The organism is Clostridium ljungdahlii, from assembly GCF_001636845.1.
GTDB classification, from domain to species: domain Bacteria; phylum Bacillota; class Clostridia; order Clostridiales; family Clostridiaceae; genus Clostridium_B; species Clostridium_B ljungdahlii_A.
Genome location: NZ_LITT01000007.1, coordinates 1 through 57,671, shown reverse-complemented (window position 1 = coordinate 57,671; position 57,671 = coordinate 1). Strand labels below are relative to the sequence as shown.

General features: G+C 31.1%; 64 protein-coding genes, 1 tRNA gene and 2 riboswitches (1 of these 67 running past the window's edge). Of the genes, 12 read left to right on the top strand and 53 right to left on the bottom strand.

All coding sequences use genetic code 11. From position 1 onward, the window contains the following. Nucleotides 1-138 carry the start of a hypothetical protein gene (locus tag WY13_RS03910; RefSeq protein ID WP_063554401.1) on the bottom strand. It extends 615 nt beyond the left edge of the window, so only the first 138 of its 753 coding nucleotides appear in the window; the start codon lies at nt 136-138; its stop codon lies beyond the left edge, outside the window. A 130-nt stretch (nt 139-268) separates the two neighbouring features. Between WY13_RS03910 and WY13_RS21310 the strand changes: the two genes are divergently transcribed. After that, complete coding sequence (locus WY13_RS21310) at nt 269-439, top strand: hypothetical protein (protein WP_192844985.1); 171 nt, start codon at nt 269-271, stop codon at nt 437-439. A gap of 22 nt (nt 440-461) precedes the next feature. Here the strand turns inward: WY13_RS21310 and WY13_RS03905 are convergent, their stop codons facing one another. The 19 genes from WY13_RS03905 to WY13_RS03820 all read right to left on the bottom strand — a co-directional run bounded on the left by WY13_RS03905 (nt 462) and on the right by WY13_RS03820 (nt 12,723). Beyond that, a complete protein-coding gene (locus tag WY13_RS03905) occupies nt 462-749 on the bottom strand; it encodes a hypothetical protein (protein WP_063554400.1) in 288 nt (95 codons plus the stop codon). A gap of 7 nt (nt 750-756) precedes the next feature. Next, a complete protein-coding gene (locus tag WY13_RS03900) occupies nt 757-960 on the bottom strand; it encodes a Com family DNA-binding transcriptional regulator (RefSeq protein WP_063554399.1) in 204 nt (67 codons plus the stop codon). A 479-nt stretch (nt 961-1,439) separates the two neighbouring features. Then, nucleotides 1,440-3,071, bottom strand: a complete 1,632-nt coding sequence (locus WY13_RS03895; RefSeq protein ID WP_063554398.1) for a DUF4435 domain-containing protein — start codon at nt 3,069-3,071, stop codon at nt 1,440-1,442. Between the two features lie 123 nt (nt 3,072-3,194). Next, entirely contained in the window at nt 3,195-3,731 is a 537-nt protein-coding gene (locus WY13_RS03890; protein ID WP_063554397.1) for a hypothetical protein, read from the bottom strand. 243 nt (nt 3,732-3,974) lie between these two features. After that, nucleotides 3,975-4,118 (bottom strand): hypothetical protein, encoded by a 144-nt coding sequence (locus WY13_RS21305; protein ID WP_192844984.1) that lies wholly within the window; start codon nt 4,116-4,118, stop codon nt 3,975-3,977. Between the two features lie 50 nt (nt 4,119-4,168). Then, on the bottom strand, nt 4,169-4,810 hold the full coding sequence (locus WY13_RS03885) for a putative metallopeptidase (RefSeq protein ID WP_063554396.1): 642 nt from the start codon (nt 4,808-4,810) through the stop codon (nt 4,169-4,171). After that, entirely contained in the window at nt 4,803-5,219 is a 417-nt protein-coding gene (locus tag WY13_RS03880; protein ID WP_063554395.1) for a DUF1064 domain-containing protein, read from the bottom strand. Before WY13_RS03880 ends, WY13_RS03885 begins: the two co-directional genes overlap by 8 nt. A gap of 145 nt (nt 5,220-5,364) precedes the next feature. Further along, complete coding sequence (locus WY13_RS03875) at nt 5,365-5,781, bottom strand: hypothetical protein (protein ID WP_063554394.1); 417 nt, start codon at nt 5,779-5,781, stop codon at nt 5,365-5,367. 37 nt (nt 5,782-5,818) lie between these two features. Next, entirely contained in the window at nt 5,819-6,772 is a 954-nt protein-coding gene (locus WY13_RS20325; protein WP_082848363.1) for a phage replisome organizer N-terminal domain-containing protein, read from the bottom strand. Nucleotides 6,773-6,785: 13 nt separating this feature from the next. Next, complete coding sequence (locus WY13_RS03865) at nt 6,786-7,514, bottom strand: MBL fold metallo-hydrolase (RefSeq protein ID WP_082848371.1); 729 nt, start codon at nt 7,512-7,514, stop codon at nt 6,786-6,788. Next, nucleotides 7,514-8,455, bottom strand: a complete 942-nt coding sequence (locus tag WY13_RS03860) for a recombinase RecT (protein WP_063554392.1) — start codon at nt 8,453-8,455, stop codon at nt 7,514-7,516. Before WY13_RS03860 ends, WY13_RS03865 begins: the two co-directional genes overlap by 1 nt. Nucleotides 8,456-8,481: 26 nt before the next feature. Continuing rightward, complete coding sequence (locus tag WY13_RS03855; RefSeq protein WP_063554391.1) at nt 8,482-10,467, bottom strand: AAA family ATPase; 1,986 nt, start codon at nt 10,465-10,467, stop codon at nt 8,482-8,484. 73 nt (nt 10,468-10,540) lie between these two features. Then, the gene (locus WY13_RS03850) at nt 10,541-10,771 is read right to left on the bottom strand and encodes a hypothetical protein (RefSeq protein ID WP_063554390.1); all 231 of its coding nucleotides are present in this window, start codon (nt 10,769-10,771) and stop codon (nt 10,541-10,543) included. Between the two features lie 15 nt (nt 10,772-10,786). Next, nucleotides 10,787-10,966 (bottom strand): hypothetical protein, encoded by a 180-nt coding sequence (locus WY13_RS03845; RefSeq protein WP_242866318.1) that lies wholly within the window; start codon nt 10,964-10,966, stop codon nt 10,787-10,789. Nucleotides 10,967-10,984: 18 nt separating this feature from the next. Beyond that, nucleotides 10,985-11,197, bottom strand: coding sequence for a hypothetical protein (locus tag WY13_RS03840; RefSeq protein WP_063554388.1), 213 nt, complete (start codon nt 11,195-11,197; stop codon nt 10,985-10,987). Beyond that, nucleotides 11,190-11,588 (bottom strand): hypothetical protein, encoded by a 399-nt coding sequence (locus tag WY13_RS03835; RefSeq protein ID WP_063554387.1) that lies wholly within the window; start codon nt 11,586-11,588, stop codon nt 11,190-11,192. Before WY13_RS03835 ends, WY13_RS03840 begins: the two co-directional genes overlap by 8 nt. 49 nt (nt 11,589-11,637) lie before the next feature. Beyond that, nucleotides 11,638-11,919 carry an excisionase gene (locus tag WY13_RS03830; RefSeq protein ID WP_063554386.1) on the bottom strand — a complete coding sequence of 94 codons (282 nt, stop codon included), beginning with the start codon at nt 11,917-11,919 and terminating at the stop codon, nt 11,638-11,640. Further along, nucleotides 11,897-12,415: a hypothetical protein gene (locus tag WY13_RS03825; protein WP_063554385.1), complete on the bottom strand. Its 519-nt coding sequence runs from the start codon at nt 12,413-12,415 to the stop codon at nt 11,897-11,899. Before WY13_RS03825 ends, WY13_RS03830 begins: the two co-directional genes overlap by 23 nt. Nucleotides 12,416-12,468: 53 nt before the next feature. Continuing rightward, nucleotides 12,469-12,723: a helix-turn-helix transcriptional regulator gene (locus WY13_RS03820; RefSeq protein WP_063554384.1), complete on the bottom strand. Its 255-nt coding sequence runs from the start codon at nt 12,721-12,723 to the stop codon at nt 12,469-12,471. A gap of 153 nt (nt 12,724-12,876) precedes the next feature. Here WY13_RS03820 and WY13_RS03815 point away from each other — a divergent pair, with 153 nt between their 5' ends. The 5 genes from WY13_RS03815 to WY13_RS03795 all read left to right on the top strand — a co-directional run bounded on the left by WY13_RS03815 (nt 12,877) and on the right by WY13_RS03795 (nt 16,441). After that, nucleotides 12,877-13,293, top strand: coding sequence for a helix-turn-helix domain-containing protein (locus WY13_RS03815; RefSeq protein WP_063554383.1), 417 nt, complete (start codon nt 12,877-12,879; stop codon nt 13,291-13,293). Nucleotides 13,294-13,343: 50 nt separating this feature from the next. Beyond that, entirely contained in the window at nt 13,344-14,468 is a 1,125-nt protein-coding gene (locus WY13_RS03810) for a hypothetical protein (protein WP_063554382.1), read from the top strand. A gap of 27 nt (nt 14,469-14,495) precedes the next feature. Next, nucleotides 14,496-14,828: a hypothetical protein gene (locus WY13_RS03805; RefSeq protein ID WP_063554381.1), complete on the top strand. Its 333-nt coding sequence runs from the start codon at nt 14,496-14,498 to the stop codon at nt 14,826-14,828. 54 nt (nt 14,829-14,882) lie between these two features. Next, a complete protein-coding gene (locus tag WY13_RS03800) occupies nt 14,883-15,134 on the top strand; it encodes a hypothetical protein (RefSeq protein ID WP_063554380.1) in 252 nt (83 codons plus the stop codon). A 125-nt stretch (nt 15,135-15,259) separates the two neighbouring features. Next, nucleotides 15,260-16,441: a tyrosine-type recombinase/integrase gene (locus tag WY13_RS03795; RefSeq protein WP_063554379.1), complete on the top strand. Its 1,182-nt coding sequence runs from the start codon at nt 15,260-15,262 to the stop codon at nt 16,439-16,441. An 86-nt stretch (nt 16,442-16,527) separates the two neighbouring features. On the opposite strand, the gene WY13_RS03790 is transcribed toward WY13_RS03795, so the two are convergent. Further along, nucleotides 16,528-16,602 (bottom strand) — tRNA-Glu (locus tag WY13_RS03790). Between the two features lie 353 nt (nt 16,603-16,955). Between WY13_RS03790 and WY13_RS03785 the strand changes: the two genes are divergently transcribed. Next, nucleotides 16,956-17,618 carry a metal ABC transporter ATP-binding protein gene (locus WY13_RS03785; protein WP_063554378.1) on the top strand — a complete coding sequence of 221 codons (663 nt, stop codon included), beginning with the start codon at nt 16,956-16,958 and terminating at the stop codon, nt 17,616-17,618. 19 nt (nt 17,619-17,637) lie between these two features. Beyond that, nucleotides 17,638-18,432: a metal ABC transporter permease gene (locus WY13_RS03780; RefSeq protein WP_023162132.1), complete on the top strand. Its 795-nt coding sequence runs from the start codon at nt 17,638-17,640 to the stop codon at nt 18,430-18,432. A gap of 63 nt (nt 18,433-18,495) precedes the next feature. On the opposite strand, the gene WY13_RS03775 is transcribed toward WY13_RS03780, so the two are convergent. The 26 genes from WY13_RS03775 to WY13_RS03650 form a co-directional block, all read right to left on the bottom strand. Then, on the bottom strand, nt 18,496-18,792 hold the full coding sequence (locus WY13_RS03775) for a DUF2325 domain-containing protein (RefSeq protein WP_063554377.1): 297 nt from the start codon (nt 18,790-18,792) through the stop codon (nt 18,496-18,498). 678 nt (nt 18,793-19,470) lie between these two features. Continuing rightward, nucleotides 19,471-19,986 carry a cob(I)yrinic acid a,c-diamide adenosyltransferase gene (gene cobO / locus WY13_RS03770; protein WP_063554376.1) on the bottom strand — a complete coding sequence of 172 codons (516 nt, stop codon included), beginning with the start codon at nt 19,984-19,986 and terminating at the stop codon, nt 19,471-19,473. Nucleotides 19,987-20,122: 136 nt separating this feature from the next. Beyond that, nucleotides 20,123-20,980 (bottom strand): kinase, encoded by an 858-nt coding sequence (locus tag WY13_RS03765; RefSeq protein WP_063554375.1) that lies wholly within the window; start codon nt 20,978-20,980, stop codon nt 20,123-20,125. 12 nt (nt 20,981-20,992) lie between these two features. Then, nucleotides 20,993-21,769 carry a cobalt-precorrin-6A reductase gene (locus WY13_RS03760; protein WP_063554374.1) on the bottom strand — a complete coding sequence of 259 codons (777 nt, stop codon included), beginning with the start codon at nt 21,767-21,769 and terminating at the stop codon, nt 20,993-20,995. Between the two features lie 12 nt (nt 21,770-21,781). Next, on the bottom strand, nt 21,782-22,606 hold the full coding sequence (locus WY13_RS03755) for a sirohydrochlorin cobaltochelatase (protein WP_063554373.1): 825 nt from the start codon (nt 22,604-22,606) through the stop codon (nt 21,782-21,784). Between the two features lie 34 nt (nt 22,607-22,640). Then, on the bottom strand, nt 22,641-23,363 hold the full coding sequence (gene cobJ, locus WY13_RS03750) for a precorrin-3B C(17)-methyltransferase (protein WP_063554372.1): 723 nt from the start codon (nt 23,361-23,363) through the stop codon (nt 22,641-22,643). Nucleotides 23,364-23,407: 44 nt separating this feature from the next. Then, nucleotides 23,408-24,409, bottom strand: coding sequence for a cobalt-precorrin 5A hydrolase (cbiG, locus tag WY13_RS03745; protein ID WP_063554371.1), 1,002 nt, complete (start codon nt 24,407-24,409; stop codon nt 23,408-23,410). After that, on the bottom strand, nt 24,390-25,166 hold the full coding sequence (cobM, locus tag WY13_RS03740) for a precorrin-4 C(11)-methyltransferase (RefSeq protein WP_023162139.1): 777 nt from the start codon (nt 25,164-25,166) through the stop codon (nt 24,390-24,392). The genes cbiG and cobM overlap by 20 nt, the downstream gene beginning before the upstream one ends. 12 nt (nt 25,167-25,178) lie before the next feature. After that, entirely contained in the window at nt 25,179-25,844 is a 666-nt protein-coding gene (locus WY13_RS03735; protein WP_063554454.1) for a cobalt-factor II C(20)-methyltransferase, read from the bottom strand. Between the two features lie 51 nt (nt 25,845-25,895). Next, complete coding sequence (cbiT, locus tag WY13_RS03730) at nt 25,896-26,462, bottom strand: precorrin-6Y C5,15-methyltransferase (decarboxylating) subunit CbiT (protein ID WP_063554370.1); 567 nt, start codon at nt 26,460-26,462, stop codon at nt 25,896-25,898. Nucleotides 26,463-26,479: 17 nt separating this feature from the next. Further along, nucleotides 26,480-27,097 (bottom strand): precorrin-6y C5,15-methyltransferase (decarboxylating) subunit CbiE, encoded by a 618-nt coding sequence (gene cbiE, locus WY13_RS03725; RefSeq protein ID WP_063554369.1) that lies wholly within the window; start codon nt 27,095-27,097, stop codon nt 26,480-26,482. 22 nt (nt 27,098-27,119) lie between these two features. Beyond that, entirely contained in the window at nt 27,120-28,202 is a 1,083-nt protein-coding gene (gene cbiD, locus WY13_RS03720; RefSeq protein WP_063554368.1) for a cobalt-precorrin-5B (C(1))-methyltransferase CbiD, read from the bottom strand. 25 nt (nt 28,203-28,227) lie between these two features. Beyond that, nucleotides 28,228-28,848, bottom strand: coding sequence for a precorrin-8X methylmutase (locus WY13_RS03715; RefSeq protein ID WP_063554367.1), 621 nt, complete (start codon nt 28,846-28,848; stop codon nt 28,228-28,230). A gap of 38 nt (nt 28,849-28,886) precedes the next feature. Continuing rightward, nucleotides 28,887-29,963: a nicotinate-nucleotide--dimethylbenzimidazole phosphoribosyltransferase gene (gene cobT / locus WY13_RS03710; RefSeq protein WP_063554366.1), complete on the bottom strand. Its 1,077-nt coding sequence runs from the start codon at nt 29,961-29,963 to the stop codon at nt 28,887-28,889. 104 nt (nt 29,964-30,067) lie between these two features. Next, nucleotides 30,068-31,402, bottom strand: coding sequence for a cobyrinate a,c-diamide synthase (locus WY13_RS03705; RefSeq protein WP_063554365.1), 1,335 nt, complete (start codon nt 31,400-31,402; stop codon nt 30,068-30,070). A 170-nt stretch (nt 31,403-31,572) separates the two neighbouring features. Continuing rightward, entirely contained in the window at nt 31,573-32,562 is a 990-nt protein-coding gene (gene hemB, locus WY13_RS03700) for a porphobilinogen synthase (protein ID WP_063554364.1), read from the bottom strand. Between the two features lie 6 nt (nt 32,563-32,568). Then, nucleotides 32,569-34,029 carry a uroporphyrinogen-III C-methyltransferase gene (gene cobA, locus WY13_RS03695; protein ID WP_063554363.1) on the bottom strand — a complete coding sequence of 487 codons (1,461 nt, stop codon included), beginning with the start codon at nt 34,027-34,029 and terminating at the stop codon, nt 32,569-32,571. A gap of 10 nt (nt 34,030-34,039) precedes the next feature. Further along, a complete protein-coding gene (gene hemC / locus WY13_RS03690) occupies nt 34,040-34,912 on the bottom strand; it encodes a hydroxymethylbilane synthase (protein WP_063554362.1) in 873 nt (290 codons plus the stop codon). Then, the gene (locus WY13_RS03685; protein ID WP_063554361.1) at nt 34,909-35,571 is read right to left on the bottom strand and encodes an NAD(P)-dependent oxidoreductase; all 663 of its coding nucleotides are present in this window, start codon (nt 35,569-35,571) and stop codon (nt 34,909-34,911) included. The genes hemC and WY13_RS03685 overlap by 4 nt, the downstream gene beginning before the upstream one ends. 21 nt (nt 35,572-35,592) lie before the next feature. Continuing rightward, nucleotides 35,593-36,702: a pyridoxal phosphate-dependent aminotransferase gene (locus tag WY13_RS03680; RefSeq protein WP_063554360.1), complete on the bottom strand. Its 1,110-nt coding sequence runs from the start codon at nt 36,700-36,702 to the stop codon at nt 35,593-35,595. Nucleotides 36,703-36,735: 33 nt separating this feature from the next. Then, nucleotides 36,736-37,689 carry an adenosylcobinamide-phosphate synthase CbiB gene (gene cbiB / locus WY13_RS03675; RefSeq protein WP_063554453.1) on the bottom strand — a complete coding sequence of 318 codons (954 nt, stop codon included), beginning with the start codon at nt 37,687-37,689 and terminating at the stop codon, nt 36,736-36,738. 50 nt (nt 37,690-37,739) lie between these two features. Next, a complete protein-coding gene (locus WY13_RS03670) occupies nt 37,740-39,257 on the bottom strand; it encodes a cobyric acid synthase (protein ID WP_063554359.1) in 1,518 nt (505 codons plus the stop codon). Nucleotides 39,258-39,433: 176 nt separating this feature from the next. Further along, a riboswitch (cobalamin riboswitch) is annotated at nt 39,434-39,606 on the bottom strand. Between the two features lie 111 nt (nt 39,607-39,717). Continuing rightward, nucleotides 39,718-40,443, bottom strand: a complete 726-nt coding sequence (locus tag WY13_RS03665; protein WP_063554358.1) for an energy-coupling factor ABC transporter ATP-binding protein — start codon at nt 40,441-40,443, stop codon at nt 39,718-39,720. Then, a complete protein-coding gene (locus WY13_RS03660; RefSeq protein ID WP_063554357.1) occupies nt 40,440-41,246 on the bottom strand; it encodes an energy-coupling factor transporter transmembrane component T in 807 nt (268 codons plus the stop codon). The genes WY13_RS03665 and WY13_RS03660 overlap by 4 nt, the downstream gene beginning before the upstream one ends. 144 nt (nt 41,247-41,390) lie before the next feature. After that, nucleotides 41,391-41,939 carry an NUDIX domain-containing protein gene (locus WY13_RS03655; RefSeq protein WP_063554356.1) on the bottom strand — a complete coding sequence of 183 codons (549 nt, stop codon included), beginning with the start codon at nt 41,937-41,939 and terminating at the stop codon, nt 41,391-41,393. Then, nucleotides 41,939-43,387: a PLP-dependent aminotransferase family protein gene (locus WY13_RS03650; RefSeq protein ID WP_063554355.1), complete on the bottom strand. Its 1,449-nt coding sequence runs from the start codon at nt 43,385-43,387 to the stop codon at nt 41,939-41,941. The genes WY13_RS03655 and WY13_RS03650 overlap by 1 nt, the downstream gene beginning before the upstream one ends. A 204-nt stretch (nt 43,388-43,591) precedes the next feature. Between WY13_RS03650 and WY13_RS03645 the strand changes: the two genes are divergently transcribed. Further along, nucleotides 43,592-45,754 carry a YhgE/Pip domain-containing protein gene (locus WY13_RS03645; protein ID WP_063554354.1) on the top strand — a complete coding sequence of 721 codons (2,163 nt, stop codon included), beginning with the start codon at nt 43,592-43,594 and terminating at the stop codon, nt 45,752-45,754. Nucleotides 45,755-45,841: 87 nt separating this feature from the next. Next, a complete protein-coding gene (locus WY13_RS03640; RefSeq protein WP_063554353.1) occupies nt 45,842-48,001 on the top strand; it encodes a YhgE/Pip domain-containing protein in 2,160 nt (719 codons plus the stop codon). A 198-nt stretch (nt 48,002-48,199) separates the two neighbouring features. Here the strand turns inward: WY13_RS03640 and WY13_RS03635 are convergent, their stop codons facing one another. Both WY13_RS03635 and WY13_RS03630 read right to left on the bottom strand, forming a co-directional pair. Continuing rightward, nucleotides 48,200-48,994, bottom strand: a complete 795-nt coding sequence (locus WY13_RS03635) for a polysaccharide deacetylase family protein (RefSeq protein WP_063554352.1) — start codon at nt 48,992-48,994, stop codon at nt 48,200-48,202. Between the two features lie 476 nt (nt 48,995-49,470). Next, a complete protein-coding gene (locus WY13_RS03630; protein ID WP_063554351.1) occupies nt 49,471-50,292 on the bottom strand; it encodes a MetQ/NlpA family ABC transporter substrate-binding protein in 822 nt (273 codons plus the stop codon). A gap of 135 nt (nt 50,293-50,427) precedes the next feature. Beyond that, nucleotides 50,428-50,535: riboswitch (SAM riboswitch) on the bottom strand. Nucleotides 50,536-50,783: 248 nt separating this feature from the next. Between WY13_RS03630 and WY13_RS03625 the strand changes: the two genes are divergently transcribed. Next, complete coding sequence (locus tag WY13_RS03625; RefSeq protein WP_063554350.1) at nt 50,784-51,674, top strand: D-alanine--D-alanine ligase; 891 nt, start codon at nt 50,784-50,786, stop codon at nt 51,672-51,674. A gap of 164 nt (nt 51,675-51,838) precedes the next feature. Beyond that, nucleotides 51,839-53,005 carry an alanine racemase gene (gene alr, locus WY13_RS03620; RefSeq protein WP_063554349.1) on the top strand — a complete coding sequence of 389 codons (1,167 nt, stop codon included), beginning with the start codon at nt 51,839-51,841 and terminating at the stop codon, nt 53,003-53,005. 264 nt (nt 53,006-53,269) lie between these two features. On the opposite strand, the gene WY13_RS03615 is transcribed toward alr, so the two are convergent. From WY13_RS03615 to WY13_RS03600, 4 genes are all read right to left on the bottom strand, one after another. Beyond that, nucleotides 53,270-54,331 (bottom strand): DMT family transporter, encoded by a 1,062-nt coding sequence (locus WY13_RS03615; RefSeq protein WP_063554348.1) that lies wholly within the window; start codon nt 54,329-54,331, stop codon nt 53,270-53,272. Between the two features lie 23 nt (nt 54,332-54,354). Beyond that, the gene (locus tag WY13_RS03610; protein ID WP_063554347.1) at nt 54,355-54,627 is read right to left on the bottom strand and encodes a metal-sensing transcriptional repressor; all 273 of its coding nucleotides are present in this window, start codon (nt 54,625-54,627) and stop codon (nt 54,355-54,357) included. Between the two features lie 104 nt (nt 54,628-54,731). Then, on the bottom strand, nt 54,732-57,209 hold the full coding sequence (locus WY13_RS03605) for an MBL fold metallo-hydrolase (RefSeq protein WP_063554346.1): 2,478 nt from the start codon (nt 57,207-57,209) through the stop codon (nt 54,732-54,734). Between the two features lie 127 nt (nt 57,210-57,336). Beyond that, a partial coding sequence (locus tag WY13_RS03600; protein ID WP_278321765.1) for a group II intron maturase-specific domain-containing protein occupies nt 57,337-57,671 on the bottom strand: 335 nt, incomplete at its 5' end.

The following is a 57,671-nucleotide window of genomic DNA, read 5'->3' as shown; positions in this document are numbered from 1 at the left end:
TATATCAGCAAATAAAATAGTACCTAATCCATAAAATAAAACTATTAACAAAATTTTATTATTCTTAAACTTTTTAAAACTAATAATTCCAACTAAACTAACAGCCACAATTATACCAATGCATATCATTTCATGCATAACATCACTCTCCTATAACATTAATATATTCTCCATGATTTTCAAAATTCCTCCTAATTTTTAGAGGAATTTAACATTTTATGTTGAATATTGGATTAAAGGTAGTTGGCCACTATAGGAGATGAGCGCTATGGCTAAAAATACAGGTAATGGTTCACGTAAAGGTGCTGTTAAAGGACGTTCTCAAACTCACAATCCTAAAACAAATTCTTGGGTTGAAAGAGATACAAGTACTGGTAAATTTATAAATGGTAAAACTTCAAGCAATAAACCATTTAAAGGAGTAACAAAAGAAGACTAACATAATCTAAGCAAATCGCCAACTACCTTTCTTTGAATACATTATTATCTTTTAATACTTGATATAATGCATTTGATAACCTTGTTACATTCTCTTCATCCTGATCCCATCCACAGAATTCAAATATGCCATGTATTATTTCATGTAATAAAATATTTTCTCCATATTGCTTTTCTAGTCCTTTCTTAACTCTTATTTCTTGATTAGGAAATAGTATCTTGCCATCAATATTTAAATTATCTTCATCACATGCATCAACTAACTTAACCCTATATTCTATTCCACCTATTTTTATAACTTCAGGTAACATTATAAATTCACCTCGTTTCCCTTAAAGCACCTCTAACCCTCTTGTAACTCCTATGTCCCATCATTCTTTCAAACTCATTATGGCTTATATCTCTTTCTTTTATGGAATATTTATTTATGTTCTTACATCTAGGGCATTTTATTTCTATGCTTGCATTACCTTCTGCTTCCATAAGTAACTTACCACAACTTTTACATCTTATTTTACTCATTCAACTCAACTCCTTATAAATAAAAAAAGAGAGCCGCATATAGGATCTCTATTCCTACATACGGCTCTCTGGGGGCTCAATCATTATAATTACCTAATATTTTTTACAACACAAAATAAGCACCCTAAATAACGGATGCTTATCTCGCAGTATAGTAATTTATATTTGGGATCTAAATTTGATATACTGTCTTAAACTTAAAATGGTTGCATTTAAGTTTAATGTGCCTTGCAACCGCAGACACAGATAGCTTTTTACTTTTTTTATGATATTATAATTATACAAAATATTTGTTACAATTTAATGTCATATAAGTAAAATACTTATTTACTTTTTTAATAACCTGTAAACAATATAATAATAAACATGGGTTAAAGCCAGTGCCTATTATTATATTTAATTAATTCTTTATTTATCGACTATATATAGTATATAACACTTTTACATGAATTTTGTCCCATTTTTGTTTCAAATTTGTCTTATTTTTGTCTCACGATTTTTTGTTCACAGTTAATATATTTTAAAAACTCATTTCTAATAACATCATTTTCCTGTTTATTTAAATCAACCAGCCTCAAAACATAATCTATATAATAATTTTTTTTCCATCCTAATACACTTAATATTCCAGAAGAAGGCAATAATCCCTTATTATTAGTTATTCTCAATGCTCCATAAAAATCATTTTTTCTAATAATCTCTTCAATTTTATTAATCCACAAATCATAAGTATCTTTAACCTTTAGAGTACTTTCAATGCTTGTTATATTTTTTTCGTATTCTTCAATAGTTAGTGCCTTATTATTTATAACATTATTAATTTTATTTTTTACATGTTCTTCAGTGAATAGTAATGCTTGCTCTTCTTTATGATTTTCAAGATATTTAATTACATTTGACTTCATAGTCGAAATTATATTATCGCAATTATCTATCGCTAATTTATTTAAGACATATGTGACAATTTCCGGTAACAAAAATAGATTTTCAATTTCTGCTACTTGCAATACAAATATATTTTCTTTTTTGTATTTATCAATTTCCTCCTGATTTCTTCTATCCTTATCAATTATGCCTTTAACCGTTAAATAATGCATCTTATCTAAACTATTATATGCCCTTGTGTATTGTATAACGCTTTGGCATCCACCTTGCAAAGGAATAACATTATATTCTTTAAATAATGAAGAATATAATTTAATATCTATACTTTTATCTTTAGTTCCTTCAACAAATAATATATTTTGTCTATTTCCCATTATTTCTAACATTAAACTCTCTGGCATTTCTTCATCTGAAAGTAATTCATAATTCCAGCTATCATTACCGTTATATTCCTTTATCCATAATACCTGTGAATTAATCCTCGATGTAGCAAATTCTAAGCTATGAGTTATATAGACAAATGCACAGTCTGTTCTATAGTTTTCAATACTATTCCACAACTTAACTAAAATAGATTTATGTAAATGGTTTTCCGGTTCATCAATAATAATTATGCTATTATCTGGAATAGAAAGCACCTCTCCGATAAAATAAAAAATAGCCCTTTCTCCATCGCTCATTTCACTGCCGTTATAAACATCTTTATCATCATTATTTTTAGTTACTTCAATCTTTCCTGCATCAATAATTAACTTTCTATGTGGGAGTATTTCTTCCCATAATCGTTTTATCATTTCAAGTTTAGTTTCATTATTAAAACTAGTTTCCCCTTTTTTGTGTTTATCTCTATACTCTATACTTTTTTGATATTCCTCTGTCATCAGATATTCCATTAAATTTGAATAATCATTTAAAAGATTTGTTTCTGGATGATTATTCCATCTATTGCCATATTTTGCATATTGTTCTAACCAGTTCTTATCTTTATTACTAACACCATATAATAGTTTTTCTTGCGAAATATCCAAATCGCTTGGTTGAATTTTTTCAGGCATATTTAATGATTTTTGTGCTGAAATACGATGTACAAAATTTTGTTTATTATTTTTTTCTATCCATACACTCATTCTGGTTTTACCTGAACCGTTAGCCCCAATAAGAACCACAGATTGTTTATCTTTAATGCATTGATTTTCTCCATTTAATAACGGTATTTTTATTTCCATTTTTCCATTTCTCTCCTTTTACTTTTTTATATTTAAAATATAATTATTATTTCTCCATAAACTTTAAAATTCCTACCTGAATTTACAAAAAAATAAAAGGATTCTCATATTATGAACTCTTTCTCAATCAATATCATGCAATCTTTCCCACTTCACTATATCCTCAAGTATCTCTCCACGCCTCCTATAAGCAGTACTTCTAACCCCTCCATACATTTCATTGGCTATCCAATCAACACTTTTATCTAACTTGTACTTATAAGTAATAAAGTTCATCATTTCTTTTGACATTGGAGGGATTGTCAGCACTTTTTTGAGTCGAGCTGTATTTCTTTTTAATTGCCTTATTCTTTTCCTGTTCCCGCGGATCTTTCTTTCAACATATTCAAGTTCATCCTCAAGCTTTTCAATTTCTCTTATTATTCCTTTCTCTGCTACACTTTCTCCTGTAGGACTTGTCTGAACTCTTTCATCAAAACTAGGGCTCATATGCATATCCGGAACAACACTTACATTACAGTGTTTTATATCCAATTTAATACTTTCCTCTTGATCCTCAAGATCTTTACACTCGATTTCAAGAATACCTATTTCATTCAAATCTCTAAAATATCCATACAACTTTCCTTCTGCATTTTTAAATGTTTCTTTGTCCAACACTGCGTTCCCTCCTCAAAACATTTATTACTTACATTTAGTTTTAAATACACGTACACCCACAGCTATTATTCCTACAAATGCCGCCATGGATGCAATGTATAAACCTGCAAATTCCATTAATATTTTCACAGCATCACTCCTTAACATAATGTATAAATAACCCATTTATGTCTATAATATTAGATACTTCAATATTAGTTCCTCTCTAATTATTTTTTTGCCAGGGAATTATCTCCCTGGCTTTTATTCTTCTTTAATTCTTTTTTCAATATCAACTTTTTCGGTCTGCAGCTTGGCTACTTTCTTAAAATCTCTTTCTAATTCAGCATCCTGAATATCTCTATTTAGTTGTGCTAATTTTTGCTTGTAAAACTCAGTCATTATCATATTTTCACCTACTTAGCAAAATCTCACTTTCTATCATTGACTTTCTTAATTTATTCTCCTTCTGCCCTTCTATGGTCAAACATACTAATCTGCTTATCTGCTTTTTTAAGCATCTTAAAATCATCCTCGTTAAACCCATCAAGTATATTAGGTATTGGACTCATTGTGGTCTCCCATCCATATCCTAATGTTCCGATTATTTCTTTCCACCCTACTACATCCGGAGTATTAAGCTTATTTCCGTCTATCTGTCTTAAGCAACTGTAAATCAAAGCAATTACCTGCTCTTGAGAAATTCTTTCCATCCAAAACTCTCTGCTCTCGATTATAAATTCATAGCCTGTAATCAGGGTTAATTGTTTTGGCGCTTTCCGGATCCACATTACTTCATCACTTCGTTTTACTTCATCTCCAATATAGTCCGTATCCTCAACAAATAAGATTTTATTCACATTAACATTTGTAAACTCAGGAACCTTCTCTTTAAACTTGTCTTTTATCTTCTGAGCTAAAGGAGTATAAAATTCATTCTTTATCCAACACTTAAGATCATACTTGCCATTATTCAATTTTCTTATCTTTTGTATCTGGCCGTTTCCAGTGGCTTGAACATACTGCAGATTATATCCGATACAATCTATTTCTTTTACTGTTGCATTGGTCTTATCATCAATAATTTTTATTCTAGGCATTTTTCTTACTCCCCCTTCTCTTTTTCTTGAGTTCTTTAAAATCAATCCATCCACTTTCACTATATTTCAAACTTCTTGAAATCCACCTAAAATCCATATCAGGATGAAGATGTTTAAGCATCTTGAATTTAAGCTCCCCCTGTGGTGTACTGTCTCCTTTAACATCAACATATATCTCCGTACCATCTATGTTATATATTAAAAAATCTAACGTATATGTTGCCGGTCTTTCTTTTTCACCCTTGTATACAAAAGCTGGTATCAGAGTAAACTTAGGCTGCAACTCAAAATTCTCTATTGCCCCTTTCGCCTTAAGTTTTTTCAAATACTCGTAATATCTGGCTTCATCTTTTGAATCAAACCTTATCCCATCTACAGTTATTTTTCTGGCATTATATTTACTTTTCATGACTTCACCTACTTTGCTAGTATTCTAAAACTCACATACACTATGTTTTAACCGATTCTAATTTCAAAGAATATATTTATACTGTTTGTACACTTATCTTTAAAATTTACCCTATTTTCGATTAAATTCTGCTGTTATTTATGGATCATATTATCTGTACATCTCCCACACAGAAATCAATATATTTAAAACTCTCTCTATGATTTTCACTTTGTACTACCACAAGCCACTCTGTTTTATATGCAACAGTGCCCCTCACAGTTCTATATTTATTGCACCCTATGTTTATATACGCTCCATGAGTAAATCTTATTTTTAGCTTTATCTTTTGGCCTATTTTAAATAACTTGGCCACCTTTTTAACATTTTCAATAGAGCAATATCGACTTCTTACCTCTGCTGATGACTTACAGGATTTCACCAAATCCATTTCAGATCCAATCATGTTTACAAGTGTTGGACTGCAGCCTAATTTAGCCGCAATGTCTTTTTGTCTCATGGTACCCCAGTTAGCTTTTACAAAATCGTTTCTTGCTTTTGTCCTTTCAAACAGCACTGGCATTACTATCACCCCTTATGAAATTCTTAAACCTCACGTTCTAACCATCCTCCCAACCTAGAAGTTTTTTCTCAATGTCTTTTATTTGCTCACTGCTATAACCGCGGCCTTTAAAATTAAATGTGCTTTTTTTACTTGAATTGTCATACCTTTTTTCAAGTTTCTGTTTCCTGCTATATTTAAAATTTTTCTTATCAGCAATAACTGCTTTAACAGTTTTTAGCTGATTATTCAGCCACCTATTCAATACCTTTTTAACGTATCTAATATCCCTTACATTGGCTTCTACTGCTTCCTGTAATGCTAATTTAATTGCTGCAGGCTCCATACCATCTTTCACATAGCTCTCTAAAACCTCAGTTTCAAAAGGCGTTATAAGATGGCCAAAATTATTATTAAAAAATTCCATGTAATTAGAGTTATCCACATTATGCACATTATCCACAGGCACATTTTCTATAGTAGTAGGAGTAGTAGTATTATCTATATCTACTTCTCCTTCTATATCTATACCGTTAGGTAACGTTACATTTACGTTATCCTTTTTTTCTGTAACATTATCTTCGTTTTTATCTTCTTCATTTTCATTTTTGCCTTCTTCTAATTCTTTCTTTTTAGCTCTATGTTTTGCTACTCTTTTTCTAGTCTGTTCTCTAACCTTATCCATCCCCTCAACATTTTGATGCTTCTCCCAGTTAGTTATTTTCAAATCATCATTTTCAGACCTTTGAATCATTCCAAATTTTTTCAAAGTATCTAAGGCAAGCCTTACAGAATTAAGAGGTCTGTTAAATATTGTTGAAAGCATTTCTTCAGTATATGGAACATCCTCTGAAAGAAATATATATCCTCCTGCATTTGTTTTTCCTGCCTGTACTAAAAGGCGCATCCAGATATAAAATATAGTGTCTCTCTCAGGCATTGCATCTATTAATTTAATTTTTTCATCATCAAACATATTTGTTGTTATCTTAATCCACTTAATTTCTGCCATACTCCATGCCTCCTTAGCTAAATAAATCGATCTTTAACCCTTTATCTGCAATATATACTGGCTTTCCAGTTAACTTTTCAATTTCTTCTATAAATTGATCCTCATTGCTGTTGTCATTGCTTAAATGCAATAAAACTATTTCTTTAGTTTTACTTAAATCTGTAACCTTTAAAAATTCTTTGACATTATCAAAACTGAAATGTGATTTTAATAACCTATTGGCCAACACAGGATGTACCAATCCAGCTTCAATATTCCTATTTAAAATATCCATGCTGTAGTTACATTCGATCATAATGTGACTAAGCCCCGAAAATTTATATCTGCAGTAATAGCTGTCAGTAATAAATAACAATTTTCCAAAATCACTATGATATATTAAAAATCCTAAAGGATCTGCCGCATCATGCTGAGTCTTTATAGGTAATATTGTAAATTGACCTATATTAAATTGTTCCTCGGCTTTAATTATTTTTGCCCTATAGCTTTTAATATTTATTGCTTTCAATGTTCCCTCACTTGTATAAACATCTATTGCATTGTTTAATACATCATTTATTGCTTTACTGTGGTCTTTATGTTCGTGGCTAATCAAACACCCATCAACATTTTTTAAATCAAAATTTAAGCCTTTTAAAATAGTTTTGTAGGATAATCCACATTCAATAATCAAAGTTTCATTTTTATTTTGGAGTACATAGCAGTTACCACTGCTACCACTCCCTAATACTTTAAGTTTCATCAAAACCCTGGTCCTTCCGTTCCTGGTTGTTTAGATATATTCCCATCAACATTGCTTTTAACTTCTTCATGATTTACATCAACTACATTCTGAACACTTTCTTTATGATCCTTATTTTCTGGAGGATTAATATCTATTTCCTTTTTATTTGCATTGTCTTTTACTTCTTCTTTAACCTCGTATTCAACATTACCTACCATATCTTTTTCATCATAGGTTTTATCCGTGTTATTAAAAGCTTCAATTAAAAGGTCACTATCATCTGAAGTATTTGCATACATCTTACAAGCCCTGTTTATTACTGTTTTCTTCGCCATTTCATCGGTAAAATTATTATGGGCTTTTGATTTTCCTGTCTTATAAGCAATACCTTGTCCCCATGCCTTTTGTATCTGATTAATGTTCATTACCTCAGTATGAATAGGACCATTCTCTCCAATTACTACTGCAAACGCACCTTTGATTTTATTAATATCTATGTTTTCAAACTTAGGATTAAATTTACTAATGTTTAGCGTTGCTGTATCCAAATCATATGTTTCTTCAAATTCATCACCTTCATATATACAGTAGGCTTTTATATCCTTGACTCCTTCTAATCTTTTAGTTACTGCTACAGTCCCCATATAGCTTCTCATAAGCTGTAGCTGTTTTCCGTATACTACAAAATAACATTGCTTCTTAGCAGGTGTTAACCCTTGTAAACACATATCATATAACGAACCTATAATTGAGTTCTTAGTACATACTTCAAGCGCAGGTTTATCATTCTTATCTTTGACCTCTTGGAGCTGCAGCCATGCACTATTAAGTGCATTAGCTACAGAATAATTTTTGGGGAAAACTATCTCATTATTTTTTCTTAATTCATTAATCTTCGTTGTTACTTGATTTAAAGCTTCTTCCTTAGCCAAAGTTAAAGCTGTATTTTCACTTGACATTTCGTATCACCCTTTCTTTGAATTTATCAACCTGCTAATTCTGTCTGTTCTACTTCCGAACTATTCTCAACTCTTAATTTCTTATCCATACTACTTACAACTAAATTAATTATTTGGCTTTCTGTATCTATAAGCCTTGTGGTACTTTCCCTGTTATCTATAAATATAGGAGCTTTAATTTCATAATGACTTGATAGTGTATTTATAATATCTATTCCAGCATTAATTCTGGCACCTGAGTTCAAGTTTGTTGAGAACGGAACCCCATCTATAAGAGGCTCGCAATCCTCTTCAATCCCTCCGTTAACTTGGGCTTTAAAGAACCTAAACTTAACATATTTAAACTTAGAATTTATACTGGATTCCATAAGTTTAACTTTAGTTTTTATAAATTCATCACACATAAAATCTTGCTTTTCAAGGTCTGCAATTTGTTGTGCTAGAGTCTTTTCCTTATCCTGAAGTTCTTTAATCCTTGATTTAGTATTAACATTAATTTCTTTGTAACCTAAGTCATAATTAACATTTTCTAGTTCAATGCCTAAAAGTGCTTTTCTTTTCTTAAGCTCTTCAATTTTTGAATTTCCTTCTATTGGCTTAGATAACTCATTTTCAAGTATTTCTATCTGATTTAATGTATTCTGATATTCTTTATTACTATTAAGATCAACAGCTGCCTTAAAATTATCAAATTTGCTTTGCAATTCATCCTTTTTATTATTAAAATCATCTAATTTTTTAAGTAATCCCTCTAATTCAAGTTCATTCTCAGATATCTTTTTCTCATACTTTTCAATTTCATCTGCCTTACTGCTGCCCTTTCTAGTTATCTCTTTAAGAATCTTTGATTTGTTTTGCTTAAAGTTTTCTTCTAATTCCTGTTTGTGTTCTTCAACATCTTCTTCATCAAAAGGCCTTTTACACAAAGGACATATGCGAACATCTTCTGGAAGTTCAAATGATTTATTGTTTTCCTCATACCACTCTTTCCTTAAATTTTTAACATCAGTTTCAAGGGTTTTTATTAAATTAAGGTTATTATTTTTTTCAGATTCAATTGATTTGACATGAAATTTAATATCAGCTATTTCACCAGTAATACTGTATAATTCCTCTGCTATTTTGTCTTTACCACTTCTAACTTTCCGAAGTTCATCTCTTTCAATATCCTTGAGTTTAGATTTAAGTCCATATAACTTATCTTTTTTCTTAAACACTTCATCATTTATTTTAGATTTATCTATAAGCTGCTCTTCTATATTGTTTATTTTTGAAACTATTTCTTGTTTCTTAACCTCTAATTGTTGAAAATTAATATCATCCTTTACAGCCATGTTTAATTCATCAATTCTAGGCTGGATCGATTCTCTATCTTTAATCAATTTCTTTCTTGACGAATTTATACTTTTTTTAAGTTCTTCTATACTCTTGTTTCCTAATAGATCTTTCAGAGGTTTCAAATCCTTTTTCGAATCAATAACATTTTCATCCGTAAGTTCACCTATAATATCCATAAGTATTTTCTTTCTGTCCTGCCATTTCATATTGGTTGAAAAATATAAAGGATTAGTTACTAATTTGAATATATCTTCTGGAATAATACTGCTTATTTTTTCCTTATATTCACCCTGCTTTTTAGGTACATCATCAATGTAATAAGTAGTAGTTACACCTTTAAGCTCTGACTCAGGTTTCCCTTTAGGCTTAACCCATTTTTCTTTTAAAACCTTTCTCAAAACTGTTTTAACTCCATCTATTTCAAGTGATCCAGTAACTTCTGTATCAATCCTGTGGATTATATTATTGCTCTTATCAAGTGGCTGCACATCAAATTTACTTATATTCTGACTATCCTTATCAAACAGCAGCCATGCAAATGCATCAAACACAGTAGTTTTACCTGTACCGTTATCTCCGTATATATTTGTTGTATTTTCAAAATCTATGTCTAACTCTTTAATACCTTTAAAATTTTTAAGATATAATTCTTTTAAAACAATTCTATTTGACATCTGTAAACCTCCAATTTGATTTTTTTCCCATTCTCATGTAGAATAGGAGTAGATTTTTAAATTTCTCTAGCTCTTATAATTTCGTGGTTGTTTTTATGAGGGCTTTTTTTATTTGTAATAGATCTCTTACCTGTTCATCTGTAGCAGTAGTAATATCCTGACATACAGTTTGTCCTGTTCTCATATCATAGAGTTCATCACCATCAATATCATATTTAACCTTGTCCACAGCCTCCTTATATCCATAATTCTCATCTTGTACTAGATGCTGAACTTCAGATATTTTTCTTTCAAGTACATTCATTGATTCACCTCCATTTCAAACACTTGTCAAGACCTTAAAACTTATTCTTGCAATAGCAAACATCTGATTTAAACTTGTCCTTTTACCAAACTTAATACGATTCTCTCTTATATCATCTGTAGTTATTTTCAAAATCTCCTTAAACTCTTGGTCTGTTACTTCAATGCCTCCATTCTCAAATAATTGTTTTATCATCATTTTTCCCTCCTTCCTTTAATACCAGCTTCCATCTTTTAAAATATGCAGCCAGTCACCATCACTTAAAATAACTTTAAGATACTTACTGCCCATTCTTTTTACGGAAGTTGGTACATGATCCTCTGGATGCTCCCAAGACTTATAAAATTTCTTACAAAACCTTTTAAAAAGTTCTTTGTCTTTAGCATCCAATTTGCTGTACCCTTTTGCCTCCTCTAGATTAAACACTTTTCACTGCCTCTATAAACCACTTACCATGTAAAATTTCTTCTGCTGAAATTGCATTGTAATCATCGTCCATTAACTTGGAGCTAGAACTAACGCCTGGATTATATGAGTATCTTTTGCTTTCATATAGGCAATAAATTACTTTTCCATTCTCAAACGCTTTAAGAGCACCCATTACATCCACATGTTCATCTACAAGCCTGAATCTACTTCTAATACTGAAGTTTGATAATATAGGCTCACCTTCTTGATTTACAATTCTGCCATCCCCATCTAATGCAATTACTGGTCCTTCATCCGTCCTATAAGATTTCTCACTAACAAATTGGAATTTTAAATTTGGATTTCTTTCGAGCTTGTCTATTGTCTGTTTTAACGTGTACTCTTGCATACATTTTTTCCTCCTTTAATATCTAATTGGTTTTAATATATACAACCTTCTATAAAACTCTTTTTTCTTTTGAAATCTTATCAAGCCATTCATCAAACATTGTTCTATTAATAAGGAACTTCGAACCAACCTTAAATCTAGGAAAATCTGAATTAGGATTATGAGCTAGTTCCAAAATCTTGTCACGACCAATCCCACTATATTTAACACAACTATCTATAGTTAAAGTTGCTTTTTCATCAGTTCCTTTTTCATTTGAAACCTCTTCCAGAGCTTCCTTTATAGCATCTTTAATTGTTTCTTTAAAATTAATGTTTTGCGGCATTTCCATAATTAAACTCTCCTTTCTCTCCAAAACTTTTCTGAACCCAAAGTTTTAATTCACGAGATTCTTTTTCAATTTTGTCTAATGTTTTAACAACATGATCTAACTTTGGTTTTTCATCTTCTGTAATAATTCCATCCTCTGTAATATCTAATAGCTCCTTTTTAACCTCATCAATGTTTTCTAGTGAAGATACAATTTGAATTGTAATTCTGTCCATTTCCAAAACTTCAATGTGTGGAACACTATGCTTTCCTATAGGACACTGCTCACAGCAAAAATAATTTTCTAATTCAGGAGCGTTATAAATATCAGCCATCATTAAAATTTCTTCTGGATATGCGCAGATACTATCAAGCTCTATTCGTGCAAGCCTTGTCCTATCAATTCCAATTATTTCTGCAGCTCCTTCCCTGCTGTTTAATTTGTCATTAATATTAGCAGCTTTAATTCGTGCTTTATAATATACGTTGTCTGCTGCCTTCGTAGCTTTTCTTGGCATTCATTTCACTTCCTTTTGTTGTTAAAATTAATATATAAAAGGATTTTTATATATTAGCTTGCTACCTCCTTTTGCTTGCTAACTTTTATTGGTTTATTTCTACACTTTTCGTGTAGTTCGTTTTCAAAAAAAATTTCATCTACATTTACATTAAATTTTCTTTTTAACTTTTTAATAAAATTGAAACTTGGGTTTCTTTGTCCTAATTCGATTTTAATGTAAAAAGATACCGATATTCCTAAAGTAGCTGCCATATTTTTTTGGCTCATACTTAAAGATTCTCTGAATTCTACTAATTTTGAATTCATTGTAACTTTCTCCTTTCTTCTATACACGTAATGTGTTGTTTATGGTTTTATATTATCACACGTAATGTGTTATGTCAATGTTTTTATACACATTACGTGTTAAATATTTTAAATAACACAATATGTGTTAAAATATAATTATGAGGTGATTATATGTTTGGAGAAAAATTAAAAAAATTAAGAACAGATAAACATATGACTCAACAGGAGCTTGCAAAAATCTTAAAAATTTCTTCAAGCACTATTGGGATGTATGAGCAAAATAGAAGGTCGCCAGATATACAAACATTAAAGCTGATAGCTAAATATTTTAACGTATCAGTAGACTATCTTCTTGGAAATTCAGATGATAAAACAATCCCTACCCCTAAAGAAGATACACCAGTTGAAAAGATATCGAAGTCATTAGGTGATGATCCCGAACTATCTGAATTCTGGAATGTATTAAAAGAAAGAGAAGATTTAAAATTACTTTTCAAGCAAACAAAAGACATGGCTCCTAATGATATAAAAAAAATAATTAGAATAATAAAAGCTATTGAAGATGAAGAAGATAGAAATGATGGTTAGGAGAAAATATAATTTTAACTTAGACCTATTTATATTGGAGGTTGAAAATTATGTATTTTGAAGATGAAAATTTTTCAATATACTTTAATTTATATGAAAAAGCTAGAAACTTGGAAAAATTAAAAAAGGAAGATGAAGCTTTAAAAATATATCTTAGTATATTAGATAAGTACGCCCCTCAAGGAACATCTTATTATGAACGACCTGCAATAATACTTGAAAGGCAAAAACATTATAAAGAGGCAGTTAAAATATGTACTATGGCAATTAAAGCTATAAATAATAACCAGTTTAATGCTGATGTAAATGAATTTGAACATAGATTAAACAGATTGAATAATAAAATAGAAAAGCAAAAAAACTCTAAGGTTGCTATCCCTAAAAAGAGAACTACAAATAAACCGGTAAAACATCCTTCAGCAACAGCCATTACACCAATTGAAGCAAAAGAAATCTCTACCAAAAATATCAAATTTTCTGACTGGTATGTAAGTATATCTTTTGGAGAATCCAGATCTCCGAGTTTTCCTCAAGCGTTAGCACTGGCCCAAAGTGCACCACAATATATTGAAAATAACGTTAATAATAAAATTTTATATCAAGCTGTTTATTCAGATAAACCTATAGAATACTTACAATTCATAAAACTATATGAACTAGTAAGCAACTGGAAATCTTGTTTTGTTATCATAAATGGAACCGTTATGGATAGAAAAATAATTGGTGGATTAAATTATTGTTATGGTGATAAATGTAGATCAGGTAATCCTGATTTTTGTTTTGGAGCCAGTGAAATGACAGCAAATCCTTTTGGATGCCATAGACTCCAAATAAGTGCCTACAATCATCCTTGGTGGACGATAGGTGATTTTATAACTTCTTCAATATGGCGTGTTAATAAACAAGCTATACTGGAAAGAATTAAAACATATTCATTGCCATATGTTATGTGTCCTTGCTTTTCTATTGAAAACATTAAATCTGTTGTAGATTCTTTACCTGATACAATAGATTTAAGAAAAAATAAGAAATGGGAAAAATCATATAATGGGATTCAACCAATAAATCATAATGTTGCTTTTAAATTAAATATATCTATTGATCCAAAAAAAGATTGCACAAATGAAAAGAAAAATAAAGGATTCTTTGCAAAATTAAAATCATTATTCAAATAAATATAAATCATTAGAGGGGATGACAGGATGGATATATTGGACAAGCCTTTATTGAAGGCTCTTTTGAATGAGGATATTCCTTTTTATGAGGTTATGAATGCGTTTAACATAAAAACTACTATAGCCTTTAATGTTCCATCTAGTACATTAGGATTTGTCTATTTAAGCAGGTGTGGTAACTACCACCTCATATTGAATGGTAATGTAAACTATGAAACTCAATGTCATGTTTTTATACATGAGGTTAAGCACATAGTTGATGATATGCCTAAAATGGGTTATATCATAGGACTAGATATGCAGCATACGCATATGGAACAATCTGCTGATTCTGTAGCAGAACGGTTATACAATATTTAAAAAAATTAGGACATCATCGTAAAACTTCAAAAGGAGATAATAGAAAAGGAAAATATGAATAAAATAAAGCAGAAAAAAATAGTTAGGAATTGGGAATATGAAAAACTAGTAGGAATTGTACAATTAATAAATGCTTTTGAAAAAGGTATTAGAAGTAAACATGATTTAGCTGAATATTTAAATGTAACAGAAAAATTTTTGGAACAAGCTATCCAACATTATAAAGAAAAATACGGTGTACATTATAAAATAGATAATTACATTATTTATTTTGAGCCAACTCTATTTATTGCAAAAATGTTCTAAAAGAATTGATTTTAATGTTGACTCAAAGGAATAAAATACATAAGTAAAAATTTTATCAGGAGCAGTGTCTCCTATATATTTTTTAATTTTATACCAAACAAAAGTTCTATCAAGGAGGTATTTAAATGGCGACAAAAACAAACTTTACTTCTAATGGGAAAAAATATTATAGAATAAACTATGATATTGGTATGAATGCTGATGGGAAAAGAATTAGGAAACAATTTGTTGGTAAAAGCAGAAAAGAAGCTGAAAAAAAGAAGCTAGACTACATAAATAACATGAATGCTGGTTTAAAAGATGCAAAAAATATGTGGCTTGCACAAACATTAAAAAGTTGGTTATTTGAAGTTGTAAAAATGTCTGGTAATATAAAACCAACTACATTTGCAAGATATGAAGGATTATATAGAAATTACATAGAAAATTCTCCTATAGGATGTATGAGTTTAGATAAATTGGAATCAATACAAATACAGAGATATTATAATAAGCTATTTAGACAAGGTAAAAGCAGCAATCAAATTAGCTATGTAAATAAATTTTTAAAACAATTTTTAAATTATGCGGTTGACTGTGGGTATATTTCCAAAAACCCATGTAGTGGCAAAAAGGTTGCTATTCCAAAAGAGAACTCAGATAAAGTATCTGAAAAGCATATCCCTGTATTCAATAATGAATATCTAACCAAAATCGTTAAAGCTGAAAACTCTAAAATTAAATACATTGCTTTATTTTCTTTATCAACGGGAATGAGGCGTGGAGAAATAATTGGCTTAAAAGAAAATGACATTGACTATAAGTTAAAAGAAATTCATATTAGAAGAACTGTAGCAACTACTACAATTTTTGATGATAACAATAAAAGAAGTAAACAAACTATAGTCCAAGAACCTAAAAGCAAAAACTCTAAAAGAACAATTCCACTTCCAGCGTCATTAGTAGAAGTAATCAAAGCTTCAATTAAAATTAAAAAATCAGAGAAACTAAAAGCTGGTAGTAGCTACTGCAAAGACAACTTGGACTACATATTTCTAAGTGGACAAGGTAACTTAATTAATGCTGGAAATTTGGACAAGACATGGGCAAAATTTTTAAGATCCTTAAACATTCCTCACAAAAAATTTCATGCTTTAAGGCATACGTATGCTACTAAGCAATTTGAAAATAATATACCTTTAAAAACTATTTCTATGCTCTTAGGTCACAGCAGCATTGAAATAACTGCCAATATTTATACTCATGTTTTAAAAAAAGAAAAAGAGAAATCAGCAGACATTTTAGCTGATATTAAAACTATGGTGTAAAAATGGTGTAAAATTTAAAAAAAGCACACCTTAAATCAAAAAATAAGAATGGCTTAACCATTGTAGTTAAGCCATTCTTTGATCTTTGGTAGTCCCTAGGAGAATCGAACTCCTGATTTCACCGTGAGAGGGTGACGTCTTAACCGCTTGACCAAGGGACCATATTTAATTTTCGCAATCAACATTTAATATTATATATCCTGCTCAACAATTAGTCAACACTTTTTTTATTTTTTATTCAATATTTATGATTGATTTGTGATAATGTCTTAGTATACCATTTGCAATTATGTCCCAAATAAATAAGTTTATAGTATAATAAAACCTTATGACTAAGAAGTAAAGTAGATAGTCTTCATTATACATACACAACTAAAAACATTAAAGATTAAATTAAAAATTAATTAATATTTTTAGTTGCAACTAGTTCGCAACTAGTTATATAATAGTATATGTTGATCTCATATGTACTGCACCTATCGTGTACATTTAATATAAATGGAGGAACTCATTAATGATAGAAATTAAAGATCTGACATTTTCCTATACAGGCAAATGTCCTTATTTAATAAATAAAGTAAACTTAAATATTCAAGATGGAGACTATGTTTCAATTTTAGGTGAAAACGGAAGCGCTAAAACTACCCTTGTAAAATTGATTTTGGGACTGTTAAATCCTTTAAGCGGCAGTATACACATAGCAGCTGAAAGAATTGGATATGTACCTCAAATAGTAGATAATTTTAATTCTGAATTTCCAATTACAGTTTCAGAACTAATGAGATGTCATAGTAAAGTTTTAAAAATAAAAAATAAAAAATCTGCAAATATATGTCTTGGTTCTGTTGGAATGAGTGATTTTAAAAATAAACTTATAGGGAATCTTTCTGGCGGCCAGCGTCAGAAAATATTCATAGCAAGAGCTCTCATTGGCTACCCTAAACTCCTAATATTTGATGAACCTTCTACTGGAATAGACGTTCCAAGTCAAAAAGAAATATACAGTATAATAAAACATTTAAATAGGCACCAATCCATAACGGTTCTAGCTGTAGAGCACAACTTAAAAGCTGCTCTGGAAAATTCTACCCATATCTGTACCATGAAGGATGGCAATTTAAAAATGTATACTGTTGAAGAATACAAACAAGTACATAATCTATCTGATTTTAATTAAATTTTACTGGAGGAAAATGATGTTACAATACGGTTTTATGCAAAACGCAATTATTGCAGGTATATTTATATCTATACTTTGTCCTGCTGTAGGCATATTTTTAGTCTTAAAAAGATATTCTATGATTGGAGATACCTTATCTCATTCATCCCTCGCTGGAGTTGCAATAGGTCTAGTTTTTGGATTCAATCCAATACTAACTGCTTTTATATTTACTTCCATTGCAGGACTCGTAATAGAGTTTTTACGAGATTATTATAAGAAGTACGCTGAATTAATACTTGTTATAGTCCTTACATTATCCGTTGGTATTGCCATTGTACTTATAAGCACCGGAAAAGCCAATGCAGATGTAAACTCCTTTCTTTTTGGAAGTATACTTACTGTATCTGAAAATGACATTTACACAGTAGTTATATTAAGCATAATTTCTGTTATAACTTTAACTCTTTTACATAATGAATTATTGTATATAACCTTTGATGAAAATGGAGCAAAAGTGTGCAAAATAAAAGTAAAGCTTATAAATTACATATTTGCCCTTTTGGTAGGTGCTACTATTTCTGTTTCTATACGAATTCTTGGGATTCTTGTAATTTCATCCATGATAGCTATGCCCGTGGCTGCAGCCCTTCAACTTCACAAAGGATTTAAAATTACATTTTTATTTTCAATAATATTTGGATTCCTAGATATTATGATTGGATTATTCTTGTCCTATTATATAAATAGTGCCCCTGGTGGTACTATAGCAATTACTTCAGTTGTATTGCTTTTAGTTGTTATTATAGGTAAAAAGTTATTCAATAAATAGCTTTCACTGTTCTCAGATATGTTTAGGTATTTATAAATTTAAATACTTATGCATATCTTAAGCTCATTGATTTACTATTTTTGTAGTATACTTTTCTATATTCTTTCTTATACTTGGCCAGGAACGTTTGCAAAACATTATTTCTACATTATTTCTTCTTGATCTTTCCTTTATTATGTTAGCCATATTATGTCCTATATAGTCTATAAGCACCAATACCAAATCTGTATTTTCGTGAATTTTTATTTTTCTATCACCTTTTTTTCTTCCTGTAACATGGCCAATTTCATTAAATCCCTTTTCTCTCAATTTATCTTCTATATTTCCAAGTCGGTCTCCCCCTACTACTAAAATACTCATGAATTAATTCCTCCTCAGTTTATAATTGATATTAATTCTCATAATCAATTATAAACTGATATCACCATTTTGTAAACCTTATATTGCCACTAAACTAAAAAAACTGCATAGGTCTTCTAACTTAAAAATCAACTTATATGTAGAAATATTTTTACAATAATGAAGCTCTTTTAAATATTTTGTCTATAAGGCTTAGAAAAAAATTTAACAAGCTGAAAGTTGTAAAAAATTGCTCATCAAATAGTTTTAATTGATGAGCTTTGACATGCTATTGTTTTGTAAACTTTATATAGATTCTCTAATTAAAATTTAGACTTATACATAAAATGTAATGACAAAATTGAAAGCAGGTTTTTAATGTGATAATTTTTTCATTATATAATTTAGTAAAATCACCTATCAAGCTAAAAACTCTATATAAGTCTTCTAACTTAAAAATCAACTTATACGTAGAGATATTTTTACAATAATGAAGCTCTTTTAAATATTTTGTCTATAAGGCTTAGAAAAAAATTTTTAAAAAATCTAGAACTTTTGAATTGTTTGAGGTACGAGTTTTCAAAAGTTCTCAGTATTTTTTTAAATTTTTTACTTAGCCTTATCAAAATATTTAACGAGCTGAAGGTTGTAAAAAATATTCGGAGTATAAGTTGATTTTTCGTTTAGAAACTCTATAGGTTAATTTTCTATTCCAACTCTTGCTGGGACACCTTCTGTATAATAATGCTTTATTTCCTTCATTTCTGTAACTAAATCTGCTCTTTCTATTATTCTCTTATCTGCATATCTTCCAGTTAGTATTACTTCAGTCTTTTCCTGTTTTTTATCTAAAATTTGCAAAACTTCATCTACTGTAAATAGCTCATAAAATATAGCTATATTTATTTCATCCAATACTACTACGTCATAATCTCCCTTTGTAACTATTTCTTCAACTTTTTTAAGTCCAGTTTTGGCTGCTTCTATATCAGCTTTATTTGGTTTACCGCATATAAAACAATTTCTTCCAAACTGTTCTAATGTAAAATTAGGTAAATATTCTTTTGCCTTTAACTCGCTGTATTCCATGCCCTTAACAAACTGTCCAAAAAATACTTTTTTGCCAGCACATACAGCTCTAAGAGATAATCCCAGTGCCGCTGTAGTCTTACCTTTGCCGTTTCCAGTATAAACTTGAATATATCCTTTATCCATAACAGATAACCCTCTTCCTTATAATAAGTTATTTTCTTTCAATACCTAAATTCTTTCTCTTACTTTAAGTTTATTAGTATGCATATATTATGTCAATAATTATTGTAAAAAGAATTTTTGCCATCACATAATCATACTAAATACATTCCACTGGCAGTGAAATTTCACTTAAAGCTTTTACTTTATATATCTTTATGTTTTTTAAATTTAATCCTTTTAAGAACTTTTCTTCAAATTTGAACTTTTCTGCATCATCATATATTATTCCTAAAACATTTCCGCTGTGTGCTCCTATTATTCCAAGACCTGAAGTTTTTTCTTTTATGTCCATCACTAGTCTTAAAAAATCATAATAAAGCCTTTTCTGATTTTTCACTATACTTTCAGTTGAAACATAGGCTAGCTTATGTAAATCTTTTTCTTTCACCGCTTCCTTAAGTATTGGAAGTAATTCTTTAACATCACATAAATCAGGTAAATTTTTGTGATTAAATTCAACTGTGTCTACTGTTTTATCTCCTTCAAAAGCAAGTATATTATAAGATAAATAATCTCCTATGGTGAATTTGTAATTACCACTTTTGTAATCAAATAAAGTCATCTTATTAAATACTATACTATCTGTAGGCTCTATATCTATACAGTTTTTCACAAGTTCTGCCTCATTGAATTTTTTATTAAACATATTAATAAGACAATAATAAACTCCACAAAGATCTGCCGTACTACTGGCAAGTCCCTTTCCATATGGAATCTCGGAGTTTATTTCTATATCTAGACTATCAAAATACTTTTCATATCCCCAAGATTTAAGAATATTGTACAAAAAACTAGAAGACTTTTTTAGGTATCTTTTCCTTATGGGATTATTACATTCTATAAGTTTAACTTTAGTATAAATATTTACGGGACAAGACAATAAAAGATCTCTATTTTCTATTTTTCCCTGAAGTATCTCTCCAAAACTTCCAGGATAAATTGTTGAAGTCTCCATAAAATACACCCTTTACAAATTTTTTATTGTCTTTATATATTTCACAAGTTCATTTACATTGTAAAAAACATTAATATTATTATAATTCATTTTTTTTCTTCCAATTATAAAAGCATATATTCCACAATCCAGACAGGCCCTTATTTTTTCATAAGTTCCACCTTCCCTGCCGCTGTCTTTAAGCAGCATGGCTTCAGCTTCATAGTCTTTTATAAAGGCACAATTTAGTTCATAGCTGACAGGTCCCTTTAAGGCAATTATATCCCCTAGGTCTATTTTTCTATCATTACATTCCTTTATAACTTTAACAGAAGGTAAAACTCTATATATTATTCTATTTTTAAGCTTTAGACCCAAAACCTTGTCTAAACTCTTACTACCTGTAGTATTTAATATAGTTCCCTTTATCTCTTTAAGCTTCAATTTAAGTTCATTATAATCCTCTACTTCTACAACTTTATCCTCATTTTTAAATTCTTCTATACAAGAAGGTCTTTCATATCTTATATACTGTATATTTAACTCATTACATGCCTTAATTACATTTTTAGTAACTTCCACTGCATAAGGATGCGAGGCATCCACTAGCACTTTTACACCTTTTTCCCTTAATTCACTTATAAGCTCATGGAGATCGAGGGGTTTGTTGTTCATATAAGCATATTTATATTCTTTAAGAAGCTCTCCACCATATTCCGTTGCTGTAGATACAAATATATCAGAAGTAAATTCATTTAGTAAAGAAAGTATTTTTCTACCTTCAGAAGTTCCAAGAATTAATCCTATCATATGAAAATCTCCTTACATTCTAACTTTCATCTTTTCATCCATAAGAGGATTGCCTTCTATACAATCTCTAATGTGCTGCACATATATCTCCTGAAAAGCCTTGTTTTCTCCAAGTCCATGAAGATATGTATTTATCTCAAATCCTTTAGATTTAAGTATTTGCTTCCAGGAATCATTGTCTTCACCTGCCATGTCATTTGTGGCATGATCTCCTGCTACTAACATAAAAGGCATTAATGTTACTTTCTCAATATTATTTTTTTTCAACTTAGGTATTACATTATCAATTGCAGGATACCCTTCTACAGTAGCTACAAAAGTATTTCTTATCTTCAAATCATCTAATACATATTGGAAAAGAGCATAGCTAGAATTACTTGGATGGGAAGAGCCATGTCCCATTAACACTACAGCTTCATTTTGGCTAAGAGGTGGAAGCTGTTTTTTTAATGCCCTGGCAGCTATTATATAATCACTTTGTCTATAAAGTACAGGGCGTCCTAGAACCAGTTTACTAAAGGACCCTTGATATTCATTTACGCAGCGAACTACCTTGTCATATTCATCTCCTGGCATTATATGCAGCGGCTGAACATAAACTTCTCTAAAGCCTTCCTCCCTCATTTTATCCAGGGCTTCGGGCACTGTATCTATATAAATTTCCTTTTGATTTTTTAATTTCTTGATTATTATTCCGGAGGTAAAAGCTCTTCTAACTGCATATTCCTTAAATTCATTTCTAATTTCATTTTCCGTGTCTTCAATACAGTTTTTAAGTGTTCCCAATATGCTTGTACCAAAACTTACCACAAGTATTCCTCTTTTTGCTTCCTTCAAATCTTATCACCTCTTTTAAAAATAGTCTTTAATTCTACTCTGGAATTTTGTAACCACGGGGAGTTATAAATACTCCATCTTTTATATAACTGTTACTGTTTCCTATTATAACTACAGACATCATGTCAACTACGCTGTCATCAAAAGAATCAAGTGTAAAAAGCTTATGCTCCTGACCTTCTCTAAGTGCATTTTTAACTACGGCTATAGGGGTATTGCCTTTCCTGTATTTTTTCACAATATCAATACATTCCTTTAAATAATGGGGCCTACCCTTACTTTTAGGATTATAAAGTGACATTACAAAATCTCCAGAAGCTGCAAGTTCAATTCTCTTCTTTATAAGCTCATAAGGAGTCATAAGGTCGCTTAAACTTATGTTACAGTTATCATGCATAAGAGGTGCTCCAACTATAGAAGCTGCTGCAGAGGAAGCTGTAAGTCCTGGAATTACTTCTACGTCTTCATCTTTTCTCATTTCCAAGATAAGCCCTGCCATACCATATATTCCTGGGTCACCTGTACTCACTATGGAAACTATGTGGTCTTTTGAAAGTTCAAGTGCTTTTTTGCATCTCTCCACTTCAGCTCTCATGCCTGTTGAAATTACCTCTTTATTTTTAATTATGTCTTTTATCATCTCTATATACTTAGTATATCCTACAATTATTTCACTATTTTCTATTACCTTTACAGCACGTAAAGTCATATTTTCATATCCACCTGGTCCAATTCCTACTACATAAAGTTTACCCATTTTACACACATCCTTTATTTAATGCACAATGCACAATTTTTGATTCACAGTTTTTTATGTATTTCACCTATACACAAGGTCATTCCATTTGCCTTTATTTTATCCGTAATTAAGGATGCTCCCGTAAGTTCTGTGCAAGGCTCACACACTGCCCTTACGCCTATTGTTTTTTCAACAAAGTCACTGCCTTTATAGTTGTGATGTACCTTTCTTATATCTTCTATAGAATATATTTTTAAATCACATTTGAAATATTCTGCAAGTTTTAATATGGCCTCTTCCTTTGCCTTAATTTCCACAGTAGAAATATACCTTACAGCCCTTTCATCTATATTGTAATCTAAAAGCAGCTTTTTAACTGTTTCTGTCATCTGCCAGGAATCAAAATTTTTCCTGCAGCCAACTCCCAGCACAATATTTTTTCTTATGAGTTTTAGTGTTTTTATATTCTTGAATTTTTCCTCATCAAAGGCTTTACACTTATTTGTAACGTACAAAAGTCCCTGTATATTATCTAACTTGCTGCTGTAACCTTTAGGAACATCCAGTAATTTATCCTCATCTATAAATCCTACTTTTTTACCGTCCACCAAAAGGGCAGCTATGTATTTAGCATCTTTTAAATCATTTATAATGAGTCCATTTTCTTTTGCAAAGACATCCGGTGCTTTTACCCCAATATTGTCCGTAGCCGTAGTTATTACAGGAACAGCTTTAAGGATACTTGCCAATTTGCAGGTAAGCTCATTTGCTCCACCTAAATGACCACTTAAAAGACTGATTACGAATTTACAGGAACTGTCTATGACAACTACTGCAGGATCTTTATCTTTTGATTTTATAAAGCTTGCTATGGCTCTTACAGCTATACCTGTAGAACTTATAAATACAACTGCCTTGTAATTTGACATGGCAGTTTCTGCTGCAGCTTTAAGTTTAAAACCTTCCATATTATTTTTAGAATAAAGATCTATAGGAAAATGCTTTTTTATCTTATCACTTATTTTATCTCCTGCAGTTGTAACGCTAATTACCGCTATTTTCATTTTTTGCCTTTCTAAACATATGGGTAAAATTTTCATCGTACAAAAGGCTCTTATCATATTTACAATTGATAAAATCTCCTACAAGTATCTGCGCTGTTTTTGTTATATTTTCCTTCTTTACTTTTTCTACAATATCATCCAAAGTTCCTATAACACACTTTTCATCTTCCCAGGTAGCTTTTTGAATAACTGCTATAGGCACATTTCTACCATAGCCTTTCTTTAATTTTTCCACTACCTTGTCTATCATGCTTACAGACAAAAACAGTGCCATGGAAGCTCCTACAGAAGCTAATCTTTCCAAATTTTCTTTCTCTGGTACGGGAGTTCTTCCCTCTACTCTTGTGAGAATTATAGTTTGACTTATACTTGGCAGGGTAAATTCTCTATTTATAGCAGCTGCTGCAGCCGTAAAGGAACTTACTCCTGGAACAACTTCATAATCTATTCCAAGCTTGTCTAGTTCATCCATCTGCTCTCTTATAGCCCCATATATGGTTGGATCTCCTGTATGCAGTCTAACTATTTTCTTTCCTTCCCCATGATATTTTTTTATAACATCGATAACTTCATTTAAGGTCATAGAAGCAGAATTATATATTTTTACTCCAACTCTACAGTATTCCAAATGATCTTTGCTTACAAGTGAACCAGCATATATAACTACATCTGCAGTTTTTAATATATCTCTTCCCTTAACTGTTATTAAATCAGCATTTCCCGGTCCTGCTCCTATAAAGTAAACTTTATTTGTCATGTTCTTCCTCCTTTAATCTCTTTGGGCTATTATAAGAGACATATAATCTCTGCTTTTTAGTATATCTTCTCTATTTTTAAGTACTTCCTGTCCTTCTCTATAAGCTCTCTTTACACATACGTACTTGAATCCTTTTTTTTCTAATACATTTAATACATTTTCTTCTTTTTTGTATACTTTCATTATTACTACAAACTTCTCATCTGTTATCTTATCTACCTGAGATGCAGGAAGAATCAAAACCCTCTCATCCCCTATAACAATGCTCTGTCCTGCTAGACTTGCAGCAGCACAAAAAGATGTTATTCCAGGTACAGTTTCTGTCTTATATCCCTTGTTTTTAATGTGATCTAAAAGATATATATAGGTGCTGTATACAAAAGGGTCACCTATAGTCAAAAACGCCACATTTTTACCTTCATTTAATCTTTCCTCTATAGTCTTAAAAGCTTCAAATATCTTTCCTTCCTGCTCTTTTCCACCCATTGGAAAGTGTTTTATTATAACTTCTTTACTTTCATCTACAAAATTTTTAGCTGTATCAAAAGCTATGCTTCTATCTCCATCTTTTGCTGAAGGTGCAACTATTACCTCACACTTTTTTATTACATTTACAGCTTTTAGCGTCAGTAATTCTTCATCTCCAGGTCCAACTCCTATACCATAGAGAGTACCCATCTTTAAGGTATTTTCTTCCATAAGTTTTCACATCCTCACTACATAATAAAATCAACTTAGTTTCTCTGCACTTACTATAAATATACTGTTATTAGAAGTCATCATATAGCTATTTGCCCTGGTCTTGTTTATTGATACTTGTATACATTCTACTTCACATTTCATACCTTTTAGAGTATCAAGGGCTTTATACAAATTATTTAAAGTTATAAAATTAAGCACCATTTTTCCATGTTCTTTTAGCTTTGCACCATATCTTTTTATTATTTCCTCTATATTTCCTCCGCTGCCACCTATAAATACAGCATCAAAATAAGGCTTTATGCTTTCCTCTACCTCAAGTGCTTCTCCTCTTACAACTGTTAAATTGTTTACATTGAATTTTTCTATATTTTTTTCAATTACAGAAAGTGCTTCTTCATTTTTTTCAACCGCAACTACCTGTCCCTTAGAGCATATCTTAGCCATCTGTACACTTACAGAACCTGTTCCAGCACCTACATCCAGCACTCTAAAATCTGGTTCAATTCCAAGTTTTGCAATACTAAGTATTCTAATTTCCTCTTTTGTCATGGGACAGTTTCCTCTTATAAATTCATCATCTTTTATATATCTCATAAAAATTTCTCCCACTTTTATAGAGTTTTGTTTTCAATTACAACTACACAAAGACCTCCAAAGTCTTTATTTTTTAGCTGTGCAGCACTTCCTGAAGTGATTTTCTCATCCTCATAAGAAAGATTTTCTCCTACATGCACTACTGCATGTACAGCATTTTCTTCTAGAATGCTGCACAAATAATCTGGTGAATGCTTTTTATCCGTAAACCATATAGAAATATAATTTTCCTTTACTATGCCTAAAAAATCTTCCTCTCTGCCGTGGAGACTTCCTAAAAAAGCTCCCTGCCAGCTAAGTTTTACTTTTGCCATCATATATTGAAAAGAGCTTATACCTGGAATAACTTCTATGTCACCGTCATAATTCTTTTTTAAATACTCTGTTATACCATAGTAAAGTGGATCTCCAGAAGCTGTAACAGATACACTTTCATATTTCCCAGACTGCAAAATATCAAGTATATCCTTTAACTTTTTTACCTTTATCTTATTACCATCTATAAAATTCAAACTATCTACTGCTCTTTCAAAACCCAATATAGCCTGTGACTGTTTCATTACAGCTACCGCCTTTGGAAGTATGTAATCTTTATTTCCAGGTCCTATGCCTACTATAAAAACCTTTGTATTCATAACCACACCTACTATTAAAATTTTACTTAGAAAGACTACTGTAGAGCACCCCTCTTTTCATTGAATACATTATAACATCTGCTTCGATTGAATTATAGGTGTACTGTTCTATTCTATTTTTTACCTTAATACCTATATTTTCATAAAGCTTGTCATATCCATCTCCTAGAATTTCTACAGCTCCTTCTGTAGTTTTTTCATTATACACTTTTTCTACAAGTTGCAAGTTTTCTCCCATTAAAGCAAGCTCCAGTGCCATGGTCTCAAGTCTTACATCTGATACCCTGCTGTGGGTGTTAAAGCATCCTGAAGCAATTTTACTCATCTTACCTATATGTCCAACTACAAGGACTTTCTTTATATTTTTGTTCATGCAGCATCCCAGTGCAAAGCCAACATAGTTAGACATTATAACCATCTTGTTTTTGTCCAGCTTCAAACTAGCTGCCATATTTTCTCCCATATTTCCAAAGAGAAGTATAAGCTCTTCGCACCCTTTTGCTACTTTTTGATTTATCTCAAGTTCCACAGACTGTGTAAGTGCTTCCTCAGACATAGGCATTACAATTCCACTTGTCCCAAGTATAGAAATTCCTCCTACTATGTTGAGCCTTGGGTTAAATGTCTTCTTTGCTATTTTTTCACCTTCAGGCACAAATATAGTTATTTCTACACCTGAGTTTTCAGGAAGCACTTCTTTTACTTCTTTTTCAATCATCTTTCTAGGTACAGGATTTATAGCAGCTTCACCTTTTTTCACATATAGTCCTTCACCTTTAACTATTCCAACTCCTATGCCGCCCTTTAATCTATAACCCTTAGATACTTTCTTTGCTCTTGCCCATATCTCTATGCCGTTTGTTATGTCTATGTCGTCTCCACCATCTTTTAAAACACAGCATTCTACAAAATCTTTTCCATGCTTTACTTTTTCAATAGGTATCACAAGTTCAATACCTTTTGGAGTATCTATTTTCACTTCTTTTAAGTCACCTTTAAAATACAGCATAGTGCAAGCTGCTTTTGCAGCCGCTGCCGCACAAGAACCTGTAGTATATCCACATCTAAGTCTTTTTCCATCACAATTTACATACATGTCAAGCACAATATCACCACCTAAAAGTGCCAAATTATCTAGTTATCATATACATAAGTGCATTTACTATAGCAGCTGCTATGTTGCTGCCGCCTTTTCTTCCCCTTATAGTTATCATAGGTACATCAAGTTTTTCTATTTCCTCTTTAGAATCTGCAGCTCCTACAAATCCTACTGGTGCTCCTACTATAAATTTAGGTTTTGCCTTTCCAGCTAAAGTAAGCTCCTTTAATTTATAAAGTGCTGTAGGGGCATTCCCAAATACGAAAAACTCCACACCTTCTTCTACAGCTTTTTCTACGGCTGCCATAGAACGGGTTATACCTTTTTCTTCAGCAATATCTGCTATTTCGCTTCTGCTCACAAAACATTCTACTTTACAATTGAGCTTTGCAAGTACCTTTTTATTTATTCCTGCTGCAGCCATATTTGTATCTGTATATATGGTTACACCTTTTTTTAAAAGTTCCAGGGCACTATCTACAGCTCCTTCTCTTATATAGAGTATATCTTTATATTGAAAATCTCCTGTAGTATGTATTACTCTTTTTACTATAGAAAGTTCTCTTTCAGGAAAATTACATTCTCCCATTTCTTCTCCTATTATTTCAAAACTTCTTTTCTCTATTCCCATAGGTGATTTTATATAATCCATAATAATCTATTCTCCATTTCCTTATATGAAGTTAAAAACTAGTTTTTTCTTAAATCTATAAATTTATCAGAATTTTTTACATCAGCTTCTTCAAAAGTTGCCATATTGTCCATAGTATAAAGTGCAGCCTCTATTACTGAAAATTCTAAAGGACAGCCTGAACCTTCTCCAAGTCTCATATCTAAATTCAACATAGGCTTTAATCCCAGTTCCCTCATCACATAACTTATAGCTGGTTCTGCAGAAAGATGGGAAGGAAATAAGTAATCTCCTACCTTTTTGTTTAATTTAAATGCACATAGCGCAGCTACAGAAGATATAAATCCATCAATTACAATAGGTACTCTATTTTTTGCAGCTCCTAAAAAGCACCCACACATTCCTGCTATATCAAATCCACCTACTTTTGACATAACATCAATAGCATCTTCTGGATCTGGTTTATTCACATCAATAGCAGTTTGTACAGCTTTCTTTTTGCTTTTAAGTTGTTCATCTGTAATTCCAGAGCCTTTTCCAACTGTAAGGTCTACTGGCAAACCTGTAATTGCACTTAAAATTGCAGAACTAGTAGCAGTATTACCTACACCCATTTCGCCTGTTCCAAAAAGGTTATATCCTTTTGTTACAAGATCATCCACCGACTCTATACCTGCTTCAATTGCCTTTATGCATTCTTCTCTAGTCATAGCCGGTCCTTTAGCCATATTTTTAGTACCGTAGGCCACTTTTTTATTTATTATTTTAGGATCGTCAAAGTCATAATCTACTCCTACATCAACCACAGTTATATCAGACTTTGCAAAGTCCGAAAGTACACAAACCCCCGTTACCCCTCTTGCAAAATTCTTAGTTACCGTTACTGTAAGATCCTTTGGACAATTACTTACACCTTCTTCTACTACTCCATTGTCAGAACACATAATGACTATATTTTTTTTATTTATTTTATTGTGTATTTTTCCTGTAATTCCTGCCATCTTGGCAGCTATTTCTTCAAGTTTTCCAAGGCTTCCTATAGGTTTTGTCAATTTATCTATTCTTTCCCATGCCTTTTTTACAGCCTCTTCATCTTTTCCCTCTATGCACTTTAAAGTTTCCTCAAATAAACCCATAATACATACCCTCCAAATTTACTTTTAAAATTATTAAATTGACCCTTTACTATATAAGACACTAAAAATACAAAAATAGTAACACTTTTTTTAAAAAATTTTTTTTATTTTTTTGATGCCCCTGAAATTTTTTGTAACACATCTAAGTTTCCAAAGAAGTGAATGTGGGCATAAGCCCCTAAAGTATTATTTTTAACATAGCCGCAGTTCCACTTTTTTATTTTTCCATCGTAAGTATCTTTAGTTACATTATAAATTTTTTCTTCTTCTGAATCGATATAGGATTTGTGAAATTCATGACAATTTACTTTAAGTCCTAAAGGTAAAATGTTATTTTTCCTAGCTACTTCTATCTTGGCATATCCAAAGTTTTGCAATCTTGAAGTCATGTGAGCCTTTCCTTTAAAAAATCCAACTGTGTCAAAGACAGCACTTTTATCTACATTTTCCATGCCCTCTGTCAAATACATAAGTCCACCGCATTCGGCATAGCACCTAAGTCCTGATTTTAATTCTGTTTTTATACTTTCCATTATAGATCTATTACTGCTGAGCTCCTCTATAAAAACTTCAGGATATCCACCTCCTATGTACAAAAAGTCTATATTAGAAGGTAATTTTTTATCCTCAAGGGGACTAAAAAATATAGTTTCACCTAGCTCCTCTAAAAGTTCTATATTTTCTTTGTAATAAAAGCTGAAGGCTTTATCGTAAGCTACTGCCGTTCTTATTTTCTTATTTTCAATATGATAGTCATCCTTAAAGTTCCTGTTTTCCTTAAAACATTCCAGCAGCATTTCAACATCCACATTTTTTAAAATGAGTTCGCTGCATAGGTCTATTTTTTCATTCAAGTCACCTACTTCACTGCTTTGGACAAGTCCTAAATGTCTGCTCTTAAGGGAAAGCCTTTCATCCTTTGGAATGTAGCCAAATACTTTTATATTGCAATTTTTTTCTACAGCAGCTTTCAAAAGTTTATAGTAACTATCTCCTATATTATTAAATATCACTCCTGCTATATTTAAATTTTCAAAGTTCACTATTCCATTTATTTCAGCACATAAGGTAGTACTTTGAGATTTAGGGCTCATAACAAGTATCACAGGTAAATCCAGTACCTCAGCTATATTAGCTGTAGAATACTTGCTGTCTATTCCCTTGCCGTCATATAACCCCATAACACCTTCAATTATTCCCAGGTCTCCTTTTCCCCTGCTGAAAGAGGCCTTCACACCTTCTTCTCCCATAAGATATAAATCCAAATTTCTAGAACTAGTCCCAGTTATACTTCTGTGAAATGCAGGATCTATATAATCCGGTCCTACTTTGTAACCTTGAACTTTGTAGCCTTTTTTCATAAGTGCTTTCATAAGTCCAATAGTTACTGTAGTCTTTCCGCCTCCACTGCTGTTTGATGATACAATAATACTTTTCAATACCCATCACCCTATTTCATTTTTTACTTAGGGATTTTCAAAGAAATAACCAGTCAGTATGCTAGCCTATTTTTTATCATACTGCGTCAGTAGAACCCTTAGATAGGATTCACTATCTGCGGAACCTACCTCCTTGTCTGATAAAAAATATCCGTCGCATCTTTGACTTGTTAGTTTTTTTCAAATCCCTTAAAATCTTCTTTAACCCACCTGCATATGTCAAGAGCATAATAAGTAATTATCATTCCTGCTCCTGCCCTCTTTATGCAAGTTAGCATTTCCTTTACTATGGCTTTTTCGTCTATAAGACCAGCTTTAGCTGCTGCTTTAACCATGGCAAATTCTCCACTTACATTATAAGCAGCTACTGGCAAGTCAAATTTATCCCTGGCAAGTCTCACTACATCTAGATAAGGAAGGGCCGGTTTTACCATTATTATGTCTGCTCCCTCTTTTATATCATCTTCTATTTCCAGCATAGCTTCTCTTACATTAGCTGGATCCATCTGATAACCCTTTCTGTCACCAAATTTAGGTGCTGAATCCGCTGCGTCCCTAAAAGGTCCATAAAATGCAGAACAGTATTTAGCACTATAGGCCATTATAGCTACATTTTTAAATCCATTTTCATCTAATATGTTTCTAATGGCCTCAACTCTTCCATCCATCATATCAGATGGTGCTACCATATCTGCTCCAGCTTGTGCATGAGAAAGTGCTATTTTAGCTATATATTTAAGTGTTTCATCATTGTCTACTTCATGTCCATTGAGTATTCCACAGTGGCCGTGGCTTGTATACTCACACATACATACATCTGTAATTACATAAAGTTCTGGATCTAATTCTTTCAGTTTTCTAACTGCCTTTTGAATTATTCCATTTTCCTCAAAAGCTGAAGTTGCCACCTCATCTTTATGATCTGGAATTCCAAATAAAATTACACTCTTTACTCCTGCATCTTTAATTTCTTTTACAGCTTCAGGAAGCCTGTCAATAGAATAGTGGTAATTATTATCCAGTGAAGATATTTCTTCTTTAATATTTTCTCCTTCTACCACAAATAATGGATAAATAAAATCGCTTGGATTGAGTACAGTTTCCCTAACCATATCTCTTATAATTGGATTCTTTCTAAGTCTTCTGTGTCTTCTAAACATGTTTTTTTACTTCCCTTCTAATAGTCTTTTTATAATTCCGTCTGTAGTATATTCTTCAGACATTTCATAATCTATATCATGCTTTTTCAGCTCTTTACCTGTTATAGGTCCTATAGAAATTACCTGCTTTTCCTTTATAGCAGAAAGCCCTACAAGTTCTATCATATTCCTAACTGTAGTTGGACTTGTAAAAATAACAGTATCTACATCATTGAAACAATTTTTATCAGTTAGGCTGCCAGCTATTGTCTCATAAGTATAACATTCATCTACTATGCAGCCTTCTTCTCTCAAGGCTTCTGCCAAATAAGGTCTTGCATTTTTAGATCTTGGAATAAATACCTTGTCTCCTTTTTTTATGAAACCTTTCATTTTATCGTGGAGACTTTCAGCTACAAACTTTTCTGCTACTATCTCAGGTATAATTCCCTTATTTTTTATAGCTCTTTCTGTAGCAGGACCTATAGCTGCAAATTTTCCTTTTATATTTCTGATATCATAATTTTCAGTTAGAAGTCTTTCAAAAAAGCTGTTCACTCCATTTACACTGGTGAAAATAATATAATCATACTCCGGCAATTTATCTAAATACTCTTTGATATTTTCTAAAGTATATTTTATTTCTATAGAATGTATCTCAGTGACCTGAGCTCCTAAATCAAGAAGTTTTTCTCTCATTTCACGAGACTGGGCCTTTGACCTTGTGATACATACATTTTTTCCAAAGAGAGGTTTTTTCTCATACCAATCAAGCTGCTCATTGAATTTTATAACATCTCCTATAACTATTATGCAGGGAGAAGTTAGTCCTGCCTCTTCAGCTTTTTCTTTTATGTCTTTTATTTTTCCTACAACTTTTTTCTGCTTTGAAGTAGTTCCTCTCATAACTACTGCACAAGGAGTATTTTCATCCATACCATTTTCCTTAAGCTTGCTGCATATTACTTCCAAGTTTCTAAATCCCATTAGGAAAATCAGTGTTCCTCCTATTTTAGCTGCAGCTTCCCAATTTATATTCAGCTTTTCAGCAGTCTTTCCTGTAAAGATATGAAAACTTCGAGCTACCTTTCTATGAGTTACAGGTATTCCTGCATAATTTAAGGCTGATATTGGAGAAGTGATTCCCGGTATGACCTCAAACTCTATATTTTCTTTTAAAAGAGCTAGAGCTTCTTCCCCTCCTCTTCCAAATACATAGGGATCTCCGCCTTTAATTCTTCCTACTACATGTCCCTTTTTAGCAAGTTCAACTAACATGTTATTTATTTCATCCTGGTTTTTATAATGGCATCCTGGTTCCTTACCACAGTAATATATTTCACAGTCCTCATTTACATATTTTAAAATTCCAGGTCCTGCCAATCTGTCATACATAACTGCAGTACATTCACTTAGTTTTCTCACTGCTTTTAAAGTTATAAGTTCCTCATCTCCAGGGCCTGCACCAATTAGATAGACTTTACCCATAGTATCCTCCTTAAGCTTTCAATATCATTTTTGCAAGTTTTTCACCTAAAACCATATAATCTTCCTTGTTCCCTGTTACATCCTTTTTTATAAGTTTATTTCCTACCATAAACATTCCCATGATATTTATAGTATCTTTATCTATTTTTGCATAGGCACCTATGGTGGAATGACAATCTCCATTTAATGTCCTCATAAAGCTTCTTTCAGCTTCTACACAAATTCTTGTATCTTCATCGTCTAATTTACTGAAAAAGCTTCTATTTTTACTGTCCTTTTTTGTTTCTATGCCGAGAGCTCCTTGTCCAATTGCAGGTACCATATCTTCCACTTTAAAATACTCAGTAACTAGTTCATCTAAGTGGGATCTTTTAATTCCTGCAGCTGCCAAAACTATACCGTCTAAATTTTGGCTTTCTATTTTACTTATTCTAGTCTGTATATTTCCCCTTATAGGAGCTATCTCTATATCTGGCCTTAATATCTTTAATTGCTCTGCCCTTCTATTGCTGCTTGTCCCAATTTTAGCTCCTTTAGGAAGTTTGTCAAAGGGTACTTTATCTTTAGATACAAAAGCATCTCTTACATCTTCTCTCTGCAAAATAGCAGCTATTTGAAAATCTTCCGGCACATCAAAAGGTACATCTTTCATACTGTGAACTGCTGCATCTGCTTCATCTTTGAGAAGTGCCATCTCAATTTCCTTTAAGAAAAGACCTTTTCCACCTATTTTATTTAGGGCTATGTCAAGTCTCTTGTCTCCCATTGTTTCTATAAGCACTTTTTCACACTTTGCATTATAATTTTTTTCCAGTATATCCATTACTATTTCAGTTTGAGTCTGGGCTAATTTGCTCTTTCGAGTTGCAATTTTAAAATTCAAATGTTATCACCATCCTGTGTTATCCTTAAATTTGCTGTTGTAAAAAACATATTTATTACATCTAGGGCCTTTCCCTTTTTATAAAAAAAGTAAAAATCCTCTGTACATATAAACTTCATAATTTTTTTCTTATCATCTATACTGCAAATGCTGTTTCTTATATGAGAAGTAAATTCTACAAATTCATCATATTCTTTTATATAATCTACCAGCTTATTTGCAATAAACACGGAAGTTACAGGTGATACTCCTCTTGTATTTATCCCAATTGAAATATTTTTAGTATTTCTCTGGCAGGGTGTAATGCAATTTCCATTTTCAGGCTTGGTTGCATCTATATATATCTTACATAACTTTCTGCAATCCTCTGCTATGCTGTAGTTTACTTTCACATCATCTGTAGCTATTACTACAAGGTGCTTGTCTTCTATATACTTCTTTTCATACTCTGTATTAATTATATTTACATTAGGGAGGCCAGCTATACTTTCAAAATCATCCATAAACTTTTTAGACAATATATAAACCTGGCATTCTTTTTTTGAAAAGGTTTTTGATTTAATGTAAGCTGCATGTCCTCCACCTAATATAATCACTTTTATTTTAGGAGATAGCAGCGACACAAGCATATTATTATTTTCTAAATTGTTTACCTTCATCTCTCCTTCTCCCTTTAAAACTTAAGTAGTTACATCTTTACTTATTTTTTTTAACACCTGTAGTATTTTTTCATTTCTCCATCTATCTTTTACCGCTAATCTTATAAATTTACTATCAAGTTCTTTAAAATTACTGCATCTTCTTATAAGAACATCTTCCTTTAAACATCTATCATATAGTTTTTGGCAATCCAAATATTTGATCTTGCATAGTACAAAATTGCTGCAGCTATCATACACTTTTTCAAACAAAGGTATTTTTTTTAACTCATCTAACATAAATTTTCTTTCTTTTTCTATCCAGCAAATGGAGTCTTCTATGTATTTCTTATCTTTAAAAACATTCTCGGCTGCTGTTTCCGCAAAGGAGTTTATGTTCCATGGATTTTGTTTGGATTTTATACTTTTTATTAAACTTTCATTTTTACAAAGTCCATATCCCATTCTTATTCCCGGCAGTGCAAAAAATTTAGTAAGAGCTCTAATTAAAAATACACATTTATATTTCTGTGCTTCCCTTAAAAAAGAACACCCTCTTTTTCCTGTAAACTCCACAAAAGCTTCATCTATAATTATTGTCTTATGATTTTCCTCACAGTAATCAAGTATTTCTTTAAACTCCTCTTTATCTATTACGCCGCCATTTGGATTATTTGGATTACCAATAATTAATGCTTCTGACTTTGCTATTTTTTGTCTGATATCTTTATAATCATACTCCATATTCTCTTTTAAATGTGAATGTATTATTTGGCAGTTCCATTTTGCCGCATTTTTTTCATATTCTATAAAAGAAGGTACTACAATGCATATGCTTTTAAAAGAACTGATTACAAGATCTATTATTTCTGCAGCTCCATTACCTAATACAATGTTTGTATCTTCCATGCTGCTTGATATTTTTTCTTCTTTAATATAAAAGTAATTTAACGAGAAATTTATATACTCTTTTATTGAATTTTTAAGTTGTCTATACTCCACATCAGGATACTTTTCTACATCTTTTAATGCTTTCTCTATATTTTCTTTGAAACTTAAAGGTACCCCTAGTGGATTTATATTTGAACTGAAATCCAAAAGCTTTCTTCCCTTTAAAAGTCCCTCTGTATATATATCTCCACCATGTTCCATAATAACACATCCCTATATCATTGATTTTCTAAATTACGCTCTGGGTAATCCAATTATAACTATTCCACATAAAATCATAAAAAGTATTTCAGTAAAATACATAATTATTATGCACTGTCCTATGTGTTTAAAGCTTAGTTCCATAAGTTTATCCCCTATAGTAGGTTTATAAACTACTTGACCAAAATAAACATTTGTGCCACCAAGCTGTATTCTCATAGCTCCAGCTGCTGCTGCCTCAGGATAAGCACAATTAGGACTCTTGTGGTTTTTCCTGTCCCTTATCATTATTTTAAAAGACTTAAAAGGATTTCCCTTTACTACAAAAGCTGATATACACATAAGTACCCCTGTAATTCTAGAAGGTATAAAATTAAATACGTCATCTACCTTTGCGGGAAAAAATCCTATGTACCTATACTTTTCATTCATATACCCAAGCATGGAATCCATGGTATTTATTCCCTTATAGAGCATGGCAAGTGGTGCTCCAAAAATAGCTGCATATATAAGTGGTGCTATTACTCCATCGGAAGTATTTTCCGCCACAGTTTCCACATCTGCCCTTATTATTTCCTGACTGCTTAAAGAGGATGTATCCCTTCCAACTATATAAGAAAGCTTGGTCCTTGCATCTTCAATATCTTCTTTTTTAAGGGCATAGTATACTTTCTTTGCCTCTACAGCAAGACATTTAGCAGAAATAGTCGTCCAAATAATAAATGTATTTACTATATTGTATAAAATAATATTTTTTCTTAAAAGCAGCAGTACTGCAAAAGGTATAATAAAACTAACAAATGCAACCAAAAAAACGATTAATCCCCCAAATGCTTTTAAGCTATCTTCCTTTTTACAAAGCCTTCTTCCACTTTTCTCTAAATAGGATATAAACTTTCCTATATATATAACGGGATGGGGAAACCAATAGGGATCTCCAATTATCCAATCAATTACAACTGCTATCACAATATCTATTAAATTCATAAATACAAAAGAACTGGACAAATTTAACCCCTCTTTTCTAAATTTAATTATTATCTTTTAATGCCCATAATACTATATATCTTATCTATATCTAAATTCTTTCGCACTATGCTTGCTAACTTATCCAATTCTCCTTCTCTGAGATTTTCATATGCTTTCGATTTTTTATACCCTAATCCTTTATTTTGTCTTATTTTATTTACAATGAATTCTCTAAAGTCAATTCCATCGAAAACTCCATGTATATAAGATCCAATTACATTTCCTGACATATTTATGGCACCATCTTCTGTGTCAACCTTTTCACCATTTTTATCAGTTATATTAAATAATGGTCTTGCATCTTTTCCATATTTGCATATTCCCATATGTATTTCATATCCGTATACATCTAATTTTCTATTAGTTAAGGATTCTCCATCCTTTTTCATTGAAAAATCAACTTTACTTCTTGCATTTACTCTAGTTGTAACCTTTTCTTTTTCAAATATAGTTTCTATATCTAAAAGCCCTATGCCTTCTACTTTTCCTACATCTGTCTCTACTCCATAAGGATCTTCTATGACTTTACCAAGCATTTGATATCCACCACATAATCCTATCACAATTCCAGTTTTACTATATTTTTTTATACGGTCTTCAAGGCCGCACTGCCTAATTTTAAGTAAATCTTCTATAGTATTTTTACTTCCTGGAATAATGACTAAATCCGGATTTCCAAACTCTTCTACAGATGTTATAAATCTTACAGAAACGTCTTCTTCGCTCTTAAGCGCATCCAAATCTGTAAAATTAGATATATGAGGCAGCTTTATTACGGCTATGTCAATAGGTGCTGTAACTTTTTTATTGAATTCTACAGCTCCATCTTCATCCTCAAGTGCCAATCTAAAATGAGGTATAACACCAAGACAAGGTACCTTTACTATATCTTCAAGCATCTTAAGACCCGGCTCCAGTATATCTTTGTCTCCTCTAAATTTATTTATTATAGTGCCCTTTACTCTTTTTTTCTCCTCTTCTGTAAAAAGCAGCATTGTTCCTGCAATAGATGCAAATACTCCTCCTTTGTCTATGTCTCCTGCTAAAAGTACTGGTGCATCTACTGATTCTGCCATACCCATATTCACAATGTCTCTATCTCTTAAATTTATTTCTGCAGGACTTCCTGCACCTTCCATTACTATTATGTCAAATTTCTTCTCCATATTTTCAAAGTGTTCTTTAAGCATATCCCTAAATTCCAGCTTCATATTATGATATTGCATGGCAGTGCTGTTGCCATACACTTTTCCGTTAACTATGATTTGACATTTCTTATCTGAAGTTGGTTTTAACAATATGGGATTCATATATGCTTCCGGCTGCAATCCAGCTGCATAAGCCTGAAGTACCTGAGCCCGTCCCATTTCTTTGCCATCTAATGTTATATATGAGTTCAATGACATATTTTGAGATTTAAAAGGACACACTGAATAACCATCTTGTTTAAATATTCTACAAAGGGCTGAAACAATTATACTTTTTCCTACAGAAGAACCAGTTCCCTGAATCATAATTTTTGCCATAACAATTACTCCTCCCAAAACTTCCTAAATATAATAAAAAATTTGCTTTTAATTAATACACACATATCTATATTAAAGCCAAAAGGCAGTAAGTTTTAGAAAGCTTACTGCCTTTAACATAAAAACCTCAGCTTAAGCTGAGGTTAACCACACTAAAAGTTTCTCTCCCTCCGAAAGCATATAATAACAATCAGGCAGGTCTCCTGGCTTATGATTCATATTTACTTTAACCTTCCTCTTTTACGAGTGGTAACTAAAGTTCATCATCACATACAGTAGCGGGGGCTGCTACGGAGTTTAACCGTATTCCCTTTTCACCTATAAAGGCACCTGAATCTTCTATTCAATTTATATTCTAAGTTTATTATAATTAGAGTTTTATGTCAACTTGAAATACCCAATATATTACATAAATCAAATAGAAATTTCATGCAATTCTAAAGTTTTACAGTTAATAACACTATTTGATATTATATTTCACTAAAAACTCAGTATCTTCCATTACTTTGTTGTAAGCGTCATCCCTTATTATATGATGATCTTCAGAAAATACAAGAACTCGTTTAAAAAGTCCATTAACATATTCAAAATCATGTGTTGAACATATTATAGTTTTCCCTGCTTTATTTAATTTGATAAAAAGATCATTTAAGAATTTCTTTCCCTTAGGATCTATTCCACTCATAGGCTCATCTAAAACCAAAACTTCAGGATTTAACGCAAGTACAGCAGCTATGGCCACTCTCTTTTTTTCTCCTCCACTTATGTTATAGGGCTCCCTGTTTTCTAAATCTTTCACATTCAAAAGTTCTAGACAGTCATTTACCCTTTTATTTACTTCATCTTCATCCATTCCCATTTGTCTTGGTCCAAAAGCAATTTCCTCATATACACTAGAGCAAAAAAGTTGTGCATCGGAATTTTGAAATACAAATCCCACTTTTTTATGGAACTTCTTTGAGAAATTACCTTTTTCCAATTCATTCTTACATATTTTCACATCATCAAAATAGTAATTTCCCTTTGTGGGAAATACCACTCCATTTAATAATTTTAAAAAGGTAGATTTACCACTTCCATTTGCACCTATAAGTGCTATGGATTCTCCTTGTTCTATAGTTACATTTATATCTTTTAATACTTCATTATTTTTATATTTAAAAAAAGCGTCCTCAATTTTTATCATCTTAATCCCACCCTAGATATGTAAAAATACATAGTTATGATAAGTACATTAACTATTGAATATATTAGATCAAAAAACTTAAATTTAAATTTTTTGTGAGACACATACTCTCCTGTAAATCCCCTGCATTCCATAGCACAATACATTTCATCTCCCATTTCTTTTGATTTTAAAAATAAACTGCCAATTATCTTTGAAATAGAAGAATATTTTTTACTATTTCTTCCTATAGATCTAAGCTTTAGTGCATAAAACATGTCCAAAGAAAATTCACCTAATATATAAATGTATTTTAAAGTTATGTCAAATACCAAAATAAATATGTCTGGTATAAAAAACATCTTTAGTGCCTTAGTTATATCATGCCATTTAGTTGTATAAGATAAAACATTTATTGAAATTATAGTACCAGCTACTTTTAGTAAAAGCATTTCACTATTTCTAATGTTCCCCATAAGCATGGAAGGTATGAGCATTATAAACGTAAAAAATGGAATAGAAATGCTTAAAAGCAGTATTTTTTTTATATCTTGAACATCCAAAAAACTTAAAATTAGTAGAAAATAAACATCTACAAGCATTACATAAGTAAAATTTTTAGACAACGATAAAAACAATATATTTAAAATAGTAAATGAAAGCTTTAACATAGGATTTAAATTATATATAAAGCTATTATTTACTTTGTTGTTCCTTTTAATAAGAGATAATAGATGTAATATAGAAAATATACTTTTATCTATAAATTTGTCTTTATCTTCTTTGGGAACGTATTCATCTTTTTTAAAAAGCCAATCCTCCATAAATTACACCTTCAATTCTAATTTTTTAGTTTTCCCGCTTCCTTGTTAAAAATATATCATACTAGCAATTATTATTCAATTAAATAAAAAAACATTTTATCATTTGTTGTAAACATAATGCTTATCTTTAGTATAACAGACTTGTTAGCTTAATCCATAAAAGACATACCATACACCCATTCCTATAGCAGTTCCACTTGCCTGTTCTTTAATTAAAAAGTCTTTAAGTTCTTCTCTGTGAAGTGCAATTACCTGTATGTCCTCATCTGGCTCCAGCTTTTGTATGGGAATTTGATTTTCCATTAAATCTTCATATATATCAACCCTTGCTAATGTAACCTTATCCGTTAAAAGTGCAGGATTTGAATAAAGCATAGGGCTCATTGACTTTACTTCTCCCTTATATCCAGTTTCTTCTTCTAACTCCCTCAATGCGTTTTCACCTATATCATCCCCTTCTACAAGACCTGCTGGAAATCCAATAACATATTTATCTATAGCAGCTCTGTATTGTTTGATAAATATATACTTATTAGATGGTACAAGTTTGCCAACTATTACTACTGTATTTGTAGTATTGGTTCTCTTTATTCTTTCCCACTTTAACTCCTCATTATTTTTTCCCCTATAAGTTATTTCCTGTAGTTGAATCCACTTTCCTTTACACAGTGTTTTTTCTGATATTTTTTTCATCAAGTCCATCCTCCTATTTTTTTAGCCTCCTGGCCTATTATCATAATTCCTTTTTTTATATCTTCTTCACTGACTCTTGAAAACCCAAGCCTAAAGGTATCATATCCCTCATCATTTACATAAAATACATCACCAGGAGTAAATATTACTCCTCTCTTGCAGCACCTTTCTAAAAGCTGCCTGGAGCTTATATTCCTTAGCTTTATAAATATATGCATTCCCCCCTCACCCAGTATCTCTTCGCAAGGTATATTCTCTCTTGCACACTTTAAGGTGAATTCATATTTTTCCTTATATACTCTTCGAGCTTTCTTTATATACTTTTCAAAATTTCCCTGATTTAAGTAATCATAAAAAATTGCCTGATCTAGAGAAGAAGTGTGAATATTTCTAGCCCTTTTGCAACTCTCTAAATAGTTTATAAGCACTTTATCCGCGAGTATCCATCCTATTCTTATTCCAGGAAATAATACCTTTGAAAAGCTTCCTATATATATAATACTATTTCCTCTACCGCTAAAAGCAGCTATAGGTGCTACATGAGTTCCTGAATACCTAAGCTCTTCATTAAATCCATCTTCAATTATAGGGACATTATAACTTTTAAGTATATTATATAATTTCACCCTATTTTCAGGAGGCATGACAATGCCTGTAGGATTTTGATAAGATGGAATAAAATATGATATCTTAAATTTATTTTTGCTTAGCTCTTCACTAAGATCTTTTAAACATACTCCATCCTTTTCAACTTTTACTCCAGTTATATTGAGCCCATGTAGTTTCATAATTTTAATTGCAGTATTATGAGTTGGATTTTCACACAGTATATTATCTCCCCTGTCCGTAAGGCAAGATAATATCAGATCAAATCCTTCTGTAAATCCATTTGTTATAAGTATATCCTTTTCTTTTGTACAAACTCCTTTGCTTTCCATATATTTAAGTAAATATTGAATGAGGGGTCTATAACCTTTAGCATACCCATAATTCAACACTTTTTCTCCTTCTATAGACATACGATTCAAAAAAGCTTTTTTGAATTCATCTACATTAAAAAGTTTTTCATCAGGAGCTATACTTTTAAAGGATATCATTCCTTTTTCCCATTTTGCTTCATGTTTTATTATATCTAATTTTTCGGAAAGTTTTCCATATTGATTTATTTTGTCTTCCCAATCTATACTCCACTTTTCCTGAAAATCTACTTTTACATCCGATACAAAGGTACCCCTTCCTTTTTTCATGTATACAAATCCTTCATCTTGCAAAAATTCATAAGCATACATTACACTATTTCTGCTTATTTTTAGCATTGAAGCCATTTCTCTTGTGGAAGGAAGTTTTTCTCCGCTTCTAAGCATGCCTTTCAGTATCATATCTTTAATATAATCTTTTAGCTGTATATATACAAGTCTCTCTTTATTTATCTTCAATTCTGAAAACATAACAGGTTTCACCTCAAATATATTTTTGCACAATTTTACAAATAAATAAAGAATAATATTAATAAATAAGTTATTGACATATAGTAAAAAAAATGTTTCAATAATACTGACTAGTCAGTTAATATTTAAATATTACATAATTTCATTATTGAAAATAATTTTTCATATATTTATTTCAGACATTTACAATAGGAGGATTCATATATGCTAAGCAATATCATAAAAGTTTTTAAAAGAGATATGAAAAGTATTGTTAAAAATAAAATGACAATGTTGATTGTTGCAGGTGTGTGCATACTTCCATCTCTCTATGCATGGGTCAATATAAAAGCATGTTGGGATCCTTATGGAAATACAAGCAACATTCCTGTAGCCATAGTTAATGAGGACAAGGGTACGAACTTTAAAGGAGAAAATTTAAATACGGGAAATAAGATTGTAGAAAAATTAAAAGACAACCACAAAATAGGATGGAAATTTGTAAACGCTAAAAATGCGGATATGGGTATTATAGATGGTACATACTATGCCATGATAGAAATTCCAGAAGATTTCTCAAAAAATATTACAAGCATAACATCAGATACTCCTAAAAAAGCTCAAATCATCTATAAAGTGAATACAAAGAATAGTCCTGTAGCGCTTAAAATAACTGATGCAGCTAGAAACTCACTGGAAGAACAGATAAAATCAAGCTTTATATATACAGTAAATCAAACTATATTTTCTTCTTTGAACATTCTTGGTAAAAATGCAGAAAATGATAAAGAAAACATTATAAATTTAAAAGATGCAATAATAAAATTAAGTGACAATATGGACGTTATAACAGATGTTCTTGGGGGCATAAGTGATGATTCAAATGATTTTAATTCAACGCTTTCTCAGATTAAATCAGGTATTCCTATGATAAATTCAAGAATAACTACTTTAGGAAATGGTAATGACGCCAACAACTCATCTGTGCTATCCCTTCAGTCTTCCATGAATAATACCTTTGACAACATTGCAATTAATTTAAATACCTCAAAGACTGATATATATAGAATTCAAAATTTGATATTAAATTTTAATTCAGCAGCCTCAAATTCGAAGTACTCAAATATAGATACCACTGTAACTAAAATCAACTATGAGATAAATATATTATACAATAAAATCAATTCCACCATTAACATTCTTGAAAAATTTAATGATTTTAAGAACGATGACAATACATCAAAACTTATAAATTCATTAAAAAATACTAGGGATTCATTAAATACAGAGAAAAACAAAATAAGCGATATCCAAAAACAGCTTGAAAGTTCAAATGAAATAAATAAGGATTTGATTGATTCAATAACAAATGACACTGCAAATTTAAATCAGCAATTAATAGACGAAACCAATGAATACAATGGACAGGTAAGAAAAAGCTTGAATTCCACAGCAGCTGAACTTGTTGAGTCCACAGATAAGGCTTCTTCTGTTTTAAAATCTATGCAGGATCTTACTTCCCATGGAGATAATTCCTTAGATGCGTTAATAAATGGGAGTGAGCTGACAGCAAATTCATCCAGCAAACTAAACAATAGATTGATGGAATTCAAGGGTATTATTAACGATTTGGCAAATAAACTTAAACTAGTAACTAATAATGACATAATACAGATAATCACCATATTGCAAAATAACCCTAACTTTATGGGGAACCTTGCATCAAGTCCATTTAATGTGAAGGAACAGAATATATATACTATTTCAAACTTTGGATCTTCCATGGCTCCAGCTTATACTACACTTTCAATCTGGATTGGTTCTATTATTCTTGTATCCATTTTTAAAACAGATGCAGATAGATTTAAAGGTGATGAAGGTTTGAACTCAAAAGAAAGATATCTTGGTAAAATGAGTACCTTTATAGCTTTTGCATTAGTACAAGGATTTATAGTTGCTATTGGGGACAAACTTTTGTTAAATGTCCAAATGGTAAATACATTTTTAATGATAATGGTAGCACTAGTTTCATCTTTTACTTTTACTGTAATAACATACACTCTTGTTTCTATGTTTGGTAACTTGGGGAAGGCTATCTCCATTGTTTTCCTTATAACTCAGATATCAGGAAGTGGGGCCACTTACCCAATACAACTTGATCCACTTATTTTTAGAATACTGCAGCCTTTATTTCCATTTACCTATTCAGTAAGTGGATTCCGGGAAGCTATCGCAGGACCTCTTATAAGTACTGTAGCTATGGATTTTACATTTATGCTTTTAATTTCAATGTGTTTTATACTATTGGGTATATTTTTAAAGAAACCTTTGCAAAATAAAATCTATAAGTTTAGAGCCAAGCTTACACAATCTGGTATGGGAGATTAAGGCATTTGAAAGAAAATATCCTAGCATACTGACTAGTTATTTCTTTGAAAATGCCTAAAACAATATTAATTTTAGGAGGGACTATAATTGAAGGTAGTATTCAAACTATTAAAAAGGGATTTTAAAAATATAATAAAAACTCCATCAGTACTTGCCTTAATTTTATTATTGTGTATCCTGCCATCTCCCTATGCCTGGATTAGCATTAAAGCCTCATGGAATCCTTATGCCAATACAAATAGAATGCCTATAGGCGTAGTAAACAATGACAGCGGTACAACTATTAACGGTAAAAATATAAATGTCGGAAATGAAATAGTTAAAAATTTAAAGAAAGATAATTCTATAAATTGGATTTTTATAGATGACTGGCAGGGAAATTATAACCTTAATTCAGGAAAATATTATTCACTTATAGAGATACCTGCTGACTTTTCCAGCAAACTTTCGACTTTAATTACAGCATCTCCTGAAAAGCCTAATATAATCTATAAGTCCAATGAAAAGCTAAATGGAATAGCCACTAAAATTGCAGATTCAGCTAAAACTTCCCTATCAGATACTATAAAAAGCTCTCTTACAAAATCAGTAAACAAAGAAGCTCTCAAACTACTAAACTCCACAGGTAAAAAACTTGAAACAGACAAGCCTGAAATTTTACAATTAAAAGATACATTACCCGAAGCCGTATCCACTGTAAATGATATAAAAAATCATATATCACAGGAAAATTCCAACTCCAAAAGCCTTCAGCAATATCTAAGTGGAGTTCAAACAGATATGCCAAAGTTGTCCAAAGAGATAACAAGTCTCCATAATATTGTAGCACAGAGCAGAACACTGACTTTATCTACCAAACAATCTCTAAGTTCTATGCAAAGTGATTTGAATAAAGATATAAATGAAATTGAATCAAAAGAAAATCAAGTTCAACTTTTGCTTAACAACCTACAAAATATAAATAATACCGATGCTGGTAAAAATTCAGCAACAAGTATTATAGAAAATATGAATAATTTAAATAATTCTTTAATGGACAAACTAGATATGGATATTAAAATTCTAAATGAGATAAATGAATTTACAAATACTAATATAGCAAGTGATCTTATAAATTCATTAAAATCATTAAGAAATTCGTTAAACACTGAAAACAATTATTTAGCGGAGTTAAAGGATTTAATAAATAGTAACTCTTCACAAGATAGTATTAATCAAGTTATATATGAACTTTCAGCATTAAGTAGTGAATTATCGGAAGATATAAGCAATATATCAGATATGTTTTATTCAGGGACATATGAATCCATGAATTTATTATCAGACACATTGACATCCAATTTAGATAGTATTGATTCTGTACTTAGCGCAACCGGGCAATTGGTACCTGAATTAAATCTTGTAGCAAACTCAGGAATATCAAGCAGTAAAAATTTAGTTAATCAAAGAGACAGGCTAAATAAAAAATTAATAGATATTCAAAATAACTTGAACAAATTAAGTGATAAAATGAAGGACTTAAACGATGAAAACTTAACTTCAATAATAAATATAATGGAAAAAGATCCCAATAAAATATCAAATCTTATATCATCACCTATTGAAGTAAAAAATGTTGAACTATATAATTCAGGTCTTTTTGGATATGGAATAACACCTTTTTACACTACTCTTGCAATATGGGTGGGAGTTTTGTTGTTATGCTCCATACTAACACTAAAATGTAAAGATCTCGAAAGTGGAGAAAAAGTGAAATTGTCACATAAATATTTTTCCAAATTGCTTCTGTTTTTGATAATATCAATTATACAAACTACCATTATAACTTTGGGAGACATATATATAGTAGGAATAAAACCTGAAAATTCATGGCTTATGATGGGATTTGCACTTACCTGCAGCTTTACTTTCACTATTATTGTAGTTACATTGGTATCTATTATGGGTAACATTGGAAAAGCCGCTGCAGTTATAATAATGGTCTTTCAAATTGCAGGGGCAGGAGGACTTTATCCTGTAAAAACCTTGCCGCAGATATTTGGAGTACTAGAACCGCTTTGGCCTTTTACATATGCTATAAATGGATTCAGAGAAGCTATAGCAGGACCTATTTGGAGTAATGTGTATAAGGATTTTCTCACTTTAATGGCTTTTGCAGGTGCATTTTTGATTATTTCTGTCTTAAAAAAGCCTCTTCACAAATTAACTGATAAAGCAGAAAGTGAATTCAAAGAATCAGGTTTATAGTAATACCAATGTGATAACAAATACAATTATAGTATAGTGTGTTTATCTGATGCAAAATGATTTTAAGTCCACATCATAGTATAAAAAATGTGAACTTAAAATCATTTTTATAATTGTATATTAATTTCAAAACCGTTCCACTAATCAAAGTATTAAGATAAGTTATAAATAGCATTTGTGGTAGTTATGTTTTAAATATTATTTCTTATTTATTATTTCAAGTTTCATCAGTTCTTTTTCCTCTGCTTCCGTTAAATTTTCAAAAGTTCTAAAATTAAACCCTTGGTCTTTTAAGTATTTTATTATTTCAGGTAGTGATTCTACTGTAAAATGCTTGTAGTAAGTATCATGCATAAGTATTACTGCAATTTTTTTATTTTTACATTGATTTTCAACGTTTCTTTTTATTTTTCCAACAGGTACTTCATGACTATCTGCATCACCTGAACAAACATTCCAATCTACATATTTTATTCCTTTATTATTTAAAGCTTTCTTTATTAAGGATAAGTTTGTTTTACTAATTATTAGGTTAGTCGAGCCACCTGGTAGTCGGGTATAGTTTATGGGGTCTTTATTTGTTATTTTTTTTATTGTATTTCTACACATTTCATAGTCATTAGCATAAGCATCGAAATTTTTATATATTTTTTTATAATTATGAGAATAGGTATGAACTCCTATGCACATGCCACTATTACTTAATTCTTTAAGTGCTGTAGGATTTTCTTCTGCCTTTATTCCAACTACAAAAAAAGTAGCTTTTATATTGTTATCATTTAATATCTTTAATATTTTTTTTGTGTTATTTACAGATGGACCATCATCAAAAGTCAAAAAAACTTCTTTAGGCAATTCTTGAATGTTTTCATCTTCAAATTTGTTATTAGTTATATTTAATTTATTCGCATATGTAATACTGCTACAATTCAAACATGCAAGTAACAATGTAATTATAAAAGCGTTATAGTTCAAAATAGAAAATCTTTTCATAAGAAAAACACCTTCTTTGATTTTAAAATATAAATTTTACCTTAAGTTTGTAATTAACTTATACTATATATTTAATTTATCCTTTTTTCTTTTGTATATTCTATGGAATATTACTAATTTGCATACTAAAAAGTAGTTCAAGTTAAAACCGAACTACTTTTTTCAATACGTATGTATCAATAATTTAGTCTAACAAAGCCTAAATTAAAAATTTTAAATGTGTATTATTTATAACTAAAAAATAAACTTATACTCCTGACATTTTTACAACCACAAGTACGGTTAAATATTTTTACAAATCTAAGCATAAAATTTATAAGAACCTAAGGCCTTTTGAAAACTCGTACCTCAAACAATTCAAAAGACCTTAAATTTTTATAATAGAGAACTTTAAACTTATAAAAAGTTTTTATAGTAGTGAACTTTGGCAGCATACTCCGCTTTATATGTCAATTTTTTACTTACAACTCTATTTTCTAAAATGCTGGAATTATGCTTCCATTATATTTTTCCTGTATAAACTTTTTAATTGATGGATCATTAACGGCTTTTGCCAACGCCTTGATATAAGGTTTGTCTTTATTTTCTTTTTTAACAGCAATTATATTAGCATAAGGTGAATCCTTAGATTCTATGGCAATAGCATCTTTAAGTGGATTTAGCTTTGCCTGAAGTGCATAGTTTGTATTTATAACTGCCGCATCTACTTCTGTTAAAGTTCTTGGAAGTTGTGGTGCATCAAGTTCCTGGAATTTTAAGTTTTTCTTGTTTTCAGTTATATCTAATTTTGAAATAAGATCTCCGCTCTTTACTTTTATAATTCCTTCATGAGCCAATAATTTTAATGCTCTTGCACCATTTGTAGGATCATTTGGTATTGCAATTTCAGCACCATTTTTTAAATCTTTTAAACTCTTGATTTTATTGGAATAAACCCCCATAGGTTCAAGATGCACTTTTGCTACATAATCTAAATTTGTATTATTCTTTTTATTGAATTCATTTAAATATGGAATATGTTGAAAGAAGTTTGCATCTATATCTCCTGAATCCAAAGCCTTATTAGGAGTTACATAATCTGTAAACTGAACTATTTGTAAATCGTATCCTTGTTTCTTTAGTATAGGTTTTACCTTTTCTAGTATTTCAGCATGAGGCTGTGGAGATGCCCCTACTTTTATTACCTTTTTGTCATCACCTTTACTACTGTTTGAAGAACTTGTACTGCTTTGTGCCCCACATCCAGCTAATGCCAAGATCAATGTTAGTGATAAAATAACTGTAATTAATTTTTTCATTTTTGTTCCCTCCGATTATAAAATAATAGACAATTTCTAAGCATTAAGCTGAGATATAAAATTTTCATATCATATTTTCAATTTAAAACCAAATAAAGCTCGAGGAACAACCTCGAGCTAAAAATCTCAATGATCCTCTCATCTTCCAGCTTATGCTGCAGGAATTAGCACCACTATACTATTAAAAATAGCATTGGTTGCCGGGCTTCATAGGGCCAGTCCCTCCACCTCTCTTGATAAGTTAATATTAAATTTTGTTAACTTGTGATTTACATTATAACAGCGAAATTTAAAGATGTCAACAGCAATATTTTCTGTTCTTAAAGATTTTTACTTTACTTTTAACTTAATATTCTTCCCCATCCATAAAGCCACACTTAAGATAAACTAGTTATCCTGTGGTTCTTTATTTTATATGGAAAATGTATAAAATAAATATTAGACATAGTAATTGAAAAATATTAAATAACAATTTCAGTGGAGGAATTAACATGAAAATAGGAGTTATAATGGGTGGAATATCTTCTGAAAGAGAGGTTTCACTAAATTCAGGTAAAGAAATAGTAAACTGCTTAGATAAAAATAAATATGAGGTTGTACCCATTGTCATAGATAAAAAAAGAGATGTGCTTAAAAAAGTAAAAGATATAGATTTTGCATTTATTGCACTTCATGGTAAATTTGGTGAAGATGGTACTATACAATCAGTACTTGAAACCATGGATATACCTTATTCAGGATGCGGACCTTTGACAAGTGCCATTTGCATGGACAAAGACATGAGTAAAAAAGTGTTAAAATCTGCAGACATAAATACTGCCAAATGGATTTGTGTTAAATCTATAGAAGAAATTGATTATGATAAATTAGATGAGATAGGCTATCCTGTAGTTGTAAAACCTAACTGTGGTGGTTCAAGTGTTGCTACTAATATAGTTAAGAAAAAAGAAGATATTGAAAATAACGTAAAGTTAGCTCTAGATTACGACACTGAAATTGTCATTGAAAAATATATACAGGGAGATGAAATAACATGCTGTATGTTAAAAGGTAAAACTCTCCCTGTAATTGCAATAAAACCTAATGCAGAATTCTTTGACTACACTGCAAAATATGCAGATGGTGGTTCTGATGAAATAGTTGTAGAACTTGAAAAATCTCTTCAAGAAAAAGTTGAAAAAATATGTGTTCAATGCTGGGAAGTTCTAAAATGCAAAAGTTATGCAAGGGTAGATATGATAGTTGAAAATGGTGTTCCTTATGTACTTGAGCTAAACACTTTACCAGGCCTTACAAAAAATAGCCTATTTCCTAAGAGTGCTGGTGGAGTTGATATATCTTTTTCCCAACTATTGGATAAAATAATCCAATATTCACTCTAATTTGAGTTACACTCATAGACATCAATAGATTATTATTAGTTGAAAATTATATTTAAGTTAAGAATTAATAATCATCTATAACTATTAATTCTTAACTCTTAATTTTTAATTGTGCATTATTATTGATTGGATAATATCTATCAATATCGAAAGGAGAATGTGTTTTGTTTAAAGATTACAGACCTGTATGGGAAGAAATTAATTTAGACAATCTTGTATATAATATACGTCAAATAAAGCTGAAAGTTGGTAACAATAAAGGATTGATAGGTATTGTTAAAGCTAATGCCTATGGTCATGGAGCTTTGGAAGTATCACAGGTTTTATTAGAAAATGGAGTAAATAGATTGGCCGTATCTGAGTTAGATGAAGCAATAGAACTTAGAGAAAATGGAATTAAAGCTCCCATAATGATACTTGGCATAGTCCCAGATACTTTTTTGAATGACATAATAGATTATGACGTAGAGCCAGTAGTGCCTTCTTATGAATATGCAAGTAAATTATCAAAGGTAGCTAAAAGTAAATGGAAAACTGCAAAAATACACGTTGCAGTAGATACTGGAATGGGAAGAATAGGATTTCAGCCAAATGAAAATAGCATAGAAGAAATATACAACATGAGCAAGCTTCCAAATATAGAAATACAAAGCTTATTTTCTCATTTTTCCACTTCAGATGAAAAAGACAAAACATATTCACATGAACAATTTGAAAAGTACAAAACATTTTACAATGAGCTCATAAGTAGAAAGATAAAAATAAACCTGAGAGATATCGCAAATAGTGCAGCTATAATGGAATTACAAGATACTTATTGTGATGCAGTTAGACCAGGAATAATAATTTATGGATACTACCCTTCAGATGATGTAGATAGAAATGATCTAAGCATAAAACCTGTAATGAGTTTAAAAGCTAAAGTAGCTTACGTAAAGACATTGGAAGCCGGAAAATACGTTGGCTATGGAAGAAAATTCAAATCTGAAAGGGAAAGTGTAATAGCTACACTTCCAATAGGATATGCAGATGGCTATACTAGAATGCTTTCAGGAAAGGCAAAAGTAATAGTCAATGGTAAATTTGCGCCAGTAGTTGGTAACATCTGTATGGATCAGTGCATGATAGATGTTACAGCTGTAGGTGAAGTAAATGTAGGCGATGAAGTAATACTCATGGGTGAAAAAAACGGATTGAAATTTGATGCAGAAGATATAGCTAAAACAATTGGAACTATAAGTTATGAAATACTCTGCTCCATAAGTAGAAGAGTTCCAAGGGTATATATAAAAGACGGAGAAATAATCAAAATTAGAAACTATCTAAAATAAATATAGAGTTTCTAACTTAAAAATCAACTTATACGCAGGCATATTTTTACAATAATGAAGCTCTTTTAAATATTTTGTCTATAAGGCTTAGGGAAAAATTTTTGAAAAATCTAGAACTTTTGAATTGTTTGAGGTACGAGTTTTCAAAAGTTCTCAGTATTTTTTCAAAATTTTTTACTTAGCCTTATCAAAATATTTAACGAGCTGAAGGTTGTAAAAAATATCTGGAGTATACGTTGATTTTTCGTTTAGAAACTCTATTCTTTAGTGGGCATGTCTATGATGCAAGTCTGGAGTATGTGGATGACAATGTTCCATTCTCTCATGAACGTGATAGTGAGTGTGATACACACTATCAGGTATACCAGGATGATGATGATTGTGATGTCCATCTGTATGACAATGCCTGTGTTCATGGGCCATATACAAATGAACGTGCATATGACTGTGATTTTCCCTTATAATAAGAACCGTTCCTGCAATCATAAGAGGAAGTGCAAATGCGAAGGTAACACCTGGAACTTCTCCTAGTAAAACAAAAGACAATATAGTACTTATAAAAGGTGCTGCACTGAAAAAAGCACTGGTTCTAGCACTTCCCAAATTTCTCATTGCAAACACAAACAAAACTGTACTAAATCCATAGCTTAAAAATCCAAGCAGCAGCGCCATGAAAATTATTTTAAAGTCTGGCAAATGATTTCCTAAAATCATTGACAAAATTAATGAAAATGTACCTGCTCCCAATCCTTTAACCATAACTATAGTATAAGGATTTTTAGCAGATATGTTTCTTGTAAAATTATTATCTATTCCCCAACATACGCAAGCCAGTATTATTCCCAAGGCCCCTAAAGATATTCCCCACTGACCGGCAAAGTTCCAGGATAAAATTACGCTAGCGGAGAGTATACATACTATAGCCGCACCAACTCTCCTGCCGATATTCTCTTTAAAAAACAGTGCTGCAATAATTGTGGTAGCTACGCCTTCAAAATTCAAAAGCAGTGATGCAGTGGAGGCTGGAGTTACTTTTAGACTTACCATTTGAATTATAGGTCCTAAAATTCCCCCAAAAATAACAGCCCCTAAAAGCCATGGAAAGTCTCTTTTAGTTAATCCTGCTTCCTCTATATTTTTTTTGTATAAAATTTTTTCTAATATCTGAAATATTAAAAGTCCTGCACCGCTTCCAATATACAAGAGAGCAGCCAAAAGAACTGGATCTATTTGTCCAAGAAGGATTTTTGAAATAGGTGCACTGGCTCCAAAAAGTAGTGCAGAAAAAAAAGCTTGAAATATTGGATATAATTTGGTATTTCTCATTTATAACACTCCTAAATTAAAAATTATTCCCAAAATTTATCAATGGCATTATTCAAATTATCTAAGACTTGTGTATCATTTTTTTCAACTGCATCCTTCACACAATGATTGATATGATCTTTCAATATTACTTTTCCTGTATTATTGAGTGCAGATCTTACTGCAGATATCTGAATAATAACTTCACTACAGTCCCTTCCTTCTTCTACCATGCGCTTTACAGCCTCCAGATGTCCAATTATCCTGGATAACCTATTTACAACTGCTTTATTATTTGGATGATTGTGTTTTTCCATATAAATCTCTCCTTATCCCCCTATAGGGGTTATTTTAATTATAATACATTATACTTTTATTGTAAATAGTGTTTAAAAAACAAGCCCCTTACGGGGCCTGGTCTCTACCATTTTAACGTGCATCCAGTTTTATACTCAAATTCTTTCTTTACATCCTCCATATTTTCTACATTACCATCTTCTAATTTTAATTCCACACTTAAATTACTGCTATTAAAAGACGGATTTTTCTTCAAATCTATGCCTTTACTTTTACAAAGTATAGATGCAATTTGCAATATTTCATTTTGATTTGCACTATTTGCTATTTTCATATTCCACCCTGTAAGTTGAACTAATTTCTCTATGTTCTTTTCATACTTTCTACCAATTGCAGGGCTTATAAATGCAAGTTCTATGTATCTTCCCTTAGGATTCGACTTTATACTTTTTTTGTAAGGTCTAAACTGTTCTCTTTCAAAAGTTTCATCTATTATATTTAAAGCTTTATTTTGTTCCATCATTTCGCACTCATCTTCAGCTTTAATAATCGTACTATCTTTTAGATCTGCTCCTGGAGACTTCACTAATACCTGAAGTCCTGTAATGTTTTCAATTTCAATTAATTTTTCTTTTTCCACCTTACATTTAGAATTCAACATAACTACAACCTGGTTTTCTCCTAACCTATAAGATATTTTTTTAATAGATACATCCTGTAAATTTATCCTTACAACTTCGGAAACTGCATTTATATTTACGGCATTATTTATTTCTACCTTCCACTTAACCTCTTCTTCAAATTTTTTTATCTCTTCGTATATACTCTTATCCACTACAGTTGGAAAATCAAAATTTAAAATCACCTTTTTCTGGTCACATATAAAACTAATTTTCTTTGTATTAAATTTATTAAAATATTTATCTGCAGCTTCTTTTAATTCATTTAATTTAATCTCATTATTTTTTAAACTCTGAGATACCTTATCCTCAGGATTGGTTTTAAATAAAAACAATCTCCTTGTGTCACTTTCAAAATAAGGACATTCTACTATAATTCTTTGAAAATCTTCTAAAACATTTTTGCCCTTGTTATTTCCCTTCCATATAAATATAAGTTCTTCCAATGTAAAAAGTCTTTCACCATAATTATAAAGTACGAACTCCCATAACCTTTTTACATTATCTTCATTCATTTCTTCACAAGAACTCATAACTTTATCAATACTTTTTTTCCACTGTTTTCTTGGATTTTTTATATTTATCTCATAGATTTCGCTGCACCTAGGTGCATATACCCTTCCTCTTACATCTTTGGAAAGCTCTTTTGATAAATTTTCCACTACCTCTTCATTTCCATGAACTAGAAATATATTTTTAGGTGTTAAAAAGTCTATAAGGGATTTTATTTCATATTTATCACTGTGGGCGGAAAGTCCTACTTTTTCTACCTTGCAATTTACAGGAACAGTTTTTTCATTTATGTAAAGTTTTTTATCCTCTTCTTCATCTAAAAGATTTAGTAATTTCCTTCCAGGGGATTCCTCATCCTGATATCCCGTTATAACTATATACCCATTTTCCATAGGGGCTATTTTTTCTGCATAATATTGACTGTACCCTCCAGTAAGCATTCCCGAACTTGACACTATTACACAAGGCTTGTCGTCTTTTAGTATCTCTTCTCTAAGTTTATTATTATCTACTGCAATTATATTGTCATCGTAAAAAGGTTCAATTCCCCTGAGTATCTTTTTTCCTAAAGAATTTTTAAGGTACAGCGGATTTAATTTATAGGTTCTGTTTATATCCTTTATCATACCATCCACATAAACTTTAGTATCTTTTAATATATTTTTATTTACTGCTTTTTTTATAATAAGAAGCACTTCCTGAGCTCTTCCAAGAGCAAAAGCAGGGATAAGCATTTTTCCTCTTTTTTCCATGCAGTCATTTATTATATTAATAAGTTTTTCCTCTTCCACTTCTCTATTTGAATGAAGTCTGTCTCCATAAGTGGATTCAAAGATTGCTGCATCTGGTCTTAGTTTTGGAACTTTCAACCCTTCCACAGTTTTTTGTGAAAATATTGAGAAATCTCCAGAGTAAAATAATGATCCCTCTGGAGTTGTAATATAAATACAAGCGGCTCCTGCTATATGACCTGCTGTATAAAAAGTGAGTTTTATATTCTCAAATATAGAAAATTCCACCATATAATTTATTGGAAACACACGATTTAGCATGCTTATAACATCGCCTTCTGCATAAAGTGGAATTTCTCCTTCCCTATTCTTCATTATTTTTAAACTATCATACAAAAGTACCTTCATTAAATCCTTTGTCATTCTAGTTGTATATATTCTAGCTCCTGGATATTCCTTACTTATTATAGGCAGAGAACCTATGTGATCCATATGGGCATGACTTATAATTATAACATCTACTCCTCCCTGATCTTGAATTGATTTAAAATCCGGCAGGGTATCTTTAGAGGAGCTCTGTCTTATGCCGCAATCAAGAAGTATATTTTTATTATATATATTCAAAAGGATACAACTTCCCCCTACTTCTCTAGCTCCTCCTAAAAGTGAAATGTTCATGTTCGCCTATCACCTCTCCTTTTTTATCCTTTACAACTCTTGAGTAAACATAGGCGTTACCGCCCATGCTCCTCTACAAAACCGTACGTGCCCTATTAAGGCATACGGCTTTTCACATCATATTTAATCATCTATAGAATAAGCTTATGCTTATTTTCGGTTCTAATAATGGAAAAGTTCTCAGTAAACCTTTATAGAATGTTTCTTCTGTATAGCTCTCCTTTTGGCTCCTTCTATTTAACCACTTAAAGAGCAACCATTTTACAACATTTTGATAACTCTTCACACCTCTTGTATTATCAGTGACCCCATAATACTGATAGTGTCCTCTTAGCTTCTGATTAATTTTCTTAATCAATTCACCTACTGGCATTATCCTATTCTTCTTAATCCATTCTTTCATTGTCTTAACTTTACTTCTGAATTTCTTCTTACTAGTCTTAACTTTACATCGAAAGAACT

Coding starts and splice junctions, on each gene's coding strand:
- WY13_RS03830 (WP_063554386.1), bottom strand. CDS start 11,919: ATGGAAATGCCGCAAAACATTAATTTTAAAGAAACAATTAAAGATGCT.
- WY13_RS03880 (WP_063554395.1), bottom strand. CDS start 5,219: ATGAAAAGTAAATATAATGCCAGAAAAATAACTGTAGATGGGATAAGG.
- WY13_RS03605 (WP_063554346.1), bottom strand. CDS start 57,209: ATGAACATTTCACTTTTAGGAGGAGCTAGAGAAGTAGGGGGAAGTTGT.
- WY13_RS03765 (WP_063554375.1), bottom strand. CDS start 20,980: ATGGAGACTTCAACAATTTATCCTGGAAGTTTTGGAGAGATACTTCAG.
- WY13_RS03835 (WP_063554387.1), bottom strand. CDS start 11,588: ATGCAAGAGTACACGTTAAAACAGACAATAGACAAGCTCGAAAGAAAT.
- WY13_RS03760 (WP_063554374.1), bottom strand. CDS start 21,769: ATGATAGGATTAATTCTTGGAACTTCTGAAGGTAGAAAAATACTTTCT.
- WY13_RS03715 (WP_063554367.1), bottom strand. CDS start 28,848: ATGGATTATATAAAATCACCTATGGGAATAGAGAAAAGAAGTTTTGAA.
- WY13_RS03855 (WP_063554391.1), bottom strand. CDS start 10,467: ATGTCAAATAGAATTGTTTTAAAAGAATTATATCTTAAAAATTTTAAA.
- WY13_RS03655 (WP_063554356.1), bottom strand. CDS start 41,939: ATGAAAAAAATATCAGAAAAAACACTGTGTAAAGGAAAGTGGATTCAA.
- WY13_RS03865 (WP_082848371.1), bottom strand. CDS start 7,514: ATGAAACTTAAAGTATTAGGGAGTGGTAGCAGTGGTAACTGCTATGTA.
- WY13_RS03665 (WP_063554358.1), bottom strand. CDS start 40,443: ATGATAAAAATTGAGGACGCTTTTTTTAAATATAAAAATAATGAAGTA.
- WY13_RS03775 (WP_063554377.1), bottom strand. CDS start 18,792: ATGAGTATTTTAGTAGTAGGGGGAGACCGACTTGGAAATATAGAAGAT.
- WY13_RS03875 (WP_063554394.1), bottom strand. CDS start 5,781: ATGCCAGTGCTGTTTGAAAGGACAAAAGCAAGAAACGATTTTGTAAAA.
- WY13_RS21305 (WP_192844984.1), bottom strand. CDS start 4,118: ATGATAATGACTGAGTTTTACAAGCAAAAATTAGCACAACTAAATAGA.
- WY13_RS03685 (WP_063554361.1), bottom strand. CDS start 35,571: ATGAAGGTAAACAATTTAGAAAATAATAATATGCTTGTGTCGCTGCTA.
- cobJ (WP_063554372.1), bottom strand. CDS start 23,363: ATGGGTAAACTTTATGTAGTAGGAATTGGACCAGGTGGATATGAAAAT.
- WY13_RS03650 (WP_063554355.1), bottom strand. CDS start 43,387: ATGTTTTCAGAATTGAAGATAAATAAAGAGAGACTTGTATATATACAG.
- WY13_RS03825 (WP_063554385.1), bottom strand. CDS start 12,415: ATGCCAAGAAAAGCTACGAAGGCAGCAGACAACGTATATTATAAAGCA.
- cbiE (WP_063554369.1), bottom strand. CDS start 27,097: ATGAATACAAAGGTTTTTATAGTAGGCATAGGACCTGGAAATAAAGAT.
- WY13_RS03635 (WP_063554352.1), bottom strand. CDS start 48,994: ATGAAAAGATTTTCTATTTTGAACTATAACGCTTTTATAATTACATTG.
- WY13_RS03645 (WP_063554354.1), top strand. CDS start 43,592: ATGCTAAGCAATATCATAAAAGTTTTTAAAAGAGATATGAAAAGTATT.
- cbiB (WP_063554453.1), bottom strand. CDS start 37,689: ATGAATTTAATAGATATTGTGATAGCAGTTGTAATTGATTGGATAATT.
- WY13_RS03815 (WP_063554383.1), top strand. CDS start 12,877: ATGTTTGGAGAAAAATTAAAAAAATTAAGAACAGATAAACATATGACT.
- WY13_RS03670 (WP_063554359.1), bottom strand. CDS start 39,257: ATGGCAAAAATTATGATTCAGGGAACTGGTTCTTCTGTAGGAAAAAGT.
- WY13_RS03630 (WP_063554351.1), bottom strand. CDS start 50,292: ATGAAAAAATTAATTACAGTTATTTTATCACTAACATTGATCTTGGCA.
- WY13_RS03735 (WP_063554454.1), bottom strand. CDS start 25,844: ATGGGTACTCTCTATGGTATAGGAGTTGGACCTGGAGATGAAGAATTA.
- WY13_RS21310 (WP_192844985.1), top strand. CDS start 269: ATGGCTAAAAATACAGGTAATGGTTCACGTAAAGGTGCTGTTAAAGGA.
- WY13_RS03805 (WP_063554381.1), top strand. CDS start 14,496: ATGGATATATTGGACAAGCCTTTATTGAAGGCTCTTTTGAATGAGGAT.
- WY13_RS03795 (WP_063554379.1), top strand. CDS start 15,260: ATGGCGACAAAAACAAACTTTACTTCTAATGGGAAAAAATATTATAGA.
- cbiT (WP_063554370.1), bottom strand. CDS start 26,462: ATGAGATATATAAAAGATGATGAATTTATAAGAGGAAACTGTCCCATG.
- WY13_RS03610 (WP_063554347.1), bottom strand. CDS start 54,627: ATGGAAAAACACAATCATCCAAATAATAAAGCAGTTGTAAATAGGTTA.
- hemB (WP_063554364.1), bottom strand. CDS start 32,562: ATGTTTAGAAGACACAGAAGACTTAGAAAGAATCCAATTATAAGAGAT.
- cobT (WP_063554366.1), bottom strand. CDS start 29,963: ATGGGTTTATTTGAGGAAACTTTAAAGTGCATAGAGGGAAAAGATGAA.
- WY13_RS03905 (WP_063554400.1), bottom strand. CDS start 749: ATGTTACCTGAAGTTATAAAAATAGGTGGAATAGAATATAGGGTTAAG.
- WY13_RS03845 (WP_242866318.1), bottom strand. CDS start 10,966: ATGATAAAACAATTATTTGAGAATGGAGGCATTGAAGTAACAGACCAA.
- WY13_RS03625 (WP_063554350.1), top strand. CDS start 50,784: ATGAAAATAGGAGTTATAATGGGTGGAATATCTTCTGAAAGAGAGGTT.
- WY13_RS03900 (WP_063554399.1), bottom strand. CDS start 960: ATGAGTAAAATAAGATGTAAAAGTTGTGGTAAGTTACTTATGGAAGCA.
- WY13_RS03800 (WP_063554380.1), top strand. CDS start 14,883: ATGAATAAAATAAAGCAGAAAAAAATAGTTAGGAATTGGGAATATGAA.
- cobO (WP_063554376.1), bottom strand. CDS start 19,986: ATGGATAAAGGATATATTCAAGTTTATACTGGAAACGGCAAAGGTAAG.
- WY13_RS03780 (WP_023162132.1), top strand. CDS start 17,638: ATGTTACAATACGGTTTTATGCAAAACGCAATTATTGCAGGTATATTT.
- WY13_RS03785 (WP_063554378.1), top strand. CDS start 16,956: ATGATAGAAATTAAAGATCTGACATTTTCCTATACAGGCAAATGTCCT.
- WY13_RS03615 (WP_063554348.1), bottom strand. CDS start 54,331: ATGAGAAATACCAAATTATATCCAATATTTCAAGCTTTTTTTTCTGCA.
- WY13_RS03885 (WP_063554396.1), bottom strand. CDS start 4,810: ATGCCTAGAATAAAAATTATTGATGATAAGACCAATGCAACAGTAAAA.
- WY13_RS03660 (WP_063554357.1), bottom strand. CDS start 41,246: ATGGAGGATTGGCTTTTTAAAAAAGATGAATACGTTCCCAAAGAAGAT.
- cbiG (WP_063554371.1), bottom strand. CDS start 24,409: ATGAAAATAGCGGTAATTAGCGTTACAACTGCAGGAGATAAAATAAGT.
- WY13_RS03820 (WP_063554384.1), bottom strand. CDS start 12,723: ATGAATTCAAAATTAGTAGAATTCAGAGAATCTTTAAGTATGAGCCAA.
- WY13_RS03895 (WP_063554398.1), bottom strand. CDS start 3,071: ATGGAAATAAAAATACCGTTATTAAATGGAGAAAATCAATGCATTAAA.
- WY13_RS03850 (WP_063554390.1), bottom strand. CDS start 10,771: ATGAATGTACTTGAAAGAAAAATATCTGAAGTTCAGCATCTAGTACAA.
- WY13_RS20325 (WP_082848363.1), bottom strand. CDS start 6,772: ATGGCAGAAATTAAGTGGATTAAGATAACAACAAATATGTTTGATGAT.
- WY13_RS03860 (WP_063554392.1), bottom strand. CDS start 8,455: ATGTCAAGTGAAAATACAGCTTTAACTTTGGCTAAGGAAGAAGCTTTA.
- WY13_RS03680 (WP_063554360.1), bottom strand. CDS start 36,702: ATGGAACATGGTGGAGATATATATACAGAGGGACTTTTAAAGGGAAGA.
- WY13_RS03810 (WP_063554382.1), top strand. CDS start 13,344: ATGTATTTTGAAGATGAAAATTTTTCAATATACTTTAATTTATATGAA.
- cobM (WP_023162139.1), bottom strand. CDS start 25,166: ATGACAAATAAAGTTTACTTTATAGGAGCAGGACCGGGAAATGCTGAT.
- cobA (WP_063554363.1), bottom strand. CDS start 34,029: ATGGGTAAAGTCTATCTAATTGGTGCAGGCCCTGGAGATGAGGAACTT.